General features: G+C 65.1%; 46 protein-coding genes and 1 pseudogene (1 of these 47 running past the window's edge). 29 read left to right on the top strand and 18 right to left on the bottom strand.

The genetic code is table 11. The features are described 5' to 3' along the window. From KYC_RS17985 to KYC_RS17965, 5 genes are all read left to right on the top strand, one after another. A protein-coding gene (locus tag KYC_RS17985) for a hypothetical protein (RefSeq protein WP_008164952.1) crosses the window boundary here: on the top strand, positions 1–808 show its 3' portion. 425 nt of this gene lie to the left of the window's left edge; only the last 808 of its 1,233 coding nucleotides appear in the window; its start codon lies off the left edge, out of view; its stop codon occupies positions 806–808. 86 nt (positions 809–894) lie between these two features. Next, positions 895–1,263: a hypothetical protein gene (locus KYC_RS17980; RefSeq protein ID WP_008164951.1), complete on the top strand. Its 369-nt coding sequence runs from the start codon at positions 895–897 to the stop codon at positions 1,261–1,263. 95 nt (positions 1,264–1,358) lie between these two features. Beyond that, positions 1,359–1,802 (top strand): hypothetical protein, encoded by a 444-nt coding sequence (locus KYC_RS17975; protein WP_043518827.1) that lies wholly within the window; start codon positions 1,359–1,361, stop codon positions 1,800–1,802. Positions 1,803–1,804: 2 nt separating this feature from the next. Continuing rightward, positions 1,805–2,347: a hypothetical protein gene (locus tag KYC_RS17970; RefSeq protein ID WP_043518869.1), complete on the top strand. Its 543-nt coding sequence runs from the start codon at positions 1,805–1,807 to the stop codon at positions 2,345–2,347. Next, positions 2,331–2,597, top strand: coding sequence for a hypothetical protein (locus tag KYC_RS17965; protein WP_008164947.1), 267 nt, complete (start codon positions 2,331–2,333; stop codon positions 2,595–2,597). Before KYC_RS17970 ends, KYC_RS17965 begins: the two co-directional genes overlap by 17 nt. Before the next feature lie 268 nt (positions 2,598–2,865). Here the strand turns inward: KYC_RS17965 and KYC_RS29350 are convergent, their stop codons facing one another. From KYC_RS29350 to KYC_RS17940, 3 genes are all read right to left on the bottom strand, one after another. Further along, entirely contained in the window at positions 2,866–3,027 is a 162-nt protein-coding gene (locus tag KYC_RS29350; protein WP_008164945.1) for a hypothetical protein, read from the bottom strand. 1,100 nt (positions 3,028–4,127) lie between these two features. Beyond that, a complete protein-coding gene (locus KYC_RS17945; RefSeq protein ID WP_008164937.1) occupies positions 4,128–4,415 on the bottom strand; it encodes a hypothetical protein in 288 nt (95 codons plus the stop codon). Positions 4,416–4,470: 55 nt separating this feature from the next. Beyond that, positions 4,471–5,133, bottom strand: coding sequence for an SOS response-associated peptidase (locus KYC_RS17940; RefSeq protein WP_008164934.1), 663 nt, complete (start codon positions 5,131–5,133; stop codon positions 4,471–4,473). Positions 5,134–5,233: 100 nt separating this feature from the next. Between KYC_RS17940 and KYC_RS29690 the strand changes: the two genes are divergently transcribed. The 11 genes and pseudogenes from KYC_RS29690 to KYC_RS30135 form a co-directional block, all read left to right on the top strand. Then, positions 5,234–5,707, top strand: a complete 474-nt coding sequence (locus KYC_RS29690; RefSeq protein ID WP_167310264.1) for a hypothetical protein — start codon at positions 5,234–5,236, stop codon at positions 5,705–5,707. 363 nt (positions 5,708–6,070) lie between these two features. Further along, positions 6,071–6,301, top strand: coding sequence for a hypothetical protein (locus KYC_RS17930; RefSeq protein WP_050814909.1), 231 nt, complete (start codon positions 6,071–6,073; stop codon positions 6,299–6,301). Positions 6,302–6,318: 17 nt separating this feature from the next. Further along, positions 6,319–7,716 (top strand): pilus assembly protein TadG-related protein, encoded by a 1,398-nt coding sequence (locus KYC_RS17925; protein ID WP_008164927.1) that lies wholly within the window; start codon positions 6,319–6,321, stop codon positions 7,714–7,716. Next, the gene (locus KYC_RS17920) at positions 7,713–8,330 is read left to right on the top strand and encodes a hypothetical protein (protein ID WP_008164925.1); all 618 of its coding nucleotides are present in this window, start codon (positions 7,713–7,715) and stop codon (positions 8,328–8,330) included. The genes KYC_RS17925 and KYC_RS17920 overlap by 4 nt, the downstream gene beginning before the upstream one ends. Before the next feature lie 71 nt (positions 8,331–8,401). Then, positions 8,402–9,055, top strand: a complete 654-nt coding sequence (locus KYC_RS17915) for a hypothetical protein (protein ID WP_238531954.1) — start codon at positions 8,402–8,404, stop codon at positions 9,053–9,055. Next, positions 9,052–9,858, top strand: coding sequence for a Flp pilus assembly protein CpaB (gene cpaB, locus KYC_RS17910; RefSeq protein WP_008164922.1), 807 nt, complete (start codon positions 9,052–9,054; stop codon positions 9,856–9,858). Before KYC_RS17915 ends, cpaB begins: the two co-directional genes overlap by 4 nt. Beyond that, positions 9,855–11,216: a type II and III secretion system protein family protein gene (locus tag KYC_RS17905; RefSeq protein ID WP_043518821.1), complete on the top strand. Its 1,362-nt coding sequence runs from the start codon at positions 9,855–9,857 to the stop codon at positions 11,214–11,216. The genes cpaB and KYC_RS17905 overlap by 4 nt, the downstream gene beginning before the upstream one ends. A 4-nt stretch (positions 11,217–11,220) precedes the next feature. Then, complete coding sequence (locus KYC_RS17900; RefSeq protein WP_043518819.1) at positions 11,221–12,912, top strand: TadA family conjugal transfer-associated ATPase; 1,692 nt, start codon at positions 11,221–11,223, stop codon at positions 12,910–12,912. Continuing rightward, entirely contained in the window at positions 12,909–13,754 is an 846-nt protein-coding gene (locus KYC_RS17895; protein ID WP_008164919.1) for a type II secretion system F family protein, read from the top strand. Before KYC_RS17900 ends, KYC_RS17895 begins: the two co-directional genes overlap by 4 nt. Before the next feature lie 12 nt (positions 13,755–13,766). Beyond that, positions 13,767–14,639, top strand: coding sequence for a type II secretion system F family protein (locus KYC_RS17890; RefSeq protein ID WP_008164918.1), 873 nt, complete (start codon positions 13,767–13,769; stop codon positions 14,637–14,639). Next, positions 14,636–14,869, top strand: a pseudogene (locus KYC_RS30135) (DUF192 domain-containing protein); the annotation flags it as partial. The gene KYC_RS17890 and the pseudogene KYC_RS30135, both read left to right, overlap by 4 nt. Before the next feature lie 6 nt (positions 14,870–14,875). Here the strand turns inward: KYC_RS30135 and KYC_RS29910 are convergent. Both KYC_RS29910 and KYC_RS17880 read right to left on the bottom strand, forming a co-directional pair. Continuing rightward, entirely contained in the window at positions 14,876–15,679 is an 804-nt protein-coding gene (locus tag KYC_RS29910) for a BPSS1780 family membrane protein (protein WP_008164917.1), read from the bottom strand. Between the two features lie 65 nt (positions 15,680–15,744). Continuing rightward, positions 15,745–16,713 (bottom strand): homoserine kinase, encoded by a 969-nt coding sequence (locus KYC_RS17880; RefSeq protein ID WP_008164915.1) that lies wholly within the window; start codon positions 16,711–16,713, stop codon positions 15,745–15,747. A 184-nt stretch (positions 16,714–16,897) separates the two neighbouring features. Here KYC_RS17880 and dusA point away from each other — a divergent pair, with 184 nt between their 5' ends. Then, on the top strand, positions 16,898–17,914 hold the full coding sequence (dusA, locus tag KYC_RS17875) for a tRNA dihydrouridine(20/20a) synthase DusA (RefSeq protein WP_081478059.1): 1,017 nt from the start codon (positions 16,898–16,900) through the stop codon (positions 17,912–17,914). A gap of 34 nt (positions 17,915–17,948) precedes the next feature. On the opposite strand, the gene KYC_RS17870 is transcribed toward dusA, so the two are convergent. Both KYC_RS17870 and KYC_RS17865 read right to left on the bottom strand, forming a co-directional pair. Beyond that, entirely contained in the window at positions 17,949–18,407 is a 459-nt protein-coding gene (locus KYC_RS17870) for a CBS domain-containing protein (protein ID WP_043518816.1), read from the bottom strand. A gap of 38 nt (positions 18,408–18,445) precedes the next feature. Further along, complete coding sequence (locus tag KYC_RS17865; RefSeq protein ID WP_043518815.1) at positions 18,446–19,759, bottom strand: YihY family inner membrane protein; 1,314 nt, start codon at positions 19,757–19,759, stop codon at positions 18,446–18,448. A gap of 17 nt (positions 19,760–19,776) precedes the next feature. On the opposite strand from KYC_RS17865, the gene KYC_RS17860 reads away from it, so the two are divergent. The 3 genes from KYC_RS17860 (at position 19,777) to KYC_RS17850 (ending at position 22,563) form a co-directional block, all read left to right on the top strand. After that, positions 19,777–20,148, top strand: a complete 372-nt coding sequence (locus KYC_RS17860) for a DUF2069 domain-containing protein (protein WP_008164905.1) — start codon at positions 19,777–19,779, stop codon at positions 20,146–20,148. Next, on the top strand, positions 20,145–21,632 hold the full coding sequence (locus KYC_RS17855) for a protein adenylyltransferase SelO (RefSeq protein WP_008164903.1): 1,488 nt from the start codon (positions 20,145–20,147) through the stop codon (positions 21,630–21,632). Before KYC_RS17860 ends, KYC_RS17855 begins: the two co-directional genes overlap by 4 nt. A 211-nt stretch (positions 21,633–21,843) precedes the next feature. Beyond that, positions 21,844–22,563 carry a response regulator transcription factor gene (locus KYC_RS17850; protein WP_043518814.1) on the top strand — a complete coding sequence of 240 codons (720 nt, stop codon included), beginning with the start codon at positions 21,844–21,846 and terminating at the stop codon, positions 22,561–22,563. A gap of 30 nt (positions 22,564–22,593) precedes the next feature. Here KYC_RS17850 and KYC_RS17845 read toward each other — a convergent pair whose 3' ends face one another. Further along, entirely contained in the window at positions 22,594–23,988 is a 1,395-nt protein-coding gene (locus KYC_RS17845; RefSeq protein ID WP_420796121.1) for a sensor histidine kinase, read from the bottom strand. A 131-nt stretch (positions 23,989–24,119) separates the two neighbouring features. Further along, a complete protein-coding gene (locus tag KYC_RS17840; RefSeq protein WP_043518810.1) occupies positions 24,120–26,090 on the bottom strand; it encodes an EAL domain-containing protein in 1,971 nt (656 codons plus the stop codon). Positions 26,091–26,624: 534 nt separating this feature from the next. Between KYC_RS17840 and KYC_RS17835 the strand changes: the two genes are divergently transcribed. The 3 genes from KYC_RS17835 to KYC_RS17825 are packed head-to-tail and all read left to right on the top strand — an operon-like array spanning position 26,625 to position 29,987. Continuing rightward, positions 26,625–28,007, top strand: a complete 1,383-nt coding sequence (locus KYC_RS17835; RefSeq protein ID WP_008164894.1) for a putative bifunctional diguanylate cyclase/phosphodiesterase — start codon at positions 26,625–26,627, stop codon at positions 28,005–28,007. Between the two features lie 36 nt (positions 28,008–28,043). Next, complete coding sequence (gene aroC / locus KYC_RS17830; protein WP_008164891.1) at positions 28,044–29,111, top strand: chorismate synthase; 1,068 nt, start codon at positions 28,044–28,046, stop codon at positions 29,109–29,111. A gap of 36 nt (positions 29,112–29,147) precedes the next feature. Further along, positions 29,148–29,987 (top strand): M48 family metallopeptidase, encoded by an 840-nt coding sequence (locus KYC_RS17825; RefSeq protein ID WP_043518863.1) that lies wholly within the window; start codon positions 29,148–29,150, stop codon positions 29,985–29,987. Positions 29,988–30,014: 27 nt separating this feature from the next. Here KYC_RS17825 and KYC_RS17820 read toward each other — a convergent pair whose 3' ends face one another. The 9 genes from KYC_RS17820 to KYC_RS17780 form a co-directional block, all read right to left on the bottom strand. Next, positions 30,015–31,976, bottom strand: coding sequence for a bifunctional diguanylate cyclase/phosphodiesterase (locus KYC_RS17820; RefSeq protein WP_008164887.1), 1,962 nt, complete (start codon positions 31,974–31,976; stop codon positions 30,015–30,017). Between the two features lie 17 nt (positions 31,977–31,993). After that, positions 31,994–32,671 (bottom strand): transglutaminase-like cysteine peptidase, encoded by a 678-nt coding sequence (locus KYC_RS17815; RefSeq protein WP_008164886.1) that lies wholly within the window; start codon positions 32,669–32,671, stop codon positions 31,994–31,996. 62 nt (positions 32,672–32,733) lie between these two features. Then, positions 32,734–33,243 carry a hypothetical protein gene (locus KYC_RS17810; protein WP_008164884.1) on the bottom strand — a complete coding sequence of 170 codons (510 nt, stop codon included), beginning with the start codon at positions 33,241–33,243 and terminating at the stop codon, positions 32,734–32,736. A 58-nt stretch (positions 33,244–33,301) separates the two neighbouring features. Further along, positions 33,302–43,534 (bottom strand): retention module-containing protein, encoded by a 10,233-nt coding sequence (locus KYC_RS29345; RefSeq protein WP_008164882.1) that lies wholly within the window; start codon positions 43,532–43,534, stop codon positions 33,302–33,304. An 84-nt stretch (positions 43,535–43,618) separates the two neighbouring features. Then, the gene (locus KYC_RS17800) at positions 43,619–44,275 is read right to left on the bottom strand and encodes a response regulator transcription factor (protein WP_008164880.1); all 657 of its coding nucleotides are present in this window, start codon (positions 44,273–44,275) and stop codon (positions 43,619–43,621) included. A gap of 19 nt (positions 44,276–44,294) precedes the next feature. Next, positions 44,295–45,716, bottom strand: coding sequence for an HlyD family type I secretion periplasmic adaptor subunit (locus KYC_RS17795; protein WP_043518861.1), 1,422 nt, complete (start codon positions 45,714–45,716; stop codon positions 44,295–44,297). A 7-nt stretch (positions 45,717–45,723) separates the two neighbouring features. Then, entirely contained in the window at positions 45,724–47,889 is a 2,166-nt protein-coding gene (locus KYC_RS17790) for a type I secretion system permease/ATPase (RefSeq protein ID WP_008164875.1), read from the bottom strand. Continuing rightward, a complete protein-coding gene (locus KYC_RS17785; protein ID WP_008164873.1) occupies positions 47,873–48,085 on the bottom strand; it encodes a hypothetical protein in 213 nt (70 codons plus the stop codon). The genes KYC_RS17790 and KYC_RS17785 overlap by 17 nt, the downstream gene beginning before the upstream one ends. Positions 48,086–48,110: 25 nt before the next feature. Next, positions 48,111–49,616, bottom strand: a complete 1,506-nt coding sequence (locus tag KYC_RS17780) for a TolC family outer membrane protein (RefSeq protein WP_008164871.1) — start codon at positions 49,614–49,616, stop codon at positions 48,111–48,113. Positions 49,617–50,165: 549 nt separating this feature from the next. Here KYC_RS17780 and leuC point away from each other — a divergent pair. From leuC to truA, 6 genes are all read left to right on the top strand, one after another. Continuing rightward, complete coding sequence (gene leuC, locus KYC_RS17775) at positions 50,166–51,569, top strand: 3-isopropylmalate dehydratase large subunit (RefSeq protein WP_008164869.1); 1,404 nt, start codon at positions 50,166–50,168, stop codon at positions 51,567–51,569. Positions 51,570–51,592: 23 nt separating this feature from the next. Next, complete coding sequence (gene leuD / locus KYC_RS17770; protein WP_008164867.1) at positions 51,593–52,243, top strand: 3-isopropylmalate dehydratase small subunit; 651 nt, start codon at positions 51,593–51,595, stop codon at positions 52,241–52,243. Positions 52,244–52,273: 30 nt separating this feature from the next. Continuing rightward, positions 52,274–53,350, top strand: a complete 1,077-nt coding sequence (leuB, locus tag KYC_RS17765; RefSeq protein ID WP_008164864.1) for a 3-isopropylmalate dehydrogenase — start codon at positions 52,274–52,276, stop codon at positions 53,348–53,350. Positions 53,351–53,577: 227 nt separating this feature from the next. Then, positions 53,578–54,708: an aspartate-semialdehyde dehydrogenase gene (gene asd / locus KYC_RS17760; RefSeq protein ID WP_008164862.1), complete on the top strand. Its 1,131-nt coding sequence runs from the start codon at positions 53,578–53,580 to the stop codon at positions 54,706–54,708. 258 nt (positions 54,709–54,966) lie between these two features. After that, positions 54,967–56,727 carry a type IV pilus assembly protein FimV gene (locus KYC_RS17755; protein WP_008164860.1) on the top strand — a complete coding sequence of 587 codons (1,761 nt, stop codon included), beginning with the start codon at positions 54,967–54,969 and terminating at the stop codon, positions 56,725–56,727. Positions 56,728–56,730: 3 nt separating this feature from the next. Continuing rightward, positions 56,731–57,540: a tRNA pseudouridine(38-40) synthase TruA gene (truA, locus tag KYC_RS17750; protein ID WP_008164858.1), complete on the top strand. Its 810-nt coding sequence runs from the start codon at positions 56,731–56,733 to the stop codon at positions 57,538–57,540. Positions 57,541–57,671: the final 131 nt, after the last annotated feature.

The raw sequence follows: 57,671 nt of genomic DNA, 5'->3' as shown, positions 1-57,671 counted from the left end.
CGTCGGTCCAATCTTCGTGGTGACGCAGGGGCCGATGGAGTGGGTTGCCGTTCGTTCGAGATACGAAGTGTCTCAACCCGCGCATGGGCAATGTCGCTTCGTGTACGTGAGTCCCGCGGAGTGCCGTCTCATGCCGCACAACGGCAACGGGCTCATTATTGGCGGTCGGCAGTTTCGCATTCCCATGGCCGGCGTTGCCTTCCCTAGCGCGGCGGTGACGCCCTCCACATTCGCGTACGTGTATGCACGCGACGATGGGGTTGGGAAAGTCTACCTGGAGGCGAGCACCACGGGCCACACCACGCACTCGGACGGGGTGGAGGTCATGCTGGGAGACGCAACGCGCACTCTGATCGGGATGGTTTACACGACCGGAGCTTCGCAGTTCGTCTTCACGCCGGCCGAACTGCGCGTTGCAAGCTGGTTCAACCGCAAAACCACCATCGGTTATGAGGGTCCCAGCGACTCCCAAACGGCCAGCACGAACTACGTCCCGTTGACCGCTGGGGTGCGGGCACTTGTGTGGGCGAGCGTGGACGTGGGCCTGCACCTGTCAGGTGTAGTGTGGCCCTCACCTAACCCAGGCGGAGCGGCCTATTTGGTCATCGCACTGAACGGGGTGGGCATTGTCGGCGGGTACGGGTACTCCCTGCCCGCTAACGCCAGCTACCAGACCGCTACGGCCATCAGCGGGCGGCACGTCCCGACGGCGGACGGCATGATCAACATCCAACCCTACGGCCGTGTAGGTAGCGCAAGTATCCCCGTCGTTTTCAAGCAAGACCTTTCCGTGGTGTGTGACATATGAAAAGTATCGGTCCCAGCTTTAGTTCGGAACTCGTCGCCGCAGGACTGGTGGGGCTACCGTTTACTTGGAACGGCCAGGGTGAATTCATGTTCGCTACCGAGCCGACCGACCTAAACCCCAACCCCATGACGTCCGAGCAGGTGGCGGCGGTCATGGCGGTCTACGGCGCGCACGACCCTGACGCCGCACCGCCTCCCGACGTGCCGCAAGTCGTCTCCCGGTTCCAGGGCCGCGAGGCCATGCATCGCACCGCCCACGGCGACGGCACATTGTTTGAAGCCGCGGAGGCGTTGCTGGCCCAGCCCGACACGCCAGCGTGGTATCGCCGGGCCTGGGACGACCTGCAGGAGTTCCGCCGCGACAGCGAAATGCTGGCGGCGATTGCGGGCATGTTGGGATTGTCGGCTGCGAAGATCGACGCGCTGTTCATCCTAGCTGGAAGCATCAAGGCATAGCGGCGATCTTAATCAGCATTCATTTGCCCGCCTCGGCGGGCTTTTTTTCGTCCATTCGGGAGGCAGCAATGCAGACCCATCACAGGAGCATTTCAATGGAACCGAGTTCTACGGGACTGGGAGGGCTCGCGGCCTTGAAGGTCGCGATGGCATACGGGGTGCCGGCCGCAATCGCGGCTATCCTCGGGCTGCTGATCATGCCGCCGCGCACGGCGAGGGAGTTCACGGTGCGGATCGTTTCGACGGTGTCGTGTTCGTTGCTCTTCGGCCCTGGCGTGGCTGCGGCCGTCATTGCCTGGAAGCCCAGCCTGATGGAGGCCATGACCTGGCTTGCACAGCACGGCGCTGGAAGCGACGACGCATTGCTGGCGAAGTTCTACGTACTCGGCCCCAGCATGTTGTTGGCGGGCCTGCCGGCCTGGTGGGTCTTGGGCGCGTACATGCGGTGGATGGCGCGCATGCGCGACCAGGGCGTGCTGCCGTGGTTGGACGAGATACTGGCGCGTTTGCCGTGGCGGCGGCCTGGCGGGGAGGGCTGATCGTGGATCTGAAGACGATTATTCAGACTGCGATCAGCCCGGCGCTGGCGCTGCTGCCGGCCAAGATGGACAGCGCAGCGGGGCGGATCCAGTTGCTGACGACCGGCCTGCAGGAAAGCCTATTTCTGCACCGCCGGCAACTCGTCGGCAAGCCGCCGCGACCCATCGGGCCGGCGAAGAGCTTCTGGCAAGGCGAGCAGGGGGGCGGCTTGGTTCATGGGGTGCGTGTTCACCCCGCCACGCGCGACCTCGCCGCGCGGCTCTATCGCGCACGAGGTGTACCAGCCGATGACGCCGCGATCTGGGACGCTATCGAGTTTGACGATGTGCTTGCGGGTGGCCTCGCTCGCTTGCTGCTCTGGTCCGATCCGCGTCCCTTGCCTGTCCGGGGCGACGAGGAAGGCGCCTGGGCGCTTTACATCCGCACGTGGCGGCCTGGTGCGTACGCCCGCGGCACGCCGGACGAGCGCGCAGATCTTCGCGCTAAATGGGCGGTGAATTACGCCGCCGCGATGAAGGAGGTCGGCCATGCTGGCGCAGCTTGAGCGATTCAAGGGATATCTGGTGGCGCTTGGCGCCGCCCTGGCGCTGGCCCTCGGGGCATATCTGCGGGGACGCAGCGCTGGCAAGGGGGCGGAGCGTCAACGGCGCGCTGCTGAAGTCAATGAACAGGCCGCGCAGGCTCGTAAGGAGGCGCGTGATGTGCAATTGGAAACGGCCCGTATGGGCGATGACGCTGTTGCTGCTGAGCTTGAGCGGGATTGGGTGCGCGGCCCGGGAACGGGTCGGCGTTGAGTATTGCGACCACGCACGCCCGGTCTATTTCGATTCCGCCGGGCAGGTCGATGCGACGCCGGCGTCTGTCCGGCGTCAAGTGTTGGAAGGGAATAAGGTCTGGCAACATCTCTGTGATGCTTAGGGCAGAAAGGATGCGGCGCGATGCCCTAGAGAAAATGGCATTCGCCAGCTCTCGCGGCCATGCGATGAGCCAGCGCTTACAAACTTGCTGTGGATGTAGCTACAGGTGCCGCGTCTTATTCATAAGTGCGGCGGCTGCCCAAGGTTACTGGGGCGTGCGCTGCTTAGTCGGATCGCCCTGAACCTGCTTGCGCGCGGCTTCTTCTTTTTGTTCCTGGGTTTGCTGTTCTTGCTGCTTGTTCGGCTGGTCGCTCTGGCCGGGTTGCGAAGGAGGGCCGGCAGCGCTGAAGCGAGTAGGGAATGTCATGATGTGTACCTCTTGAGTTGTCGTGACGTATGCCACCTAGTCACAGTACGCTCAATAGTATGTGCGTCCTACGATTGAATTGAAACAACGGTAAGGCTCTGGCCGTCCCTGGCCTACACTGGGCTCATGCAACCGGCAGGAGGCTGCCATGTCACAGTCAATGGGTGTAAACGCACAGGAGCGTTGGGACAATGAAGGGGGCTCACAGCTCGCTTCGCTGGCGAAATCGTTCGCTATAGAGGAATACGAGGAGTCTGAGCGTCGAATCCTCGCATTCCTTGGCGCGTCCATTTTGAGTCTTTGGGAGGAGCTTCCCGTTGACGCGCGCCAACGGGTGCTAAATCGTGAGAGGGCGCAAGCAGCATTCACTAGGTCTGCACTCAAGGCGAAAATTGCGCGCGTCGCCGAGGGTGATCTTTTTTAGGATTCACCATGGGCCACGATCATCATGATGAGTATGACATTGAGCGCTGGCTAAACGAAGGCAACGTGCAATTGCCTACGTTTGTTGAGATGTTGGACCCTGGGGTTCTTGACGAGCACGAGCGACGAGTCATTGCTTGCTTGGGGGCTGCGATCGTGAGCGTCTGGCATTCTATGTCGACTGAAGCTCGCAGGATGATATTGCAGGCTGCCGTCAGGAATTCGACCTATGATGCTAAGTCGTTGAAGGGAGGGGTTGCAGCGTTCTTGCGAGGGAAGGGAAAGTCAGCGTGACGCATGCCCCAAGGAGATTTCCCGGCAGAAGTACTCAACCTCGCGCGCCCCTTTCTGATACTGCGTAGATGAGTTTCGACATCTAGTACGTTCTTACTGGCGACTACAGTCCACTGTCGGTTCCAGATGCTTGCGCCGGGAGGTCGTCAGGCGGTGAAGGCAATATTTACACTGGAAGGGGGCTGCGGCGGCTCAGGCGGAGGTGCCATTCGCCTGAGGGCCCGAAGGATGTGCCCACCGCCGCAGCGCCTTGGGGCTCGCAAGTATTGTGCCCAGGTCCTGACTGTTGGCGACGCTAGGAAGGCGGTCTCCTCTGCGCTATCAACGCCCTTGACCGTTCGGTGAGCGGTGCCGATTCACGGAGAGCCGCGTCACCACTGCATCTACCACCCCTGGTAGTAGCGCCGACCGTCGATCTCTTCGAACCCGCAGACCATCATCCCGCGGTCGGATGCGAAGGTCAGTAGCTCCGGCTCAAGCAGATCAGGAATCGCCCCTTTTTGCATTCCGCCAAATTTGGCGAGGCCGTCCATGGTCATGACGGTGATCTGGCGGCGCAGATCGTCGCGTGTGACCGAGTACATATGAACCGTGCCGATCACTGCGGGCGCAGGGTCATTGTCTCGACGCTTCTGGCCGAGATAGTGGGTGCGGATGACGGAGCAACGCATGATTCTGCTGCGATATAACTGTATGAATATACAGTATATTGCAGCAGAAACGGGGTCATGTCATTGGCGTGGCGACAAGCTTGTCGGAGGGGAAGGGCGTAAGGAATTCGCGGCTCTGCTCAGCGCTCGCAGCCAGCCAGTCGCTGTAGGCGCCCTCCGGCAGGATCACGACCATCCGCTTTTCCTTGTTCGGCTGATGGTAGTCGCGGAAGAGCGGATCATGATCGGCGTTGATGGTCAGCATGGTGTAGCTGTTGTGCCAGGCCCCGCTGGCGTCCCGGTAGCGGTCCCACAGGCCGGCTATGCCCAGCGGCGCGCCGTCGGCCCGGGTGAAGCGGGTGGCGATGGCTTTGCCCGAGCGCCAATCGGGTTCGAAAATCGCGTCGGCCGGGATAATGCAGTGCTGCCCGCGGCGCCAGGCATTGCGGAAGGTGAAGGCGTTGGCAACACGGTCGTCGCGCGCGTTGAACGTCGACAGCTTCTCGGCTCCGGCCAAGGTGTCCGGGCGGGTCGATGCGGAAATCAGACCCCACCGGCCTACCGCCGCCTCGCGCTCCGGCACGGCCTCATCGCCGGCGTCATGCTCCGGCGGCCGGCGTACAAAGACGCCCTGATACCGCGGCCACATGTCGTACTTGCCGATGGGCGCCGCCTTCGGCGTGCCGAACTTTGGGAGCAGTACTTCTGCGTCTTTCAGGGTTTGGTAGCGGCTGCACATTGATCCCTCCGAGCCGACTAGCCCTTAATCAAGACCTAGATAGTTCATCTTTACCCGCATCAAAGAAGCGAGATATTATGTATCTATTTGGGACAAAATAATGAAATCAGTAAAATATACAAGAATTCGCGCTGGATTGTGCCGTCCACTTCTTGCCGGTGCAGGGGCTGTTGCTTTACTTGTTGCTCCAAGCTTGGCCGCTGCCGCCTGTAACTTCCAAATGTCTGCGACGCCTCTCATACGACAAGTAGTTAAAGCGAACGGTGGCACTCCGATGTCAGATGCGCAGTGTGCCAAACTGACGAAGAATAATCTTCGATTACACATGAATGGTGAGGCGACGGTTCTCGCGGGCGTGTCGGTCGGGTGGGCTATCGTCACTGTTTCCGACAAGAAGACAAACCTCGTGTCAACAGAGGTGTCCCTTAACACCGTGGTAAATGCTAAATCGGCGAGCATAGACACCGCCGAGAAGTTGCTCTACAGCGCGCTGGAAAACGCGATTCGGGACTTGGATATTGACAAGGCGAACAACGCTCTGAAGGTCCTGGCGCAGGACAGCCGCAAGAGATAAACAAGTGGTTTGATCTTGCGCTTAAGCCTGGCGCGTGTGAACGGACTAGGGGCGGCGGCGACGGTTTGAGAAAGATTCTTTGACGGCATAAGGCAGGCGCCCCGTCCCAAGAGCGAAGTTCTGCGTTCGTGGCAAGCCTTTTTCTCCTGCCAGTGTGTACATGTCCTGCAGCCTTCGGGGCGCTCGGATAGAGCGATGAAGCAGGATATCACCTGGACAAGCATACAGTCTTTTGCTGTCTAATACTGCTCCGTCCTCCATGGCAAATCAAAGGCTTACATGTGCCAGTTTGCCTTATCGTATTAGACAGTCGACGATAAAAATCTGTGTGATATCAACACCATATGGTGTTTTATCGACAGTCTGACTGAGTACATCGTGGTCGTGGCCTTGGTGGCCGTCGCGGCGATTGCCGTGTACCAGTACTTTGGCCAGGTCGTGCGCTCGCAGACCGCCGCCATGGCGCGAGAACTGGCAGGCGAAGATGGCGGCACGCAGTCGCGCGCCGCGCAGCAGGCAGCCCAAAAGGCTGCCGCGCAGACCAAGGCGCGTTCGCTCAAGTCCTTCACCGGCAACGCCGAGAGCGCAAATTGAGCGCGCATCCGGTGCCGATGACGCCCCACCAGCAAGGGCAGGCGCTGGTGCTGGGCATGCTGGTGGCGACCCTTGCTGCGACGTCGCTTGTTGTTTTGTACAACCTGGGCCAGACGGTCGAAGCGCGCAGCCGGCTGACTCATGCCGCGGACGCGGCGGCATACAGCGGGGCGCTTGAACAGGCGCGTGCGCTCAATGGCATTGCCTACATCAACCGCAGCCAGATCGCGCATCAGGTCGCCATGGCGCATCTGGTCACGCTGGGCGCGTCGGCGCAGTACATCCAGGCCCTGCAATCGCAGCGCAACCGCGCCAATCCACCGGCCGGCCTGATTGCGATGTTGTTTGGTCCGGAAATGGGGCTTGCCTATCAAACCGCGCACGCGCCGGCCGATGCGCCTGTCCGGCTGGCCCGCGCGTTCGGTCAGCACGACCGGATCGTGCACCAGGTGCTCGAGGCTGCGGCGCGCGAGATCGTTGCTGATCTTGCCGCATCCCGCGACCGCATCATGCGCAGGGTGCTAGCGGCCAACTATCCGGACCTTGCCGGCATCGGCTTGCCAGATGGAACGCCGTCATCTCCCATCTCGCTGCGCCTGCTGGCGGACGGGTGGCCCGGCTATACCGAGCGCAGCCCTGCCACGCGAAAGGCGGGTTTGCGCCCGGCCACGGAAGAGGCCGCCGGGCGCTACGGGTTCCTGGGCAGCCGAAGCCAGACTCGTCGCAATTCCTGGATGGTCAATCCGCGCTGTCCATTGCATCGCCACGAATTGCGGCGGCGGGGTTCGACGTGGCTGGGGCCCGACGGACGATGGGGGGCCTTGGACACCCAGTCATATCACGCGCTGCGTTCAAACCGCTGGATAGGCTGCTATTACCGCGAATACGCAATGGGCTGGGGCACGGCGCAGGGCGAGAAAAGCAAGGCGCCGAGCGACGTGGAATACGTGGACGAACCCCCGCCAGACTTCTCGCAGGAGGACTTTTGGCGCTGGGTCGAGCATTCCACGTCCTGGGACATTTTCAGCGGCGCCACCAATCCCATGGCCAACTCCTATGCGATGGCGTCGGCGCAGCGTTGGCCTGGCGGCGGGTTGCCCGCCTATCGCGAGGTAGTGCGGGCGCGCGCTGGCGATCCGCTGCGCTTTGCCGTGGCAGTCAGCCTGGATTCGGCGGCGCTCAAGACCACGGATTCGGATAGTTCCGTGGCTGCGCCGGCCGGCGTGTTCCGCTATGCCGCTTTGGGGCGGTCTAGCGCCGTCGCCGTGAGCAGCGCGGCCGAAACCTATTTCGCTCGTCCAGAACCGCGCACTGATGGCCGATCTGAATTGGCGACGTTGTTCCGGCCGTACTGGCAGGCCCGCCTATCGGCCGTCCGGCCCCACGAAGCCTTGCAGGCAAGGGGGGCGCCATGACCAGGGTTGCATTCCGGCAAAACGGACAGGCCGTGATTGAGGCGCTGCTGATGCTGCCGCTTATAGCGTTGTTGCTTTGGGCAATAGCAGGCATCGGAAAGCTGCAGTTTTCCGCGCAACAGACGACGCAGGCCAGCCGCAAGGCGGTCATGGCCGGTGCGCTGGGGCAGCCGCTGGCAATGCTGCGGGCGCCTGCTGGCATGGACTTGTCCAGCGATGCCCATGCGCTGACCGGCGTGGCGCCGCGACTGGCCGCCACGCTGCAGGACGAATGGTTTCGCGCGGGGCTGACGATGCTGTCGGTGGAAACCCGGTCGCAACCGCAAGCCGCAGCCCCATCCGCCTGGCCGTCCATTGCTCGTCGTCTCAGCACGGCAAGCGGGGCTGGTTATGCGCACGGCGACGCCGATGCCCAGTGGCGCGTGGGGCAGGCGAGCACGGGTTGGCGGCAAGCCGGGCAGAGTTCGCTGTCCGAGGCAACACGAATGCAGGGCCCGGTGGGCAGGGCGGACGGGGCTTGGGGAAGGCCTAGGCTGTCGCTGGACTGGCTGTCGGCTTGGGCGGATGTGGTGCCCGCGGACCGGTTAAGCAAGGACAAGGAGCAAACCAGATGACATCGACCATACCCGACCTGGAATTTTCTCAGGGACGTCTACGCGCCGCCGGACGGATATCCGTGATCGGCATGTGCCTGGCGCTGGCCGTCCTGCCGGCCGGCGGATACGCGGCTGGGGGCGCCGCCGGCCTGAAAAGCTTGCGCTTCCCAGCGGGATCGGCGCACGAACTGCTGGCCGAGCGCGTTTGGGTGCATGGCATGCCGGCCCAAGTACTGGTGTTCGATGTCCCCCAAAGGCCCGCCGTCCTTGCTCGCGCACTGTCCGGCCAGCAACCGGCCCTTGCGGATCTGCATGTGCTGCCGGGGCAATTGATCCTTTCGGGGCAGGTGGGCGATGACCGTTGGATTGCGCGAATGGAGGCGGCGGGCGCCGAACGCACCGTGGGAAGCATATCGGCCACGAACGTCCGGGCTGTTCCCGTCATTCCCCGGCCGGCTTGGCTGCCGGACGGGGCCCGTCTCAGGCTGGACGTGTCCATGACGGAAAACGGCGCAAGAATGTCCGAGCGCATATGGCAGCATGCGCTGCCTCCCGACAGGATTGCGCGGTTGCTCGATGCTGGCCTGAAACAAGACGGATGGGCCCGTCTCGGTGCTGGGGGCGCAGATCATGCGCAGGCCGGTGTCGAACAATGGTGGGGCCGGGAGCGCGAACGCATGAAGCTGTGGCTGGTGCCGCTGGACACCGGCAGCGGACTGCTGGTCAACGGGTGGACGCAATGAAGGGCGGGATCCTGCGCGGCGCCGCGCGTCTGCGCCGGGCAAGCGTGTATGTCCTGGCGATGCTTGCCGGTCTGGTCGCGGCCTGGGCGGTCCGGGAGCACGTGCAGCAACGTGTTCAGGCACTGGAGGCCGAGGCTCGCACTCCAATGGTGAGCCGTCTGGTGGCGGCCTACGATCTGCCGGCGGGGACACTGCTGGAAGAAGTGCATGTGGCGGTGCGCGAGATCCCGCAACCCTGGGCGCCCGGCGCCAGCGTGGATCCGCTGGAACTGAGCAGCGTGCTCGGGGCCACGCTTATTGCCGACGTTGCCCATGGTGAACCGTTCTTGCGGGGGTTTCTGTCGTTCAATGCGCCGGTACCCACCTTGTCGTCCCGGCTTCGGGCCGGGCAACGCGCGCTCACGGTTGCCGCAGGCGATCTGGGCGGCCTGGCGGACATGCTGCGAGCGGGCGATTCGATCGACGTTTATGCGACGTTCTCTCATCGTCAGCGGGAGCATACCGTTCCGGTGCTGCAGGGCATGCGTGTACTGACCGTGGCCAACGGCGTCGACGGACCCGGCAATGTCACGTTGGCGGCCACGCCGGACGAGGCATTGCGGTTCATCGCGGCGCGGCAGGCAGGCGCGCTGACCGTCATGCTGCGCAATCGCGATGACGCGGCGGCGGTCAATGTGCCCGTGCAAGGCGATCTCGCGTCGCTCATGGGTCTGGATTCAGGGCCCAGGCCCGCGCCCGGCGTATCCATCCTTTATGGCGATCGCCTGGAGGGGCGGGCTGGTTTCGAAGCGGAGCGTCCATGACTCGCATCCATGTAATCCTGGCGTTGTGCCTCTGCCTGGCAGCGATGCCAGCCTGGCCCGCAACCGAAATGCTGGAGTTGCAAGTCGGCGAAACACGCGTATTGCCGCACCCCGGAGTCAGGCGGGTGGCCATTGGCAACAGCCAGGTGCTCAGTGCGGTGGCCGCCGAAGGGCGAGAGGTCGTGGTCTTTGCCCGTGCCGAAGGCGTGTCGTCCGTGCATGTCTGGGCAGGCCGCGACCGCATCGCCGCTTACGAGCTGCGGGTGGTGCCCGCTGGAACGCCCCGCTTGCGCGCCGAAGTCCAGAGCCTGCTTTCGCGCATTCCCGGCGCCCGCAGCACGAACGTGGGCGGGCGCATTCTGATCGAGGGCGATGACTTGTCCGATGACGACCGCGCCCGCATTGCGGCCCTGGCCGACCGTTATCCGGCCGTGCTCGATTTCACGGGGCAGGTCGGCTGGGACCGCATGGTGCTGCTGGATATGCAAGTGGTCGAAATCCCGACATCCCGGTTGCAGGAGTTCGGCGTGCGCTGGGACGGAATGACGCAAGGCGGTGTCAACGCCGGAGTGGCCTGGGACGGCGGATCTCGCGGCCGCATGCTGCGGCCTGGCGAACAGGTCATCGAAACCACTGCTCCGGTCTCTGCCGCAGCGGGTTACTTTGGCGTCAACGCCTTGCTGTCGGCACGTATTGCGGCGCTGGCGCAGACCGGAGAGGCCGTGATGCTTGCGCAGCCGCAACTGCTTGCGCGCAGCGGGGCGAGCGCAAGCTTCCTGGCTGGCGGAGAGGTGCCCTACGCGTCCACCGATGCCCGCGGCAACCCCACGACGCTATTCAAGCCTTACGGTGTTTCGCTGAACATCACGCCCCGGATAGACCGCAACGGAATTATCCGGTCCTTGATCGAAGTGGAGGCCAGCTCGGTGGATACGTCGCTGAGCCTGCCCGGCGGGCCTGCCTTGCGCACGCGGCGGGCATCCACCGAGTTCAACGTCCGGTCCGGCAACACGCTGGTCATTGGCGGGTTTCTGTCGCGAGAGCAAGGCAAAGAGGCCAGCGGACTGCCCGGGCTGCAGAACATTCCCATCCTGGGCGCTTTGTTTTCGTCACGTCGCTATCAGCGGCGCGAAACCGAGCTGGCCATCTTCGTGACGCCGAAGATCGTGTCGCAGGGCGATCCCGCGATGGAGAGCCGGGTGCGGCTAGGGCGGGAAACGTTGCAGACCGCATTCCCCGAACCGCCTCAACTGGGCACGACGGCGCCCGTCAATGCCGGCAGCTGGGATCCCTATTCAGGCGCGGGATCCCAATGGGCGGGCAGGCCGGACGATGTCAACCCATCCATGCCGGAGTAGGCCGATGCTCAAGATTGAAATGACATTCGAAGATGCCGCCACGCGCTGTCTGGACATTCCCGCGCCGGTGCTTATCGGGCGGGGAGCAGATTGCGGATTGCGCATACCGACCTGGCGAGTCGGGCGCCAACACGCCCGCCTGTCGCGTGAAGAGGCCGATATCGTTCTCGAGGACCTGGGTACGTTCGCAGGCACCGTGGTGAATGGCGAGCGTGTGGCGCGTCATGCTCCCGTGCTGCCGGACGACGAGATCCTGATAGGACCCTGTCGGTTGCGGGTGTCCCTGGCCGAACCGGAAAGCCCCGCGCCGGGCGGTAATGCGGAGGCGGCGTCGCCCGCGTCCGGGCTTCTCGACTCGCCTCGAACCGGGGGCGATTCCGCCGCATCGCCCCTCCCGCAGTCTGCGCCGTCGCGTCACCGCTTGCATGATCGCCGCCGCCTGCATGCCGCTTTGCTGAGCGCGCTGGACCTGCGTCGGCGCGACGTGGCGGGAATGAGCGACGGCACGCTGCGCGCTGAAGCCGAGCGCTTGCTGACGCATATCGTCGCCGCTGATTCCGAACTTCCCGCGGATGCGGACAGGGTCTCGTTGTGCAGGGACGTGCTGGATGAAGCGGTTGGTCTGGGGCCGCTCGAACCGTTGCTGGCCGCGGCGGACGTCACGGAGATCATGGTCAATCGCTACGACGAGATCTACGTCGAGCGTGGAGGGCGCCTGTGGCGCCAGCAGGCCGCCTTCACCAGCGAGCAGTCCGTGCGCTGGGTGATAGAACGCATCGTGACGCCGCTAGGCAGGCGCATCGACGAAAGCTCGCCCATGGTGGATGCACGACTGCCGGATGGGTCGCGCGTGCACGCCGTCATCCCGCCGGTGGCGATGAAGGGCGCCAGCCTGACGATACGGAAATTTCCTCGGCAGCGTCCGCAGATGCCGGACCTGATCGCGTTGGGCGCCCTGAGCAATCCCATGGCGCAGTTTCTTGCGCTATGCGTCAGGATGCGCAAGAACCTGGTGGTTTCCGGCGGAACCGGGGCCGGCAAGACAACGCTCCTGAATATCCTGTCGAACGAGATCCCGGACGGCGAGCGGGTCGTCACGATCGAGGATGCGGCGGAACTGCGCCTGAACCACGGCCATCTTGTGGGGCTGGAAGCGCGGCCGGCAAACCAGGAGGGCCGAGGCCGCATTGATATCCGGGAGCTCGTCCGCAATGCCTTGCGCATGCGGCCGGACCGCATCGTAGTGGGCGAATGCCGCGGTGCGGAGGCGTTCGACATGCTGACGGCCATGAACACCGGGCATGAGGGTTCGCTCACCACCTTGCATGCCAACTCCCCGCGCGATGCGCTGGCGCGCCTGGAGTCCATGATCCTGATGGCTGGCCTGGATCTGCCGCTGTCCGCGGTGCGCGAGCACATTGCCGCCAGCGTGGACATTGTGGTCCAACAGGCGCGGCTGACGGACGGGCGCCGCGTCGTGACATCCATCGTCGAGGTGTCCGGCATGGAGAGCGGGCGTATCCAGTTGCAGGACCTGTTCCGCCATGATCGCAATCGGGGATTTGTCGGCTGTGGCGGCTTGCCCAGCTTCTCGCAGGAATGGGCGGAGCAGGGCGTAATGCTCGATACCGCCTGGTTCTCTGACGCGACGATCCGCGTGCCGGCGGTCGCGGCCTCTCCTCTGGGTCAGCCATGATCTGGCTGGCGGCGGGAGCCGCCATGCTGTGCGCGGGCCTGCTGGCCTGGCGCGCCCAGAACTGGTTCACGCCCGCGCTGCGGCGCTACCGGGAGGTCTATACGCAGGAGGCCGGCGTCCGGCTGAGCGAAGTGTTCCTGTTCATCGACCCGGCGCAGCTTTGGGCGGGAGCCGTCGGCTGCGCCGCGGTGGCGGCGCTGGCGGCGTTTGCCGCGACGGGCAGCGGCATGCTCGCCGTCCTGCTTGCGGCGCTGGCGTCGCGTGCGCCCCGGCTGCTGGTGGACGGCCTGCGCCGCAGGCGCGCTCGGCGCTTTGAAGAACAGTTGCCCATGGCTTTGCTGATGTTGGCGTCCGCGTTGCGGGCGGGCGTGGCATTGGCCACCGGACTGCGCCACGTCGTGGACCAGAGCGGGGCGCCGCTAGCGCAGGAATTCGGCCTGATGCTGCGCGAGCAGCGCCTTGGCGTGCCATGGGATGCCGCGCTGGACAACCTTCAGGCCAGGATGCCGGCCGACTCGACGACGTTGGTCGTGGCGGCCATGCGGATCGCGGCCAAGACGGGGGGCAATCTGGCTGAGGCGCTCGAGAGCATCGCCCAGACCTTGCGCGCCAGGCTGCAGTTGCAGGGAAAACTGCGGGCGCTGACGTCGCAGGGACGCCTGCAGGCCTGGATCGTTGGCGCCCTGCCTTTGCTGTTGCTGGCTGTGCTGGACCGCATGGCACCTGAAACGATGGGACTGTTATGGCACACCCCGATGGGCTGGGGCGTGCTGGCCGTTGTAGGGGTTCTAGAGGTCGCGGGGGGGCTTCTGATCCGGCGCATCATGCGAATCGACATCTGACGGGAGGCCGCGATGTGGCTGTATTTGGGCATGTTGACCACGGCTGGTGGAACCGCGTGGCTGGCCTGGGTTCTGCTGAGGCCGCTGCTGCACGAAGATCAGGAGGCTTCCATGGCCATGCCCTGGTGGTGGCGGGCGGCCTGGCCTTGGATTTCCGCGGTGGCGCCGCTGACGGGATCATTGTGTTCGTGGCGCTGGCGGCTTCGTCTGACGCGCGCAATCGAGCAAGCCGCGTTGCCCGCCGGCGTGGACTATGCGCACCTGGCGGCGCTATGCGCAAGCGCCGCGCTGGCCGGCGGCGGTTTGGCGGCGCTGGCCGTCTTGACGTCGGCCCCCGAGGTCTCGCTGGCCTGGGCGTCCTGGGTCGGGGCCGCCACGCTGGCCTCGGGGGCGGCCCCGGGCTTGTGGCTGAGGCGCCTTGGGGACCAGCGGCGCCGCAACATCGAACGGGATCTGCCGTTCGTGTTCGACATGATGACGTTGTGCGTGGAAGCGGGCCTGAGTGTGCAGGGGGCCTTGCAATTGGCGGCCCAGAGCGGGCCTCCCGGCGTGTTGCGGGATGCGTTGGCGGATGCCTTGGCCGAGATGCGGGCGGGCGTGTCAAGAATCGCCGCGATCAAGGCGCTGGCCGATCGCAGCAACAGTCAGCTCGCACGCAACTGGGCGGCGGCCCTGGCGCAGGCGGAAGCCTTGGGCGCAAGCTTGGGGCCGGTGCTGCGCGCGCAGGCGGCGCAATGCCGCAGCGACCGTCACATGCGAGCGGAGCAGTTGGCGATGCAGGCGCCCGTGAAGATGTTGCTGCCCCTGATCGGCTGCATCTTTCCGTGCACCTTCATCGTGCTAGCTTTTCCCATTGCCGTACAACTGCTGCAGAGCGTGCAATGAACGGGCCTACATCCCGGCGGACCGACCGCCTGCGTCTGCTGGTGGTCAAGAGCTGGCGCGGCAGGATGCGCGGCCTGCTGGGCCGCAAGGAGCCGGGGCCCCGGTGCGGCGTCATGCTGATTCCTTGCGCCGCCGTGCATACCTTTGGCATGCGCTACGCCATCGACGTGGCGTTCATCTCGCGGGACGGGCGGGTGGTGGCGCGGCGCCGGGCATTGGCGCCAGGCCGCGTGGCGCTATGCCTGCGCGCCGTTGCCGTTGTCGAGATGCGAGCTGGCGTTATTGATGCCGAACACGGAGGTGTAGGCCGGATAGAAGCTGCAATACAGTACGCCGCCCGCCGCGATATTGAACGGGATCTGCAGCGTGCCCGCCATCTGCGGCGACAAGCCGATGGCAACCAGCAGCCCGGCGCACAGGTCGATGAACAGGAATACCAGTATCCAGCAAGCGCCATAGACCAGGAAGGGCAGCTTGTTCCGCCAGCAGGCGATACCTGAGAAGAACAGCGCCTGAGTCAGGCGCAGGCTGTGCCAGGCGACCAGCACGGGCGCATGCCAGAACAGGGCGGCGATCACCACGTAGCAGATCGCAAACAGCGCAAGCGGCAGCGCCATGGCCGACAGGATGGGCTCCATGCTTTTCTCGACGGACGCGATACGCATGCCTTCCATCATGGCGTCGGTGAAGGGCAGGAAAATGATCAGGCCGGTCACCATGCAGAGGGCCGCGTAAAGCACGCCCATCAGGAACAGCTTCCTGAATACGCCGGGCTGCTTGAGCGGCTTGCCCCACATGGACGGCAGCATGACGCGGTCGGCTTCCACGTGCTTGCACGCCGATAAGGTCATGACGGTGATGATGGGCATCAGGGCCACGACCAGCATCGGGCCCACCGGCGGCGTGGCGGTGGCGAAGACGACCAGCAGGCTGATGGCCATGGCCCAGGTGAACATGGCCAGGGGCTGCTTGCGGAACAGACGGAAGCCGTCTCGGACCCAAAGCCAGCCGGACGTCGCGGGAAGAAATGCTGCTTGCATGGCTCTCTGAAAGGGAATGTTCTCTCAAAAGGGAGGTGCTGCTCCCATTATGGGGGGCGTAACGATTACGGCAATATCGGCAGATCCGGGCGGTGGCGCGCTTGCAACACTCTTTCGAAGTGGCGAGGGTCGTGCGGCTTGAGGGTCTGGGCCGGCCGCGGCAGGAAAAAGTCGTACAGGCGGGAAAGCCAGAATCGCAGGGCCGCAGCCCGCAGCATGAGCGGCCAGGCTTCGCGCTCGCCTTCGGTGAAGGGGCGCACGGCGGCATAGGCATTCAGCCAGGACTGGACCAGTTCGGGGACGAATTCGCCCGTGTCGCGCTCGATGCACCAGTCATTGACACTGACCGCCACGTCGAACAGCCAGGTGTCGCAACCCGCGAAGTAGAAGTCGATGATGCCGCCCATGAGCGGATTCTCGAACGTGCCCGCAAAGAGGACGTTGTCGCGGAAGAGGTCGCAATGGGCCGGCCCCGTGGGCAAAGCCTGCCACGCGGGCGTGGCGGCGGCCGCCTGCTGCGAGGCCAGCTCCGAAGCAAGCAGTTGGGCCTGGGCAGGATCCAGGAATGGCATGACCTTGGGGGCCGTTTCCAGCCACCACGACAGCCCGCGCAGGTTGGGCTGGCGGATGGGGAAGTCCTGGCCAGCCAGGTGGGCGCGGGCCAGCGTGGCGCCCGCCAGCGCGCAGTGGGCCGCGCCCGGCGCGGGCTCGTAGCCGCCGGGCAGGCGCGACACAATGGCGCAGGGTTTGCCGTGCAGCGTGGTCAGGCGGGTGCCGTCACGCAGGTTTTGGGGCTGGGGAACTGGAATGCCGCGCCCGGCCAGGTGATACATCAGCTCGATGTAGAAGGGCAGTTGGGCTTGAGTCAGGACTTCGAACAGCGTCAGGACATACTCGCCCCGGGTCGTGTACAGGAAATAATTGGTGTTCTCGATGCCCGCCGTAATTCCTCGAAGCGAGACGAACTCGCCCAGATCGAAATGCGCCAGGAGGGCGCGCGCGTCGTCGTCGGAAACGGGGGTGAATACGGCCATGGATGTTCGGGTGTGAGAGGTTAACGGACGCTCGGACATGCCTGTACGGCGGCGGCGGCGCAATTTTAGACCACATGGCGGGCGGGCTCCGGCGGCCGTTCGGCGGGCGGACGAATCCGGCCGCCGGACATAATGCCGTCAAGCACCGTAAAATACCGCATCCCCTTGTTTTGTAGAGTGATTCTTGGACTCCCCCGATTGGCGGCTATGCGTCGCCCCGATGATTGACGTTACCGATCGCCATTGCCGTTACTTTCACCGGCTGCTGGCCCCGCGCGCACGCCTGTACACGGAAATGATCACCACGGGCGCGCTGCTGTACGGCAATGTCTCGCGCCACCTGGACTTCGATGAAGCCGAGCACCCCGTAGCGCTGCAGTTGGGCGGCAGCGAGCCCGACGCCCTGGCCCAATCCGCGCGGCTGGGCAGGCAGTGGGGCTATGACGAAATCAACCTGAATTGCGGCTGCCCGTCGGAACGGGTGCAAAAAGGGGCGTTTGGCGCCTGCCTGATGGCGGAGCCCGCCCTTGTGGCCGATTGCATGAAAGCCATGCAGGACGCCGTGGATATTCCTGTCACGGTCAAGCACCGCCTGGGTCTGGATTACGACGAATCCTATGATTTCGTTCGCGATTTCGTCGGCAAGATCTATGACACCGGATGCCGGGTTTTCATCGCGCATGCCCGCAATGCCGTCCTGAAGGGGCTGTCCCCCAAGGACAACCGCGAAATCCCGCCCCTGCGCTACGACGTGGTTACGCAACTCAAGCGCGATTTCCCGGATTGCACGTTTGTGCTGAATGGCGGTCTGGCCGACTCCGGCCAGTCAGTGCGCGCGGCGGAAGCCTTCGACGGCGTGATGCTGGGCCGCGCCGCCTGGCATACGCCGCGCGTGCTTTCCGAGGTTTCCTTGCAGCTGTGGCCGTCTGTGCGGCTGCCCAGCGACGCGCAGGTGGTGGACGCCATGACGGAATACGCCGCACGGCAGGTCGCCAAGGGCGTGCCGCTGCGGGTGATGACCCGCCCCATGCTGGGGCTGGTGAACGGCCAGTCGGGTGCGCGCCGCTGGCGGCGCATGCTGTCGGACCCGGCCTTGCTGGCGGCCAACAACCCGGAACTGATCTACGACGCGTGGCGCAGCCAGCGGCATGCGCCGGGTGCGCGCGACGCCGCGTTCGAATCGGCGCCGGCCGGCATGTGAGTCTGCGTCAGGCCCGTGCGGGCCTGACGGGGGCTCAGGACTGCGCGGGTTCGGCGCTTTCGGTGGGCCAGTCGCGGATGTAGGCTTTCAGCATGTTGTTTTCGAACTGCTGGGCCGCGACGATGGCCTGGGCCATGTCATAGAAGGAAATCACGCCCATGAGCGTCGGGCCGTCCATGACGGGGATGTAGCGCGCGTGCTTTTCCAGCATGAGGCGCTGGACTTCGTCGGCGCTGGTGTTGGGCGACACGCTGACAGGCGCGTCGTCCATGATGGAGCGGATGGTCGTTTCGCCGGCTCCGCCATGCGCATGCATGTGGCGGATGATCTCGCGGAACGTGAGCATGCCGGTCAGGGTGCCGAATTCCATGATTACAAGCGAGCCTATGTCCTGCTCGCTCATGGTTTGCACTGCCTGGGAAACAGGCATGTCCGGCGACGCTGTATAGAGCGTATCGCCCTTGACGCGCAAAATCTCGCTGACCTTCAACATCGGTATCTCCTGCGGGCGGACTACGCCCGAATGCTTTGCTATTTCTTGTTCGCTTCCAATTGCAGTATGGGAGCGACTCCATTTCCGGTATTTTGCGCTTCTCCGCAAAGTTCTTCCAGCGTCGGGCTATTTTGCTGGGAATCCACGGACGCGGCGACCCGTAATATGTCCGGGTCGTTGCGCACGCGCTGCTGGCGGCGGTCCAGCAGGAAATGGTCGACTACCGGCGCCATGGAGGTTTCCCTGGCATCGCAGGTAAGCATCCATTTGTCGTCGGGGCTGCGCGTGACCAGTCCCATGGTGCTCAGCGATTCCAGCACTTCGTTAAGTTCGTCCTGATGCAGCCGCAGCTGCGCCGCCAGCGCGTTCGGCGAGAGGCCGTCGATTTTGGATAGTTGCGCCTTGCGCAGTGCGCGCAGGGCATCCAGGGCATCCACGAAGGGCGCGCCGGGGTAGCGGTTGATCTTCCAGCGGCCCAGCCTGATGAGCGGGGCGCTTGAAGCCAGCGTCGCGCCCAGCAGCACCGCCAGCCAGGACAGGTAAATCCACAGCAGGAAGATCGGCAGGGTGGCGAAGGCGCCGTAGATGACCGTGTAGGTGGGAAACCGCGTCAGGTAGTAGGCGAACCCCGACTTCATGATTTCCAGCACGATGGCGGTGACGCTGCCGCCCACCAGGGCGTCCCGCCACAGGACGTCGCGATTCGGCACGACGACGAACAGCGCCGCGAAGCCCAGCCCGGTCAATATCAGCGGGATGAAGGAAATGGCGACACTGACGGCCTCGGGCACGTCCTGGACCAGCCCCAGCGATTCCCGGGCCACGAAAGACGTCGCCCAGAGGCTGGCGCCGGCCAGGACCGGGCCCAGCGTGATGATGGCCCAGTAGACCAGCGCCCGCTGCGGCAATGGCCGCTGGCGCGAGACGCGCCAGATGTCGTTGAAGGCCTGGTCGATGGTCATGATGAGCAACAGCGAGGTGACCAGCAGGAAGGCGCCGCCGATTGCCGTCAGGCGCGATGCCTGGCGCGCAAACTGGTTCAGGTATTCCATGATGTTGTCCGAGACGGACGGCGGCATCAGGCTGTTGGTCAGGAAATCCTCGAGGGCGACCCGGAATTCCTGGAAGACGGGAAAGGCGGTGAACAGCGACAGCACCACCGCCAGCATGGGAACGATCGCCAGGACTGTCGTGAAGGTCAGGCTGGATGCGACCTGGAGCAGTTTTTCTTCGTTGGCGCGTTGCGCGATAAAACGAAACACGCGCCCGGCCTTCGCGACCCATGAAGTGCGCGAGGTCGGAGGTTCAGCTGCCGCCGGCGTAGCGGCGGGGGGCTCGGCAGGGCGGTTCATCAGGCGATAATAGCAGCATGAACCCTGAACTCAATCCCCGTTTGCGCCTGCTGGCGTCGGTTTCATTGTTTGCCCTGATCGTACTTTGCGTCGCCTGGGAAACCGTGGTGGCGCCGGTCCGGCCCGGGGGCTCGTGGATGTTCCTGAAGGCCTTGCCGCTGGCATTTCCGCTGCGCGGCATCGTGCGCGGCAATCTCTATACTTACCAATGGGCGGCGATGCTGTCGCTGCTGTACCTGATGGAAGGGGTGGTGCGCGCCATGTCCGATCCGGCGCCGCTGTCCGTCCTGATGGCATGGGGCGAAATCCTCCTGTCGGCCACGTTCTTCCTGAGCGCCATTTTCTATGTGCGGCCCGCCAAACGGGCTGCCCGGAGCCAACGCGCATGAGTGCCCTGTCCCTGACTGAACTGCAGGCCGTCAATTCCTTTGCGGCATTGCCCGCGGCTTTCTATACCCGCCTGGCGCCCCAGGGGTTGAACAACCCGCGACTGCTGCACGCCAATGCGGATGCGGCAGCCCTGATCGGCCTGGATCCGGCAGCCTTGTCCACGCCCGAATTCCTGGACGTGTTTTCCGGCGCCCGGCCGCTGCCGGGCGGCGATACCCTTGCCGCCGTCTATAGCGGCCACCAGTTCGGCGTCTGGGCGGGGCAGCTTGGCGATGGCCGCGCCCACCTGCTGGGCGAGGTGCAGGGGCCTGAAGGCGGCTGGGAACTGCAGCTCAAGGGATCGGGCATGACGCCTTATTCCCGCATGGGCGACGGCCGGGCCGTGCTGCGCTCGTCCGTACGCGAGTACCTGGCCAGCGAAGCCATGCACGGGCTGGGCGTGCCGACGACGCGCGCCCTGGCGCTGGTGGTTTCCGATGACCCGGTCATGCGGGAAACGGTTGAAACTGCGGCCATCGTGACCCGGATGTCGCCCAGTTTCGTGCGGTTCGGCTCGTTCGAACACTGGTCGTCGCGCCGCCAGCCGGACATGCTCAAGACCCTCGCCGATTATGTGATCGACCGATATTATCCAGAGTGCCGCGATGCGCCGGCCGGTGAATCGCCGGCCGACACCGCGCCGTATATCAACTTGCTCAGGGCGGTGACTCGGCGCACGGCTTTGCTGATGGCGGATTGGCAGGCGGTTGGGTTTTGCCACGGTGTCATGAACACCGACAATATGTCCATACTGGGACTGACGCTGGATTACGGTCCTTATGGATTCATGGACGGGTTCCGGCTGGGGCATGTCTGCAACCATTCCGATTCCGAAGGGCGCTACTCCTGGAACCGCCAGCCGTCGGTGGCGCTGTGGAACCTGTACCGCCTTGGCGGCAGCCTGCATATGCTGGTGCAGGATGCTGACGCCCTGCGCGCCGTGCTGGACGAATTCGAAGCGGTATTCACGCGCGCCTTCCACGACCGGATGGGAGCCAAGATGGGGCTGGCCGCCTGGCTGCCCGAGGACGAAGCGCTGCTGGACGACCTGCTGAAGCTGATGGACGCCAACCAAGCCGATTTCACCCTGACCTGGCGTCGGCTGGCTGATGCGGTGCAGGGCCGGCGCAGCGCTTTCGAAGACCTTTTCATCGACCGTCCCGCGGCCAGCGCGTGGCTGGACCGGCTGGTGGCCCGCCACGCGCAGGACGGGCGGCTTGTGCAGGAAACGGTTGCGGGGATGAATCGGGTCAATCCGCTGTATGTGCTGCGCAATCACTTGGCGGAGCAGGCGATCCGTGCCGCGAAAACCGGCGACGCCAGCGAAATTGATACCCTGATGAAACTGCTGCGCAATCCGTTCGTGGCCCAGGAGGGTTATGAACGCTATGCCACGTTGCCGCCGGATTGGGCTGGCGGAATTGAAGTCAGCTGCTCGTCCTGATTGCATATTCCGGCAATATCGGGGCTATTGGATCGGCGTCAAAGCGCGATTTACGAAAAAAATCTCGCAAAAATGTGAAATACCCCGGTTTTTTTCGCTGCAATCATTCGTTTCCATTGTAAAAGTCGTAAGATTGCCGGTTCCGGGGCCTTTTTTGCGATGTGGTCTCCAGGGGTATCTGTCAAAAATTTCAAAATAAAGCACTCTGAATATGCCTGGCGCAGATGGTTTGCTATGTATCGGCCTGCTTGAGGACGACGCCGACTTCCGCGAGGAATTGGCATTGGGCCTGGGCGGTTACGGTTTCCGCGTGGCGTTCGCTTGCGACAACGCGGTGGCGTTTTATCGCCGGTTGCAGGAACAGCCTTGCGACATCGTCATACTGGATGCCCATCTTCCCGGCGAAGACGGTTTTTCCGTCGCGACCCGGCTGCGCGCCTTGAGCCCCGTGGGCATCGTGATGCTGACCGGCCGCAGCGCCCTGGAAGACCGTGTCCGGGGGCTGGAAGGCGGCGCCGATGTTTACATGACCAAGCCCGTCGACCTGCTCGAACTCAGTTCGGTCATTCGCAGCCTGGCGCGCCGGATGCGCCTTGCGAAGGCGCCGCGACCGGCCGACGCCGAAACGCGCGCCTCCGCCGACACCAATTGGTCCCTGCAGGACGGGGGCTGGATCCTGGTGGCGCCGGACGGGGCTTCGTTGCACCTGAGCGCCCAGGAACGGACGTTCCTGGTGGCGCTGATGGACGCGGCCGGCAGCGCCGTCAGCCGCCAGGCCCTGGCGGAACTGTTCCTGCCAGACAGCCCGGGCGGATTCGAACTGCGCCGCATCGACGTGCTCGTAAGCCGCTTGCGCGCCAAGGCGCAAAGCGCAGGCCTCAAGCTGCCGGTCCTTTCGGTGCGTGGCCAGGGCTACGTGTTCGCCGCCTGACGTTTATCCAGGCAGTCAACTGGCGGCGCGCTACGCCGCGGGCCCGTTGGCGGGCAGGGTGATGACAAAGCGCGTCCCCACGCCCACCTTGCTCTGCATGGTCAGCGTGCCGCCCTGACTTTGGCAGATGCGCCGCGCCAGGAACAAACCGATCCCCATGCCAGGCGTTTCCCGATGCGCGGAACGGCGAAAGCGCGGCTCGAATATCCGGGCCTGTTCTTCTTCGCCGATGCCCGGCCCACGGTCAACGACCGCGGTCCAGGTCATGGGTTGGTCGCCGACGCGCGTGTGCCCAGTTTCTATCCGCACCGGTTCATTGGCGGGGGAATACTTGATGGCATTGTGGATCAGGTTACGCACTACCACGCTCGTGAGGGGGCGATCGCAATAGACGGGCAGGCTGGTCTGGGCCTGCAGCACCAGCGAATGCGCCGTATCGGGCTGCATGGCGGTCACGACATCGCGCACAAGCTCGGCCATGTCGGTTTGTTCGCCGCGCGGCGTCCATGCCTGCTCGTCCAGCCTGTCCTGGTTCAGCAGCTGGTCCATCAACTCGGTCATCCGCGTAACCGACCGGTGAATACGGGCCAGGCGGCTGTCGACGGTTTCGCCGCTGCCGGAAAGAATCATGTCCAGCGACTGGGCTGCCGCGCTGATGGTTGCGAGCGGCGCGCGCAGTTCGTGCGAGATCAGGGCATTCATCTGGCGCTGCGTTTCCAGCGCGCCGGCAAGCTCCGCAACCCGCAGTTCGCCCTGCGCCTGGTGTTCCACGTCCGCCAAGTCGGCAGGCTTGCGGCCCGCCGCGCCGCGCAGGGGCGAGTCCAGCGCCAGCCAGAGGAGCGCGCCCGACACGAGCAGCAGCCTGAATAGCTCGACGGCCGTGCCCGCCGTATCGGCCCCGCCGGCAGCCCAGGCATCGCGCCCCAGCATCCAGGCCGAGGCGCCGTACGCAAGCGCCAGCGCCACGGACGAGGCGCGCCCGGCCGCCTGCCGGACAGCCTTTGCGCAGAACCATACCGCCAGCGGCAAGCTGAGAACAGCGCAGACGCCCGCAACGGATGTGGGCAGCAGTCCGGATTCGGTCTCGTAGACGAAGATCAGCGCCAATGCGGCGACGCCGGCCAGTGCGACGCTGCTCCAGCGGCATGCCGCAGCGAGAATCCCGGCGGCGCGCGATCCTTGTATCAGCGGAGCGGTGGATGCCAGCAAGGCCGCAAACGACCCCGCTTGCAGCGCGCCCGGCGGCATCAGCGACGGCATCGAGCGAAACAGGCCTTCCACTAGCACGAAGGCCAGGCCGGCTGCATACATTGCGTTGCGGGTATGCGCCCAGGCGAGGCAGAAGGCCAGGGCGCATGCGATCGCGACGCCCGAGGTCAGGCCCGATTGCAGGTTGTCGAGGCCGCCATGTTGCGCATAGGCCAAGGCATGTCCCGGCCAGAGCAGGACGCACAGCAGCGGCCCCAATCGCGACCAGGAAAATCGCCGGCCGCTGCCGGTCTGATCAGCGCGGTGGTGGCGGAAACGCCAGCGGGTGCGAAGAAACAATCCTTCCGTCAACTAGGAACCCATTGGTGATCATGCGCGAGATCGTGCGCGTGGGCGGAGTTTACGACAGCCCTGCGTATCGCGCGCACGCCGGTGTCTTCCAGTACGAATTGCGTGGCGGTGTCGGGCACGTCCGCGGCATAGACCGCCATGTCCAGCGTCATGGCGGTGGCCACGACAGTGGCGGCCAGGTGCTGGCTGCCGGGACTGTGCAGCAGTCCGGTGATGAAGCTGCCGCTGAGCGTGACGTAGGAGAGGGGAAATTCGTGCAGGTGCTCCATTGCGCCGAATTGCTGCGAAAGCCGCGATACGCCGACGCGGCCGCCTGCGCTGGTGACGACGTCGCAGAGCTGGCGCACGTCTGCGCCCTGTTCGACCAGTCCCGCGGCGTCGACCTCGATGATCAGCCGCATCGTCAGCGCTGGCCGATCGGCCAGCATGCGTTCCAGCCGGGGAAAGAAGGAGCCCTGCGCCAGCGTGGCCAGCGAGACCGGGATCGTCAGTGCGTCGTCATGGGTGAACAGCCAGTCCAGCCCCAGGCGGATCGCCTGGATGTCGCATTCTGCGGACAGGCCAAGGCGCACGGCCGGGGGCATGAAGATCGAGGCCGGCACGGGATCGGTGCCCGAGATGTCGTGCAGCGTCAGGCTGGCTTCGTAATGCAGCAACGTGCCGGACAAGTCGTGAAGGGGCTGCGCGGACAGCGAAAACCGGTGCTGTTCCAAGGCCGTGACCAAGGCGTCGTGCCAGCTGTATTCGCCGATGCGGGTACTGTCGGCGGCCTGGCTTGCGGGGGCGACCTGGTCGTCGTCGGCGCTTTCCGCGCACATCAGCGCATGGTCCAGGCGCGCCAGGATATCGCTCATGTTGTCGCCGGGGGCGTAGGCCGCCATGGCCAGCGCCCAGCGGCACCAGCCGTATTTGTCCATCGGCACGCGCAGCGAGCGCAGTTCGCGCCGCACGCGTTCGGCCAGCAGGCTGGCCTGCGGCGCGGACGTGTGCGGGAGCAGCAGGGCAAAGTCAGATCCGCTGATCCGGGCGATCAGCGTCGCCGGCCCGCCGAACTCTTCCACCAGCCGGCGCAGCCGCTCGGACGACGAGCGCAGCCATTGGTCGGTGAAGGCGCGCGACAGGTGCCGGTTGATCTGCGCCAGATCGCGCTGGCGGAACATCAGCAGATGGCCGCCGGTGTCGGCGGTCTTGTCCGCCAGGGCCAGCCGGAACTGATCGACGAAATGCCTGCGGTTGGACAGGCGGGTGATGGGGTCCCGGTAGATCTCGCTCTGCAGGGATTCGATTCTGGCGTTCTGTTCCTCGACCGTGGCGGCCACGCGGCGCTGCGCGTCGACCAGGGCCTGGTCGACGCCCGCAACCTCGCATGAGCCTGTCAATGCGGCATCCTTGTCCTGCGCCAGGCTGCGCACGCGCTCGCAGATGTCGCGCGATGTGCGCGCCTCGATCCAGCGCACCAGGCTCATGGCGAAAATGGCCCAGAAGACGCCTGCGGCCAGGACCAGGCCCAGCACGCGTATGCCGCCTTGCCACAGCGTGTCGCGCGCGCGCCGCGCGTCGGCCTGCACGGTGATGACGCCCTTGCTTCGGCCATCGGCGGCAGTGAACTCGCGGGTGATTTCCGGCGCGTCCATGTCTAGCCACGCACCGCGCCAATCGCGGTCGACTCCGCCGGTGTCCCGGCGCGCGCTGCGTTCAATGGCGGCGGAATTCCCTTCGTTCGTGATACGCACCAGCGCGTACAGGCCCTGGCCGAATAATTCGTCCGCGAGTTCAGCCTGTTCGCCCGGCGTGCCCGCGCCGTGGGACAGCGCCCACGCTAACGTGCGAACGCCCGCCTCTCCCTGCTGCGCCAGTTGTGCATTCAGATAGCGATGCGCGGCCAGCATCCCCAAGGCCTGTGCGCCGAGCAGGATGAAGCCGATCAGAAGGGCGGAACATAAAAGTAGCCGGCGTAGTGTGGGCATGTACTTGCGGATCCCTTCCTGGGCTGGCACGGTTGCCTGCGTTGCGAGGCGCTCAGCCTCAGGTTGAAGGCGGGTGTCGGGCGTCGGCAGCGCCTGACAGGTTAAAGACCTGGATAAAAAACGTGACACCCGTTACCAATACCCGGGTGGCGACGCTTACACTGCCAATCGTCATGTCACAGAACGCACAGAATATTACGAAATTCGCCTGAATTTCAGACAAGCTATGTAATTATTTCGTTCGTGATATTTGTCTCGTTGAGAACTATTGAGACACTGCGTATTAATTTTTGGGGTTCGGCTGTCGTAGAAAGGGCAAGGCATGGCGAACAGGACCGGCCAGCGACCGCTAATCCAGGACCCGTCATGACCCGCCGCGAGCAACTACTGATCCGAAGGAACCCAGGAAAAAGGGGCGCGTTGCCTCTGAAGTGTGGCGTTTTTTTGCGAAAACAATGCATAATTTAAAAAATGTTACAGTCCTTGGACCCGTGGTCGGGCCGCAACGCCAGGGACTTATGGATAGGGGGCTCCGTGCGTGAGAGTTACCTGCTCGCACTGTGCCTGACGCTCGCGGGCGCACTTGCAGCGATCAGTCTGCTGTTCGTCCGCAGAGAGCGCGCCCTGCGCCGCCGCCTGACGCGTGATGAACTGACCGGCCTCCTCAGCCAGCAGGAGCTGCATCGTCGCGCGCGCGCGTGGCTGGCCAAGCCCCAGGGCGCCGAGCGCCAGGGCGCTTTTTTCCTCGTCAATTTCGAACACTACGCGCAGATCAGCGCCATGCTGCGGGCCGGCGAAGACCAGGCGCTGCTTGTGCTGGTGGCGGACCGGCTCAGCCTGGTCACTCGTACGTTGGGCGGGATGGCGTCGCGCACCGGCGCGGACTCATTTACGGTCTGTGTGCCCGGCGTCGACGAGGAGGGCGCGGCTCAGGTATCGGCCAAGCTGCTGGAAGACCTGAGCCAGCCCTACGAATTAGGGGGGCGTCCCCTTATTGCTGTTTTCCGTATCGGAACGGCGCTGTATCCTGCGCACGGCCGCAGTGTCGAGGAGCTACAGCGTTGCGTGCAGGTCGCCCTGGTGCCGCTGAAAGAGCGCGGGGGACCTGGCTGGAATCTCTTCGACTTCCGGCTGCTGGCCAGACAGCGCGACCAGCAAGGTCTGGAAAACGACCTGCGGCTGGCATTGACGACGCCGGCGATGGAACAGTTCGAGCTGTATTACCAGCCTGTCTGCGATAGCGGAACCGGCGTGGTGCAGGGATGCGAAGCCCTGTTGCGCTGGCACCACCCCGTCCTGGGCAGCGTGTCCCCCGCCGTGACCATCGAACTGGCCGAACGCAGCGGCCTGATCGTGCCTCTTGGCGCCTGGATCCTGGAGCGCGCCTGCACGCAGGCGGCACTGTGGCCGGCGGCCTGGCGCGTCCATGTGAACCTGTCGGTCAAGCAGATGAACGAGGCCAGCCTGGTCCAGCTGGTTTCGGACGTGCTGGCCGCGACCCGCCTGTCTCCGCGCAAGCTGGTGCTTGAGATCACCGAGTCGATCTTCATCCTGCACTACGAGCGCCACGTGAAAATTCTGAACACGCTGCGAGCCCAAGGCATCGGCGTGGCGCTGGACGACTTCGGCTGCGGCTATTCCAGCCTGAATCACCTGCGGCATCTTCCCATTGATTGGGTCAAGATCGACCGCAGTTTCATTTCGGCGCTGGAGTCGGACGCGGGCAGCCGCGAGGTCGTGTCCGCATTGTTCGGCCTGTGCCAGGCGATGCGCCTGCCGGTTGTGGCGGAAGGCGTGGAAACTGAAGGCCAGCGCGAAATCCTGAAATCCCTGGGCTGCCGGGTAATGCAGGGCTTCCTGTTGGGCAGGCCGGCGCCGGCCTCCGAAATCCAGGCTTTGGCCTCGGCGGTGTCATAATCGGGGTTGCTTGCAAACCCGACCTGTTGACTTCCTATGCCCGGCAATACCCTAGGTACCCTCTTTACCGTCACGAATTTCGGCGAATCCCACGGGCCGGCCATCGGTTGCGTGGTGGATGGCTGTCCTCCCGGATTGGCGCTGGACGCCTCTGATATCCAGCTTGAACTGGACCGCCGCCGTCCCGGCACGTCGCGCCACGTGACGCAGCGCCAGGAAGCCGACCAGGTGGAAATCCTGTCGGGCGTGTACGAAGGGGTGACCACGGGCACTCCCATCGGTCTTCTGATCCGCAATACCGATGCGCGCAGCAAAGACTATTCCAACATTGCCGACACCTTCCGGCCAGGCCATGCCGACTACGCCTACTGGCGCAAGTTCGGCGTGCGCGACCCGCGGGGCGGCGGACGTTCGTCGGCACGGCTGACGGCGCCCACCGTGGCGGCCGGCGCAATCGCCAAGAAATGGCTGTCCGAGCAGTACGGCGTGAAGGTGCGCGGCTACATGAGCCAGCTCGGCCCGGTCGCGATTCCTTTCGTGTCCTGGGACGAAGTGCCCAACAATCCGTTCTATGCGCCCAACGCCGAGGTCGTTCCTGAACTGGAAGCCTACATGGACCAATTGCGCCGCGATGGGGACTCCGTGGGCGCGCGCATCGAAGTCGTCGCCGAAAACCTGCCCGCCGGCTGGGGCGAACCCATCTATGACCGCCTGGACGCCGACATCGCTCACGTGTTGATGGGGCTGAACGCCGTCAAGGGCGTGTCCATCGGCGCCGGTTTCGACTGCATCGCGCAGCGCGGTTCCGAGCACGGCGACGAAATCACGCCGGACGGCTTCCTGACCAATCACGCCGGCGGCGTGCTGGGCGGGATTTCCACTGGCCAGCCCATCACCGTGTCCCTGGCGATCAAGCCCACGTCCAGCATCCGCGTCGAGCGCCGCTCGGTCAATCGCGCCAATGAACCGGTGATGGTGCAGACTTTGGGCCGCCACGACCCTTGCGTCGGCATCCGGGCCACCCCCATCGCCGAAGCGATGCTGGCGTTGGTGCTGATTGATCACGCCCTGCGCCATCGCGGGCAGTGCGGCGCGCCGGTCTGATACGCTTGCCGCTCTTGAATTGGCTTGGAGGCCGACATGAACCAGAAGCGTCATTTTCTGCGCAATGCCGGAGCCGTGCTGTCGCTGGCGGTGCTGGCCGGCTGCACGGGCATGAATACGACCCAATCGGGCGCCGTGGGCGTCAACCGTACCCAATACATGTCCAGCATGGTGCCGTCGCAGGCGCTCGAACAGGAGGCGACGCAGCAGTACGCCGACATCCTGAAAGAGGCGCAGGCCAAGGGCCTGCTGGACCGGGATGCCCAGCAGCTGGCGCGCGTGCGCAATATCTCCCAGCGCCTGATCGCCCAGGCGGGCGTGTTCCGCCCGGACGCCGCGGGCTGGAAATGGGAAGTGCATGTGCTGTCCAGCGACGAGATCAACGCGTGGTGCATGCCGGGCGGAAAGATCGCCGTCTATACCGGGCTGATCGGCAAGATCAAGCCCTCGGACGACGAGTTGGCCGCCGTGTTGGGCCACGAGATCGCCCATGCGCTGCGTGAGCACGCGCGCGAGCGCGTTTCCCAGCAGATGGCTACGAACCTGGGCCTGTCGGTGTTGTCCATCGCTACCGGCTCGTCCGTGGCTTCCGACCTGGGCGGGGAATTGACCAGCGTGATGTTCACCCTGCCCAACAGCCGCACGCACGAGACCGAAGCGGACCGGATGGGCGTGGAGCTGGCGGCAAGGGCAGGGTATGACCCGCGCGCCGCGGTGACCCTGTGGCAGAAGATGGGGGCGGCCAGCCAGGGCAATGCGCCGCCCGAAATCCTGTCGACGCACCCGTCGGCGGCGTCGCGCATCAGCGACCTTCAAGCGGCCGCGCAGAAGGTGATGCCGCTGTACGAACAATCCAAGGGCCAGGCCGCGCGCTGATGGCGTGCGGCGCGCGGGCGGGGCGCATCAGGCCCCGTTCGTGATCCTGACTCCCTGGCCCCGCATGATGCCGATGCCCAGTCCGATCAGGATGCGCTGGGTTTCGGCGTCTGGCACGTCTTCCGCATAGACCGCGATGCCCAGGTTGCGGGCGGTTTCCAGCACCGACGCCGTCAATTGCTGGCTGCCGGGGCTCTGCGACATCCCCCCGACGAAACCTCCGCCCAATTTCACGTACGACAAAGGCAGCGTGTGCAGCTGCGCGACCGCGCCAAACTGCTGCGCCAGCCGGCGCACGCCGAGGTGGGCGCCAAACTCGGAGACGACGTGCGCCAGCGCGGTGATCTGCTCATGGCATTCCACCAGGCCGTGCGCGTCGATTTCCAGGAACAGGCGGTTTGCCAGCGAGCGGCGCTCGGTCAGCAGCAGGGCAAGCTGGCGCAGGAACTTCTGGCCCCGCAGCGAAGGCAGGGCGACGCGGATGGCGAGCTCGCCCTCGTGGCTGGCGAGCCAATCCAGGCCCAGGCGGACGGACTCCAGGTCGCAGTCGGCCACAAGATCCAGGCGCACGGCTGGCGGGATGAACAGCGTGGCGGGAATCGGTTCCTGGTTGGGCGCCGTGCGCAGCATCAACATGGCCTCGGTCCGCACGACGCGTCCGTCCAGCGCCAGCAGCGGTTCGGTCGAGAGCTCGAAATTCCGATGTTCCAGCGCGGTCTGGATGGCGTCCTTCCAGGCGCGTTCTCCGGATTCGGACGGAGACTGCATATCGGTCGCTCCCGCGATCACGACTTGGTCGTTGCCGGCGCTTTCGGCGCGCATCAGGCCGAAATCCAGGCGCGCCAGCACCGGTCCGGCCTGGCTGCCGTGCCCGTAGTCGGTCATGGCCTGCGCCCAGCGGCACAGGTGGCCTTCACCTACCGGAATGCGCGAGGCATGCAGGTCGGCCCGCAACTGTTCCGCGACCATCATGGCCTGCGGCGCCGCGCAGCCGGGCAGCAGCAGCGCGAAATCCGATCCGTTCAGCCGGGCCAGCATGGGCGACGCGACGTGCATGCGCTTCAACGTGCCCTGGATGCGTTCGCACGCCGCACGCAGCCATTGATCAATGAACTCGCGGGGCATGTGGCGGTTCAGGTCGGCCAGGTCGCGCTGGCGGAAAACCAGCACATGGCCGCCGTCGATCCGGCGCTTGCCCGCGGCGGATCCCGCTTCCAGCGCGCGCCGGAATTCATTGACGAAGTACTTGCGGTTGGGCAGGCCGGTCACGGGATCCTGGTTCAGCTCCAGTTCCAGCGATTCGATCTTGGCGTTCTGTTCTTCGACGCTGGCGTGCACGCGCTCGCGGGTCTGGTTCAACGCCTGGACCACCCCTGAAAGTTCAGGGACGCGGGCTTCGACCTGTTCAGACGGGGAATCGCGGCCGATGTCGCGCACGTGTTCGCTGATTTCGCGCAGCAGGCGGTTCTTGATCCACCCCACCAGCACAAACGCGAAAACCGCCCACAGGATGCCCGCGCCGACCACCAGGGCGATCATCTTCAGGCTGCTGCGCCACAGGGCTTCCCAGGCATAGGCATCATTGGCGACCAGGGTGACTTCGCCGATCTGGCGCCAGCCGTCGCTGACCGCGTGGGTCGCCGCTTGCGCATCGAGCGGCGCCAGCGCCTGGAACCATGCCGGCACCGAAGCCGCGGCCGCCGCGGACTTGCGTTCGATCAGGACCTTGCCGTCGGGGTCGGTCAGGCGCACCAGCGAAAAGTGCCCGCCGTCGTACAGCGCGGACACCAGCAGTTCCTGCACGACCGGATCGTTGTTCGCCGGTTGCGACAGGGACAGGGCCAATGACACGGCCGCGTCGGTGCTCTGTACCTGCAACTGCCCGGACAGGTATTCGCGCGCGGAGTTGATGCTGAGCGCCAGCGTCCCCAGCAGGATGACGCTGATGGCAAGGGTGACGCTGAGCAGTAGCTGTCGAAGAATGGACATAGTCTTGGTTCCGGACGTCAGGGGCGGATGCCTTCCCGTTCCATGCGTTGAAGTAGGTCGCGCCAGCGGCTCAGGCGGTCAACGGGCGCGGCGGCCTTGCCGTCCACGTAGACGCCGTCGGCGTTGAAACTGAAAACCGGCGTCAGGTCGCGCCGCTGCGTCGCCGGGAGAATGGTTGATATCAGGCTGTCCAGCACCAGCGGGACGGCGTTCGGGGTTTCGTAGTAGCCCAGGACCATGTGGGCCACCTGGCTGCTGCTGGCCGCGCCGCCGATGCGGGCGCGGACATAGATGAAGCGCAGCTTGTTGGCCGGGACGCCCATGGCCAGCAAGGTGAAATACTTGCCGATGACATAGTCTTCGCAATCGCCAGCGCCTTTGCCCAGGGACTCGAGCGGCGTGGCCCAATAGTCCGTCTGTTTCCAGATGAAGGAGTCTTCGCCGGAGAGCAGGGCGCGGTTCCAGAAATCGTTCGCCAGCGTCAGCCTGTCCTTGTCCGCCGCCGGAGCGGGGCTGCGCAACAATTGCAGCCAGTTCGAGACGGATTTGGAGCCCTTGGCGCCGTAGCGGCTGGCCGACAGCTTCTGCAGCTTGGCGTCGTCGACTTCGATCGCAAAGCTGCCGCCCCACCAGCACGCGAGGCCGAGCAGCGCCAGGCTGACGGCCCGTTTCAGCCGGGGCGGGCGGCGCAGCATGAGTCAGGGGGCAAGGGGGCTCGCCGCATTGATGCAGTTCTCCTGGGCGCTTGCGCAGCGGATTAGTTGCTCTTTGCCTGCCGGGCGGCCTTCATGCGGGCGCGGTCGGACGCCTCTTGGGTGAGGTTCTTGATATAGCCATCGTAGGTTTCGCCGTGAGTCGCCTTGCGGACTTCCTCGCCGACCTGGCAGGCCCATTTTTCGCCGCCGACGATCAGCGCGGATTGGGTGATCAGGTCCGCATACGACGACCGCAGGACGAAAGCGATGCTTTTCTCGTAATTGCCGCCATCGCGTTCCAGTTTGGTGGCGATCTGCCAATTGGACACGGCGTTGATGAGCACCGCATTGAGGTGGTCGAAATGCGAGCGGTAGAAGGCGTTGCGGGGCAACCTGATGAGCGCCTCGAAGAAGCCTTGGTTGATCTCGTCGTCGGGGACTTCCTTGTCCCGGTCGATCAGATCGTCCCACAGGTGCGCGATGCGGCACACCATGTCCACGTAGTCGGCCGCGGCGGCGTTTCCTTTGAACCAGGTCAGGAGCTGGTCGCGTTCAAAAAAATGCTTGGGCATGGGATACGGGAATGAACCCGCGATCCGGCCCGTCGGGCCGGATCGCGTGGCGGGTGGGTCAGTGATGATCGACGATGAGTTTACCCTTGTTCAACAGATCGTTGATGACCTGAGCGCTGGACAACGCACCATTGTTGGTAAGGTCCACGTTCTCCAGAATGATCTTCTGGTCGACGTTGTGCTGGAGGTCGCCATTGGTGCTGACGTTGATCACCGTGTTGCTGCCTTCCTTCTTGACCTGCAGATAGTTGGTCAGCGGGCTGTTGTCGTCCTGTTGCAGCAAGTCCTTCAGGTCGAGCACATCGCCGTTGTTGGCGGGCATGGCCGTCGAGAAGTCCTTGATGCGGTCCACGGCGGGAGCCGCGGCCGTGCCTTGGTCGTTCAGTTCCCACCGGAAGGTGTCGCTGCCCGCGCCGCCCACGAGGAGGTCGTTGCCCTTGCCGCCGACCAGGATGTCGTTCCCCGTGCCGCCGTAGAGGGTGTCGTTGCCCTCGCCGCCGAACAGGGAGTCGTTGCCGCCCTGGCCGAACAGCGTGTCGTCGCCCTTGCCGCCGTACAGGAAATCGTCTCCGCCGCGCGTGTCGCCGGCCTTGTCGAATTCTGCGCTGTGCTGCTGCAGGTAGTTGTAGATCTCGACGGTGGTCGGGGCGACGCCGCCCTTCTGCGCCGTCATGAAGTCCACCAGCGCCTGCCAGCCCTGGCCGTCATGGCTGCCCGCGGCATGGCCGCTCCACGACAGGTGGTCGGTGTTGATGGTGTCGCCAAAGATGATGTCGTTGCCGTCGCCGCCGTGGATCGTGTCGCCGGAGACCGGCGCCGGGTCGGTCGAGGTGCTGCCGCCTTGCAATGCGGCATTCAGCTCGTTCGCGCTGTTCACGATCTGGGGCTGGCCCACCGTGCCGTTGACGGTGTACTCCGTGGAGTTGCAGCCGCTGCCTTCCTTGACGGTTTGCGAACCCTGGCCGGTGGCATTGGTGTTGTCGAAGAAGCGCAGGTAGTCGCTGTTGATGCCCGTGCCGATGCCGATGCCGTACATCACGACCTTGTTGCCGCCCACCAGCACGCCGGATCCGTCCACCAAGGGCTTGGCCGCATTGACGGCCTCGCGCATCGCGCCATTTTCCTGGTTGCCGGAGGCTCCGTAGACGGTGGGATTGCCGTCGGTCAGGAAGAAGGTCAGGTTCTGGTAGTTGTGGGCCGCATCCTTGCCACCCGACACCTGCGAGTTGAACCAGCTCACGGCCTTGTTGAAGGCGTCCTGATAGTTCGTGTTGCCTTCGGCCGTCAACAGGTCGATCGCGTCGAGCAACTGCTTGACGTTGGACTTGCTCAGGTTGTTGATCGTGACGCCTTCCAGCGCCTTGTCCGCGAACGGAATCAGGCGGACGTTCACGATCCCGTCGTGGTTGGCCAACTGGTTGGCCAGCGACACCAGCGAACTCTTGAGCAGGTCGATCCGCGACACATTGGTGTTGCCGATCTTGTACGTCATGCTGCCGGATACGTCGACGATGAGCGAGATGTTGTAGTTCTTGCCCGGTTCCACCGCGGTGACCGCGCCGCCGCGGTCGCCCACCAGGATGTCGTTGCCGCCGCCGCCGTTCACGTCCGTATTGCTGGTGTTGTTGCCGACGCCGAGCTTGTCGGTGGACAGCGTGAACGTGTGCTCGGTCGACGTGTTCTGGCCGCCGTTGGCAATGCCGCCGGCGTCGCGCACCGCAAAGTCGAAGGTGGCGTCGCCGCCAGCGCTGGACGGCGTGAACACCAGCTTGCCGGCCTGGATGTCGGCCACACTGATGACCTGGCCGTTGACCACCGGCTGTCCACCCAAAGTCAGGGTGCCTTCGCCGGCGCCCGGGACGCGGGTGACGACCACGCTCTGGAAAGCGTCGTTCTCAACGCCGTCATTGAACGGGAAGTCGGACTTCTTCAGCGCGTACGAGGCGCCGATGTTCAGGTGCGCGGAGGCATCGCCCGAGATCGGTGCGTCGTTCGTGCCCACGATGGTCACGTTGACCGGGCTGGTCGCGGTGCCGTCCTGGGAGGCAACGGTGAAGGTCTCGGTCAGCGTCTGGCCAGCCTTGAGGTTCTGCACTGCGGCCAGCGCGTTGTTGAGCTGGTAGGTCCACTGGCCGTTGACGTCCACGGTGAACGTGCCGTATTTGCCCTGCACGGCCGCCTGCGCCTGCACGAAATTCTGGCCCGCGTCCGGATCGGACACGTTGAGCTTGCCGCTGGCGAACACCGGCGAATCTTCATACACCGAGCCGGAGCTTTGGCCGCTGATGGTCGCCGTGTCGTTCTTGCCCGTGATCGTGACGGTCAGCAGCGCTTGGTTCGTGCCGCCTTCGCCGTCCGACACCGTGTACCAGATCGAGGACTGCGCGTTCTGGTTCTGGGCCAGGTACTGGAAGTCATTGCCCGGGTTGAACGTGTAGGTTCCGTCGGCGTTGATGGTGAAGGTGCCGCCGTGCGAGCCGGCGATCGCCTTGCCTACGTTGCCGGCGACGCCGCCGACCGCGGACACGTGCAACGGATCACCGTCGGGGTCGACGTCATTGGCCAGCACGCCGTTCTTGGCGTTATTGACCCTGAGCGTCGTGTCTTCGTCCGTGGTCCCCTGGTCGTGATCGGCCTGCGGCAGCGGGTTGGTGATGTTCCACTTGAAGTTCTGCGAGGTCGATGCGCCAGCCTTGTCGGTTGCGGTGATCGTGATGGTGTGCACACCGGTCCCGCCGAACTGCGAGGCCGAGTGGTCGATCTTGCCGCTGATGACGCCGGTGTTCGGATCTATCGTCAGACCCTTCGGCAGGCCGGAAGCGCTGAACGTGAGCTTGTCGCCGGTCGCCAGGTCGGCGTCCTTGAAGTGGCTCGACAGGTCCAGGCTGATGACGGTCTGCGAATCCTCGCCGCTCTGGTTGGAAATCGCGGTCGACGTGGGGCCCGAGTTGGTGCCGGTGACGGTGACCGTCAGGGTCGCGGTCGCCGAGCCGCCTTCGCCGTCGGTGACGGTGTAGGCGATCGACGTCGTCGCGCTGACGCCGTTGGCAAGATGCTGGAAGGCGGTGCCGGGGTTGAAGCTGTAGGAGCCGTCGGCGTTCAGGGTGAAGGTGCCGCCGTTGGATCCGGCAATGGCCGTGCCGACGCTGCCGGCCTGGCCGTTCACCTGCGAAACGTGCAGCGTATCGCCGTCCGGATCGGTGTCATTGGCCAGTACCCCATGCGCGGCGTCCGCGGAAATGCTGGCGCCTTGCTTGGTGTTGCCGCTGTCGTCGACCGCGGTCGGCGCCGGGTTCTTGACGTCCCACGAGAAGTCCTGCGAGACCGAGGTGCCGCTCTTGTCGGTGGCAGTGACGGTGATGGTGTAGATACCGTCCGTGCCGCCTTGCGAGGCCGACTTGTCCAGGGTGCCGGAGATGATGCCGGTCTCGGCGTTGATCGACAGGCCCTTGGGCAAGCCGGTGGCCGAGTAGGTCAGCACGTCGCCGGTGTCCGCGTCGGAGAACTGGCCGGACACGTCGACCGGCGTGATGGTCTGGCCGTCGTTGTTGGCCTGGTCGTCCAGCGTGACGCCCGGGGTCAGGATCGGGGTGTCGTTGGTGCCGGTGACGGTAACGGTCAGGGTGGCCGAGGACGTGCCGCCTTCGCCGTCGGAGACGGTGTAGGTGATCGACGTCGTGGCGGTCTGGTTGGCGGGCAGGCTGTTGAAGGCCGAACCGGGGTTGAAGCTGTACGAGCCGTCGGCGTTCAGGGTGAAGGTGCCGCCGTTGGAGCCGGCAACGGCCGCGCCCACGTTGGCGTCTTTACCTTCGACCTGCGAGACAGTCAGCGTGTCGCCGTCCGGGTCGGTGTCGTTGGCCAGCACGCCGTTCTGGGCGTCGACGGTGAGGGTGGTGTCCTCGTCCGTCTTGCCGCCGTCATCGAGGGCGGTCGGGGCGGGGTTCTTGACGTCCCACGAGAAGTTCTGCGAGACCGAGGTGCCGCTCTTGTCGGTGGCGGTGACGGTGATGGTGTAGACGCCGTCGGTGCCGCCTTGCGAGGCCGACTTGTCCAGGGTGCCGGAGATGATGCCGGTCTCGGCGTTGATCGACAGGCCCTTGGGCAGGCCGGTGGCCGAGTACGTCAGCACGTCGCCCGTGTCCGCGTCGGAGAACTGGCCGGAGACGTCAACCGGCGTGATGGTCTGGCCGTCGTTGTTGGCCTGGTCGTCCAGCGTGACGCCCGGGGTCAGGATCGGGGTGTCGTTGGTACCGGTAACGGTAACCGTCAGGGTGGCCGAGGACGTGCCGCCTTCGCCGTCGGAGACGGTGTAGGTGATCGACGTCGTGGCGGTCTGGTTGGCGGGCAGGCTGTTGAAGGCCGAACCCGGGTTGAAGCTGTAGGAGCCGTCGGCGTTCAGGGTGAACGTGCCGCCGTTGGAACCGGCGACTGCCGTGCCCACGTTGGCGTCTTTACCGTCGACCTGCGAGACGGTCAGCGTGTCGCCGTCCGGGTCGGTGTCGTTGGCCAGCACGCCGTTCTGGGCGTCGACGGTGAGGGTGGTGTCCTCGTCGGTCTTGCCGCCGTCATCGAGGGCGGTGGGAGCGGGGTTCTTGACGTCCCAAGAGAAGTCTTGCGAGACCGAGGTGCCGCTCTTGTCGGTGGCAGTGACGGTGATGGTGTAGACGCCGTCCGTGCCACCTTGCGAGGCCGACTTGTCCAGGGTGCCGGAGATGATGCCGGTCTCGGCGTCGATCGACAGGCCCTTGGGCAAGCCGGTGGCCGAGTAGGTCAGCACGTCGCCGGTGTCTGCGTCAGAGAACTGGCCGGAGACGTCGACCGGCGTGATGGTCTGGCCGTCGTTGTTGGCCTGGTCGTCCAGCGTCACGCCCGGGGTCAGGATCGGGGTGTCGTTGGTGCCGGTGACGGTAACGGTCAGGGTGGCCGAGGACGTGCCGCCTTCGCCGTCCGAGACGGTGTAGGTGATCGACGTCGTGGCGGTCTGGTTGGCGGGCAGGCTGTTGAAGGCCGAACCGGGGTTGAAGCTGTAGGAGCCGTCGGCGTTCAGGGTGAACGTGCCGCCGTTGGAGCCGGCAACGGCCGTGCCCACGTTGGCGTCCTTACCTTCGACCTGCGAGACGGTCAGCGTGTCGCCGTCCGGGTCGGTGTCGTTGGCCAGCACGCCGTTCTGGGCGTCGACGGTGAGGGTGGTGTCCTCGTCGGTCTTGCCGCCGTCATCGAGAGCGGTCGGCGCCGGGTTCTTGACGTCCCACGAGAAGTTCTGCGAGACCGAGGTGCCGCTCTTGTCGGTGGCGGTGACGGTGATGGTGTAGACGCCGTCGGTGCCGCCTTGCGAGGCCGACTTGTCCAGGGTGCCGGAGATGATGCCGGTCTCGGCGTTGATCGACAGGCCCTTGGGCAGGCCGGTGGCCGAGTAGGTCAGCACGTCGCCAGTGTCCGCGTCGGAGAACTGGCCGGAGACGTCGACCGGCGTGATGGTCTGGCCGTCGTTGTTGGCCTGGTCGTCCAGCGTGACGCCCGGGGTCAGGATCGGGGTGTCGTTGGTGCCGGTGACGGTAACGGTCAGGGTGGCCGAGGACGTGCCGCCTTCGCCGTCCGAGACGGTGTAGGTGATCGACGTCGTGGCGGTCTGGTTGGCGGGCAGGCTGTTGAAGGCCGAACCGGGGTTGAAGCTGTAGGAGCCGTCGGCGTTCAGGGTGAACGTGCCGCCGTTGGAGCCGGTGACGGCTGCGCCCACGTTGGCGTCTTTACCTTCGACCTGCGAGACGGTCAGCGTGTCGCCGTCCGGGTCGGTGTCGTTGGCCAGTACGCCGTTCTGGGCGTCCACGGTGAGGGTGGTGTCCTCGTCGGTGTTGCCGCCGTCATCGAGGGCGGTCGGGGCGGGGTTCTTGACGTCCCACGAGATGTTCTGCGAGACCGAGGTGCCGCTCTTGTCGGTGGCGGTGACGGTGATGGTGTAGACGCCGTCGGTGCCGCCTTGCGAGGCCGACTTGTCCAGGGTGCCGGAGATGATGCCGGTCTCGGCGTTGATCGACAGGCCCTTGGGCAGGCCGGTGGCCGAGTAGGTCAGCACGTCGCCAGTGTCCGCGTCGGAGAACTGGCCGGAGACGTCGACCGGCGTGATGGTCTGGCCGTCGTTGTTGGCCTGGTCGTCCAGCGTGACGCCCGGGGTCAGGATCGGGGTGTCGTTGGTGCCGGTGACGGTAACGGTCAGGGTGGCCGAGGACGTGCCGCCTTCGCCGTCCGAGACGGTGTAGGTGATCGACGTCGTGGCGGTCTGGTTGGCGGGCAGGCTGTTGAAGGCCGAACCGGGGTTGAAGCTGTAGGAGCCGTCGGCGTTCAGGGTGAACGTGCCGCCGTTGGAGCCGGTGACTGCCGTGCCCACGTTGGCGTCTTTACCTTCGACCTGCGAAACGGTCAGCGTGTCGCCGTCCGGGTCGGTGTCGTTGGACAGCACGCCGTTCTGGGCGTCGACGGTGAGGGTGGTGTCCTCATCCGTCTTGCCGCCGTCATCGAGGGCGGTCGGGGCGGGGTTCTTGACGTCCCACGAGAAGTTCTGCGAGACCGAGGTGCCGCTCTTGTCGGTGGCAGTGACGGTGATGGTGTAGACGCCGTCCGTGCCGCCTTGCGAGGCCGACTTGTCCAGGGTGCCGGAGATGATGCCGGTCTCGGCGTTGATCGACAGGCCCTTGGGCAAGCCGGTGGCCGAGTAGGTCAGCTCGTCGCCGGCGTCCGCGTCGGAGAACTGGCCGGAGACGTTGACCGGCGTGATGGTCTGGCCGTCGTTGTTGGCCTGGTCGTCCAGCGTGACGCCCGGGGTCAGGATCGGGGTGTCGTTGGTGCCGGTGACGGTAACGGTCAGGGTGGCCGAGGACGTGCCGCCTTCGCCGTCGGAGACGGTGTAGGTGATCGACGTCGTGGCGGTCTGGTTGGCGGGCAGGCTGTTGAAGGCCGAACCCGGGTTGAAGCTGTAGGAGCCGTCGGCGTTCAGGGTGAACGTGCCGCCGTTGGAGCCGGCAACTGCCGTGCCCACGTTGGCGTCTTTACCTTCGACCTGCGAAACGGTCAGCGTGTCGCCGTCCGGGTCGGTGTCGTTGGCCAGCACGCCGTTCTGGGCGTCGACGGTGAGGGTGGTGTCCTCGTCGGTGTTGCCGCCGTCATCGAGGGCGGTCGGGGCGGGGTTCTTGACGTCCCACGAGAAGTTCTGCGAGACCGAGGTGCCGCTCTTGTCGGTGGCGGTGACGGTGATGGTGTAGACGCCGTCCGTGCCGCCCTGCGAGGCCGACTTGTCCAGGGTGCCGGAGATGATGCCGGTCTCGGCGTTGATCGACAGGCCCTTGGGCAAGCCGGTGGCCGAGTAGGTCAGCTCGTCGCCAGCGTCCGCGTCGGAGAACTGGCCGGAGACGTCGACCGGCGTGATGGTCTGGCCGTCGTTGTTGGCCTGGTCGTCCAGCGTCACGCCCGGGGTCAGGATCGGGGTGTCGTTGGTGCCGGTGACCGTGATGGTCAGGGTGGCGGTGGACGTGGCGCCCTGGAAGTCGGAAACCGTATAGGAGATCGAGGTGGTGGCCGTCTGGTTCGCGCCCAGGTACTGGAAAGCGGTGCCCGGGTCGAACGAATAGGTGCCGTTGGCGTTCAGCGTGAAGGTGCCGCCGTCGGAGCCGGCGACTGCCGCGCCCACGTTGGCGTCTTTACCGTCGACCTGCGAGACGGTCAACTTGTCGCCGTCCGGATCGGTGTCGTTGGCCAGGACGCCTTCGGTCGGATGATCAACCACCAGCGTGGCATTCTGTCCGGTCTTGCCGGTGTCGTCGGTGGCGACCGGCTCGGGGTTGCCTACCGTCCAGAGGAAAGTCTGGGAGACCGAGGCGCCCGATTTGTCGGTGGCCGTCACGGTGATGAGGTACTCGCCCTTCACGCCCGTATTGGTGTGGTCGGACGCCCAGTTGGCAAACTTGCCGCTGAACGTGCCGGTGGCGGTGTTGAACGTCAGTCCCCCCGGCACGTGGTCGACCGAGTAGGTCAGCACGTCGCCGGTGTCCACGTCGCTGAAGAAACCGGACAGTTCATAGTTGACGGTATCGCCATCCATGTTGTTCTGGTTGTCCAGGGCAACTGCGGTGGGCTTGTCGTTCGTGCCGGTGATTTCGACCGTCAGCGTGGCGGAGCTGGTGCCGCCTTCGCCGTCGGAAACTGTGTAGGTGATCGAGGACGTGGCGGTCTGGTTGGCCGCCAGATTCTGGAATGCCGAACCCGGGTTGAAGCTGTAGGAGCCGTCAGCGTTCAGGGTGAACGTGCCGCCGTTGGAGCCGGCGACTGCCGTACCCACGTTGGCGTCTTTACCTTCGACCTGCGAGACGGTCAGTGTGTCGCCGTCCGGGTCGGTGTCGTTGGACAGCACGCCGTTCTGGGCGTCGACGGTGAGGGTGGTGTCCTCGTCGGTCTTGCCGCCGTCATCGAGGGCGGTGGGAGCGGGGTTCTTGACGTCCCACGAGAAGTCTTGCGAGACCGAAGCGCCGCCCTTGTCGGTGGCGGTGACGGTGACGGTATAGACGCCGTCCGTTCCGCCTTGCGAGGCCGACTTGTCCAGCGTGCCGGAGATGATGCCAGTGGTCGAATCAATGGTCAGGCCCGGGGGCAGGCCGGTGGCCGAATAGGTCAGCACATCGCCGTCGTCCACGTCGCCAAACTGGCCGGACACGTCGACCGGCGTGATCGCCTTGCCGTCGTCGCCTGCCTGGTCGTCCAGCGTCACGCCCGGGGTCAGGATCGGCGTGTCGTTGGTGCCGGTGACGGTGACCGTCAGGGTGGCCGTGCTGGTGCCGCCTTCGCCGTCGGAAACGGTGTACGAGATCGAGGACGTGGCGGTCTGGTTGGCCGCCAGATTCTGGAATGCCGAACCCGGGTTGAAGCTGTAGGAGCCGTCAGCGTTCAGGGTGAACGTGCCGCCGTTGGAGCCGGTGACGGCCGCGCCCACGTTGGCGGCTTGACCATTGACTTCCGAGACGGTCAGCGTGTCGCCGTCCGGGTCGGTGTCGTTGGCCAGCACGCCGTTCTGGGCGTCTACGTTCAGGCCGGTGTCTTCGTCGGTCGCGCCGCTGTCGTTAACGGCGGTGGGAGCGGGGTTGGCGACATCCCACTGGAACGCTTGCGAGGTCGAGGCGCCGGACGGATCCGTCGCGGTCACGGTGACGTTGTACACGCCGTTGGTGCCGCCTTGCGAAGCCGAATGATCAATGGTGCCGGTGATGATGCCGGTGTTCGGGTCGATGGTCAGGCCCGGCGGCAGGCCGGTGGCGCTGAACGTCAGCTTGTCGCTGGTGTCGGGGTCTGAGAAGCGGTCCGAAACGTCATAGCGGATTTCGGTCTGGGCATCGAGGCCGGATTGGTTGCTCAGCGCGGACGACACGGGGCCGTCGTTGGTGCCGGTGACCGTCACGACCACGGTGGCGGTGGACGTTGCGCCGCTGGGGTCCGTGATGGTGTACGAGATCGTGCTGGTGGCCGTTTCGCCCACGGCCAGGTAGTCGTACTGGCCGCCCGGGGTGAATTCATAGGAACCGTCGGGCTGGACGACGAACGTGCCGCCGGTGGATCCCAGCACGCTGATGCCGCCCGGAACCATCGGTCGGCCGTTGATCGACGTGATCGCCAGCGGGTCGCCGTCCGGGTCGGAGTCGTTGCTGAGCAGATTGCCGCGGACCGTGGCGTTCTGATCGCCGCTGCTGGCGTCGTTCAGCGCATTCGGCGCGTTGTTTGCGGCGGCGGGCGTGGTCGGGGCGGCATCGACGTCGTCGTCGCCCGTCAGGGCTGCGCCCGAGACGCGCGGCAGGGTATCCGTACCGCGCGCCGGATTCGGATAGGCCAGGTCCAGCGGGGAGGTCGTTTCAAGAATGCGGGCCAGGCGCACAAAGCTGCTGCCGCCGGCTTCGCCGCCGCCGGCGACCACGGCGGCCGTCGGGTCCATTTCGTCGAACGGATCGCGGCCGGCTTGCAGGGCGGCCAGCAGGCGGTCGGAATCGGTGCCGGAGGGCGGTGCGACCGCGGCTTCCGTCGGATCGGCCAACGGGCCCGTCATGTCGCCATTCACCGCCACTTCCCGGCCTTCGCCGATGACGATCGGCATGCCGTTTTCAACCTGAAGCGAAACCGTGGCGCCCGAGGCGGTGACGACGTCGCTGCCGGCGGGGACTTTGCTGCCCTGGTGCAGTTCGGTCAGGGAGCCGTCGCTATTGCGTATCCACGCGCGACCGGTGATTTCATTGACGACAGCGGGGGAAGAGTTGGCCATGTTGGTTCCGTTTCAGGGAGTTATCCAAGATGGCCAGATACTACGGTTCGCCCAGGCGGGCGGATATTGTCCTCAAGGACAGTTTCAAGCAGTGATTCTGCTACGCGCTTCCACGGGCGCGGAAATGCCGTGGACCAGAAGCGCCAATTGAAGGCGGTCGGCGACGCCCAGCTTGTCGAAGACGGCCGACAGGTGCGCCTTGACGGTGCGTTCGGTGATGCCCAGCGCTTCGGCGATCTGCGCGTTGGCCTGGCCGCTTGCGGCGTAGCGCGCTACCGTGGTCTCGCGCTCGGTGAGCCGGCCGCCGTCCCAGGCATGGGTGTCCTGCGCACGTTCGGTGACCAGCTTGAGCAGCCGCGAGACCAGGGACCGTCCCATCCAGATGCCGCCCGACGCTACCACTTCCAGCGCCTGCGCCAGCGCGGCGGGCTGCGCATAGCTGTGGCAGTAGCCGTGGGCGCCGGCTCCCAGCGCCTGCGTGCCTTGCTCATCGTTCGGACTGGCGCTGGCAACCACCACCTGCAGGCCGGCCAGGGCCGGCATCCAGGACGGATCCTGCCACGAGGGGAGCCTGGGCAGGTCGGTATCCAGCACCGCCAGCGACCGGCCTTGCTCGCGCCAGCGCTGCAGATCGGCCAGGCCTCGCCCGCGGGCGGCCATCCAGCGCGCCGGGTCAAGCGCGCGCCAGTGCTGCCAGAGCAGATCGTCGTGCGTAATCAACAGGACGGGAATGGGTTTCATAAGGCCTTGAAGCTCTCCATTAACGTTCGGTAAAGGCGTTTGCCTTGGCCCGCAGAATGGGCTTGAGCAGGTACTGGAGCACCGTGCGCTTGCCTGTCAGGATATGAACCTCCGCCACCATCCCGGGGATGATGGGCAACAGCTTGTCGCCGACCGTGCTGCTGTCCGTGCGGACGCGCACCACGTAGTAGGAATTGCCTTTCTCGTCGGTTACGGTGTCCGCGCCGATCTGCTCCACCCGGCCTTCCAGGCCGCCGTAGATGGCGAAGTCGTAGGCCGTGAACTTCACTTCCGCCTTCTGGTCGGCGTGCAGGAAGCCAATGTCGCGCGGCTGAATGCGCACCTCGAGCAGCAGGGTGTCGTCCTTGGGGACGATTTCGATGATGTCCTTGCCGGGCTGCACCACGCCGCCCACGGTGTTGTTGAACAGCGTCTTGACGGTGCCGCGCACCGGCGCGCGCACTTCGGCCAGCTTGACGCGGTCGACCAGCGCCGCCTTGCCTTCGCGCAGCGTCGCCAGCTTGGTGTTGGTTTCCGACAGTTCGCTGCGCGCCTGGTTGCGGATGTTCAGCTCGGCTTCCTGGATCTTGCTTTCGGCTTCCTTGATCGAGGCCTGGAAGCGGTCGATCTGCGCCTCGGCCCCTTTCTGTTCGCCGCAATAGCGGGCCACGTCGCGCTGCAGGCGCAGCAGGTCGACCTCGGACACGGCTCCGCTCTTGAGCAGCGGGCGGGTCACCTGCAGCTCGCGCGAGGTCAGGCCGCAGCTTGCCGACGCCTGGTCCCGCTTGGCGATCGTCTCGCGCAGGTCTTCCTGGCGCTGCTTGAGCTGCTCGCGCGCAACGTTGACGGTGGCGTTCAGTTCCGAGGTGCGCGCCTGCCAGGCGTTGCGCTCCATTTCGACCAGGCCGGGAGCCTGCTTCAGCGCTTCCTCCGGCGCCACGAAGGGGTCGCCGGTGGCCAGCGCCTTCAGGCGGGCCGCCTTGGCCAGCAGCGACAGGTATTCCGCGTTGTTCTCGCCCAGCGACGAGGCAAAGCGGGTGGAGTCGATCTTCAGCAGGACTTCGCCCGCTTCCACTTCCTGGCCGGGGCGGACCAGGATTTCCTCGACGATCCCGCCATCCAGGCTCTGGATGATCTGGACCTGCCGCGACGGCACGACCTTGCCTTCGCCGCGGACCACTTCATCAATGCTGCCGGTGCCCGCCCAGATCAGCAGGCCCAGGGTGGCCAGCAGCGACGCCCACAGCAGGATGCGCGAGCCGCGCGCCTGGGATTCGTGGATGACCCATTCGGCATTGCCGATGTAGTCGGAGCGCTGCGCCGGCTTGCCCTTTTCGGCGCCGTCCAGCAACCGGTCGAAGAAGAACACGAACACGTTGCGCGGCGCACGCAGCAAACTGCCAAAGAAACCGTGCTTGGGGGCTCCAGGATTGTTCAGCATGGTCTTATCAGCTTCCGCGTCCAACGCGTCCTTGACGCAGGGCTTCGACAACTTGTTCCTTCGGACCGTCGGCCACGATATGGCCGTTGTCGATCACGATAAGGCGGTCGACCAGTTCCAGCAGCGCGGTGCGGTGCGTGACCAGCAGGATCGTCTTGGTTGCGCTGGCCTCGCCCAGCCGCTTGCGCAACTGGGCTTCGCTTTGGTGATCCATGTTGCTGCTGGGTTCGTCCAGCAGCAGGATCGGCGGGTCGTTGATCAGGGCCCGGGCCACGGCGACCGACTGGCGCTGCCCGCCGGAGAGCGATTCGCCGCGCTCGCCGATGATCATGTCGAAGCCGTTCGGGTGCAGGTTGGCGAATTCGGAGACCCCGGCCATATTGGCGGCGGCCAGGATGCTGGCGTCGTCGGCGTAAGGCGCCCCCATCGCCAGGTTGTGCTTCAGGGTGCCGTAGAACAGCAGCGGATCCTGCGGCACGTGGCCGATAGCCCTGCGCACGTCGGCCGGGTCGATCTGGCGCACGTCCACCCCGTCCAGCAGCACGGCGCCTTCGGTGGGCTGATACAGGGCCAGGGCCAGCTTTTCCAGCGTGGTCTTGCCTGACCCGATGCGGCCGATGATGCCGACCTTTTCGCCGGGCTTGAGCTTGAACGAGACCTTCTTGAGCACCGGCTGGGTGCTGCCGGGGTAGGCGAAGGTCACGTCGCGGAATTCCAGCCCGCCATGGAAGACGGGTCGGTGCAGGAACTCGGCCTCGGCCGGACGCTCGATCGGCAGCTTCATGTAATTGTCGATGGAGCCAAGCGATGTGCGCGCGTTCTGGTACTGCATCAGCAGGCCCGCGACCTGGCCCAGGGGCGCGAGGCAGCGGCCGGCAATCATGGACGCGGCGATGATGCCGCCCATGGACAGGGCCGATTCCTGCGCCAGGTACACGCCGATGATCACGACGGCGATGGATACGAGCTGCTGGACCGCCTGCACGAAGCCGACCGTGGATGAAGAAATCAGCTTGAGCTTGCCGCCGGTTTGCGCGATGAATTCCGTGGCGCGCTCCCAGTTGCGCTGAATCGTGCCCTGGGCATTGAGGGTTTTGACGGCTTCCATGCCGGTCAGCGCTTCCACCAGGGTCGCGTTGCGCTGCGACGAGGCCTGGAACGAGGCCATGGTCAGCGCTTCCATGCGCGCCTGTGCGGCCAGCGACACCAGCAGGATCAGCACGATGGCGACCAGCGGCGGCAGGATCATCCAGGGCGAGATCCAGGCCAGCGCGCCCAGGAACAGCAGGATGAAGGGCAGGTCGACCAGGGTGGTGATGGTGGCCGATGCAATGAAATCGCGGATGGATTCAAAGGAGCGCAGGTTGGCCGCGAAAGATCCCACCGATACCGGCCGGCCTTCCATGCGCAGGTCCAGCACCCGCTCCATGATCTGCGCGGAAAGGCGCACGTCCACCCGCTTGCTGGCGCTGTCCACCACGTGGGACCGCGCCGTGCTCAGGATCATGTTGAAGATCACCACCAGCGTGATGCCAATGGCCAGCACCCACAGCGTCTCGACGGCGTTGTTGGGCACCACGCGGTCATACACGTTCATGGTGAACAGCGGCATCGCCATGGCGAAGATGTTGATCAGCAGGGCCGCGACCAGCGCGTCGCGGTACAGCCTGCGGTTCTCCATGATGGCGGCCCAGAACCAATGGCGCTCGCGCACCTTGGCGACTTCCGGGGCCCGGGCATCGAATCGGAACTGCGGACGCACGAAGCAGACCAGGCCGGAGTACTGCGCGGCCAGCTCGGCCGGGGCCATTTCGATCGAGCTGCCGCCCAGCTCGGGGTGGCTGACGATCAGCTTGCCGTCTTCCTTCTTGAGCAGCAGGCAGGCGCGTTCTCCCTTCAGCAGCAGGATGGCGGGCAGGAGGTCCTGGGAGATGTCGTCCAGCGAGCGTTTGACCACTCGCGCGGACAGCTGCGCCCGCGCGGCTGCACGGGGCAGCAGGGCGGGCGTCAGGCGATGCTCTTCCAGGGGCAGGCCCGCGGACAGGGCTTGCGCGGTTGCCGTCACCCCATGCAGCCGGGTGATTTCAACCAGGCAGTCCAGCAGCGGGTCGTCGTGCGCGGCGCGGGCGTCCGCGCGCCATTCCCGGGCCGCCAGTTCAGATAACTTGTCCATCTTCGTCATCCAACAGGTCCAGATGTTCCGAGAGCCGCGCGCGCTGCTGCTTGCGCTGGGTGAGCTTTTGCTGGGCCTGGATAGGCAGGTCTGTCATGCGCAAGGTGCCGTTGGCGATCAACGCGTCGATCAAGTCTTCCAGGACGCGGACAAAGTCCGCATCCAACTGCGAGAAATCACTGCCCTGGTTTGCCATTCGGCCTCCTTGCGTCCTGCGCCGCTCAGGGTTTGGCGTTAGGCGCGTTCAGGGGCACGAGCGTGGGCGGCTGCGTGCCTTCGTTGTAGTGCACGCGCACCGGAGCCAGGCGGGCGGTGTCCGGAACGGTCGAATTGCAGAGCTTGATCACTTCGTCCGACACTTCCAGCTTGCCGTTTTCCTCGGGCATTTCATTGCGCGCGGGTTGCAGCGACAGCGCCGGCAGCAGGGCGTGGGACAACGCCAGCCAGCGGTACTGCGCAAGGCGCAGATCATAGATGCCATTGGTCAATGCGCGGCGCGATTCGAACAGTTCGTTTTCGGTGTCCAGCAGGTCGAGCAGGGAGCGCTGGCCGATCTGGAACTGTTGCGCGTATGCGTCACGCACCTTCGTGGTGGCGACTTCGTGATCACGCAGGAAAGGCAGCTTCTGGCTCAGGCTGGTGATGTTGTTCCACGCCACGGCCAGGTCCTGCTGCACGTTGCGGCAGGTGTAGTCGCGAATGTCGCGAGCGGCGTAGGACTGGGCGGCGGTCTGGCGCACGCGGGCCGAATCGGCGCCGCCGCGGTACAGGTTGTAGCTCATCACGACCTGGACGCTCGAGCTCTGGATGTCTCGGCTTTGCGGGGTGGGGTCGTTCTGGTCGCGGCCGGTGTTCGCAACGAATTCGAATTTCGGCGAAAACGCGCCCTTGGACGACTGGACTCCGGCTTGCGCGGCCTGCAGGCCCGCTTGCTTGGACAGGAAGCTGGGGTTGCGGCGCAGCGATTCATTGAAGTTGCCCGGGGCCTTGGGTAGCTTGTCGGTGATGTCGGGCGCGGGCTGCATCGACTCGGGCGGGAGGGCGCCGGTTACGCGCTGGAAGCGTTGCTGCACATCCAGCAGGTTGGCCGTCTCGGTCATCAGGTTGGTCTGGGCCAGCGACAGGCGGCCGCCTGCCTGTTCCAGGTCGACCCGGCGGCCGACACCCGATTCGGTGCGCTCGCCGATCTGCTTCAGGGTCTGCTCATGCAGGGAATAGTTCTGGCGGGCCAGCAGTTCCATGTCGCGGTAGCGCTGCAGGTCGATGTAGGCCTGCACGGCGGAAAAAGCGGTGGTGTCGCTGGTGGCCAGCACGTCATAGAAGCGCGCCAGCTTGTCGAAGCCGGCCTGCTTTACGTCATTCGTGGTGCGGAAGCCGTCGAAAATGAGCTGGCGCAGTTCGACGCTCCAGCCGGGACGGTTCCAGTTCTGGGAGCCCACGGCAGGCACGTTGCTGCGCCATTCGCGGCCCAGGTAGCCCTGCGCATTGATCTGCGGGAAGTAGGCGGCGCGGGCGACGGCCTGGCCTTCGAGGGAAGCCTGGAAATCGTGGTATTTCGCCTGGATTTCCGGATTGCTCATCAGGGTCTGTTCGACAATCTGATTCAACGTCACCGCGGGTTGCCCGGCGGGCTGGCTCGCCGGCGACGGCGCAGACTGGGCAAATGCGGCAGGAACGAATGCAAGGGCAAGCACCGAAGTCGTGCTTTTCAGCAAAAACGAAGCCATAGTGATTATTCGCGAGTCAGGTTGAGATTGAATGGCCGCCATGTTGTATGTAAATGTCAGTTTTGGCGAGTCAAGATTTGTTAATTCCTGACGGATATTTCCGGCGGTCATCTGGGTATTTTTCGCGCAACATCTACCAACTTCGTTGAATTTGCACGAACATCGCTCACATGAAAATATATTATTTCTATTAATACGGTTTATTGCGCATTATTTCGAAAGACATGTTATCAGTGCGAACGGCGATTATATCTATTTGAGAGTTTTGTATCTATTTTGGTTACCAATCTGTATCGCCGGCATTATTTAAAGCGGAGGCGAGGGGTATGTAACAAGTAGAGATACCGAGTTCCATGCGGGAACGCATAAATTCACCGGCCGTCCACATTTCGGCGATCGTGGTAGTGGTAGTACTGGTATATGTGGTGTGCTTGTACTAGGTTCAGTCGCTCGGCATAATTCCTTTCATGCCGCAGCAGCCTGCGGACGGGGAAGCGTTTTCCCCTGACGCCAGGCTCGAGCCGGATTGTCTATTTGCAGAGCGCATCCATGGCCCAAACCCTTTACGACAAACTCTGGGACGCCCACGTCGTCCACCAGGAATCAGACGGCACCTGTCTGCTCTATATCGACCGCCACTTGCTGCACGAAGTCACCAGCCCGCAGGCGTTCGAAGGACTGACCCTGGCCGGCCGCAAGCCGTGGCGCACCGGCGCCAATCTGGCGGTGGCGGACCATAACGTGCCCACGCTGAATCGCGCCCAGGGCATCGACGACCCGATCTCGCGCCTGCAGGTGGATACGCTGGATGCCAATTGCGGCAAGTTCGGCATCACCGAATTCCGCATGAACGACCTGCGTCAGGGCATCGTCCACGTGATCGGGCCGGAGCAGGGCGCCACCTTGCCCGGCATGACGGTCGTCTGTGGCGATTCGCACACCAGCACGCACGGCGCGCTGGGCGCGCTGGCCTTCGGTATCGGCACCTCCGAGGTCGAGCATGTGCTGGCCACGCAGACGCTGCTCATGAAGAAGGCCAAGAGCATGCTGATCAAGGTCGAAGGCGAACTGCCCTTCGGCTGTACGGCCAAGGACGTGGTGCTGCACGTCATCGGCATCATCGGCACCGCTGGCGGCACCGGTCACGCCATTGAATTCGCCGGCAGCACCATCCGCTCGCTGTCCGTTGAAGGCCGCATGACCGTCTGCAATATGGCGATCGAGGCGGGCGCGCGCTCGGGCATGGTGGCGGTGGACGACAAGACCGTCGAATACTTCCGCGGCCGTCCCTTCTCGCCGACCGGCGTGGTCTGGGATCAGGCGGTCAAGTACTGGCGCACCCTGCACACCGATGCCGGCGCCAAGTTCGATACCGTGGTGGAAGTCGACGCGCGCGATATCAAGCCGCAGGTCACCTGGGGCACGTCGCCAGAAATGGTGCTGCCTGTGGATTCGCGGGTGCCGGATCCCGATCGCGAGAAAGACGACGTGCGCCGCAGCGGCATGGAGCGCGCGCTGGAATACATGGGCCTGAAACCCAACACGCCCCTGACCGATATCCGCGTGGATCGCGTGTTCATCGGTTCCTGCACCAACTCGCGCATCGAAGACCTGCGCGCGGCGGCTGTTGTGGCTCGTGGCAAGCGGGTGGCCTCCAACGTGCGCCAGGCGATGGTGGTGCCGGGCTCGGGTCTGGTCAAGCAACAGGCCGAACGCGAAGGCCTGGACAAGATTTTCATTGAAGCCGGCTTTGAATGGCGTGAACCGGGCTGTTCCATGTGCCTGGCCATGAACGCCGACCGCCTCGAGCCGGGCGAACGCTGCGCGTCCACGTCGAACCGCAATTTCGAGGGCCGCCAAGGGCAGGGCGGGCGCACGCACCTGGTCAGCCCGGCCATGGCCGCCGCCGCTGCCGTCGCCGGCCATTTCGTCGACGTCCGCACGTTCCGTTAAGCGTCAAGCACCGAGTAGAAAACATGCAAGCATTTACCACTCACGAAGGCCTGGTGGCTCCGCTCGACCGCGAAAACGTCGACACGGACCTCATCATTCCCAAGCAATTCCTCAAGTCCATTCAGCGCACGGGCTTCGGCCCGAACCTGTTCGACGAATTGCGCTACCTGGACCACGGCGAACCCGGTATGGACAACAGCAAGCGTCCGTTGAACCCGGATTTCGTGCTGAACCAGCCCCGCTACCAGGGCGCCTCGGTGCTGCTGGCCCGCAAGAACTTCGGCTGCGGCTCCAGCCGCGAGCACGCGCCCTGGGCGCTGACGCAGTTCGGCTTCCGCGCCATCATCGCGCCGTCTTACGCCGACATCTTCTTCAACAACAGCTTCAAGAACGGCCTGCTGCCTATCGTGCTGTCGGAACTGGAGGTGGCGCGCCTGTTCGACGAAGTGAAGGCTTTCCCGGGCTACAAGCTGAACATCGACCTGGACCGGCAGGTCGTGGTGGCCGCGGATGGCCGCGCAATGGGTTTCGACATCGAACCCTTCCGCAAATACTGTCTGCTCAACGGCCTGGACGACATCGGACTGACGCTGCGCCATGCCGACAAGATCCGCGCCTTCGAAGCCGAGCGCCTGGCTCGCCACCCCTGGCTGGAAAGCCGTCCCATCGCCTGAACACCTCACTGAACACTGGATCGCCACATAATGACCCACAACATTGCAGTCTTGCCGGGTGACGGCATCGGCCCGGAAATCGTCGAACAGGCCGTGCGCGTCCTGCAGGCGCTGGACGTGCCCTTCGACATCAAGCAGGCGCCGGTCGGCGGCGCGGCGTTCGACCAGTTCGAACACCCCCTGCCGCCCGCCACGCTGAATCTGGCCAAGGAATCGCACGCCGTGCTGTTCGGCGCCGTCGGCGACTGGAAGTACGACAGCCTGCCGCGCGAATTCCGCCCGGAACAAGCCATCCTGGGCCTGCGCAAGGCCCTGGGCCTGTTCGCCAATCTCCGCCCCGCCATTCTGTATCCCGAACTGGCCAGCGCGTCGTCGCTCAAGCCCGAGATCGTTTCGGGGCTGGATATCCTGATCATCCGCGAACTCACCGGCGACATCTATTTCGGCACGCCGCGCGGCGTGCGTTCGTCGCCTGACGGCGCCTTCGCCGGCGAACGCGAAGGTTACGACACGATGCGTTACGCCGAATCCGAGGTGCGCCGCATCGCCCGCATCGGCTTCGAATCCGCCCGCAAGCGCAACAAGAAGCTGTGCAGCGTGGACAAGGCCAACGTGCTGGAGACGTCGCAATTCTGGCGCGACATCGTCATTGAAGTCGCACGCGAATACCCCGACGTGGAGCTGTCGCACATGTACGTCGACAACGCCGCGATGCAGCTGGTGCGCAACCCGCGCCAGTTCGATGTCATCGTGACCGGCAACCTGTTCGGCGACATCCTGTCGGATGAGGCCGCCATGCTGACGGGCTCGATCGGCATGCTGCCGTCGGCCTCGCTGAACGCCGGCGGCCAGGGGCTTTACGAACCCAGCCACGGCTCGGCGCCGGACATCGCCGGGCAGGGCATCGCCAATCCCCTGGCGACGATCCTGTCCGCCGCCATGCTGCTGCGCTACTCGCTGAACCTGGCGCCGCAGGCGGACCGCATCGAAGCCGCCGTCCGCAGCGTCTTGGCCAGCGGCTTGCGCACCGCCGACATCTTCGAGCCGGGCACGACCAAAGTCAGCACCGCGGGCATGGGCGACGCCGTCCTGAAAGCCCTGGCCTGACTCTGAGCAAGGGGCGCGCCCTTGCGGCGCGGCCCCTCTCTTATATTGGGGCCGCCTGAAGGGCGGCCCTTCGCTTTGCGGCCGCCGCCCGGGCGCATGGGGCACGGCTTATGGCCCCATTTTTTTCTAGCTGCAACGCAGCATCGCCCCGTGCATTCTGATAAATTGTTGAATTGCACGTAATTTCCCTTCCCGGACCTTGTCTCCACCTTTAAAGAGCGATTGAAATGAATCAAGCAGTAGGCCTTGTCGGCTGGCGCGGTATGGTCGGCTCGGTGCTCATGCAACGCATGCGCGACGAGAACGACTTCGCACTGATCGAACCGGTGTTTTTCTCCACCAGCAACGCTGGCGGCGCCGCGCCCACTTGGGCTACCGGCGCGGGCCCGCTGCAAGACGCCTACGACATCGACGCTCTGAAAAAACTGCCGATCATCGTCACGGCCCAAGGCGGGGACTACACGTCCGAGGTCTACCCGAAGCTGCGCGGCGCCGGCTGGAACGGCATCTGGATTGATGCCGCCAGCACGCTGCGCATGGCCGAAGACGCCATCATCGTGCTGGACCCGGTCAACCGTCCGGTGATCGACGCGGCGCTCAAGCGCGGCGTGCGCAACTTCGTCGGCGGCAACTGCACCGTCAGCTGCATGCTGATGGGTCTGGCCGGCCTGTTCAACAACGACCTGGTCGAATGGATGACCTCCATGACCTACCAGGCGGCATCGGGCGGCGGCGCCCAGCACATGCGCGAACTCCTGACCCAGTTCGGCGAGCTCAACCAATCGGTCAAGCCGCTGCTGGACGATCCCGCGTCGGCCATCCTGGAAATCGACCGCGGCGTCCTGGCAAAGCAGAAGGATCCGGCGCTGCCCCATGAGCATTTCGGCGTGCCGCTGGGCGGCAACCTGATTCCCTGGATCGACAAGGATCTGGGCGACGGGATGTCCAAGGAAGAATGGAAGGGCGAAGTCGAGACCAACAAGATCCTGGGCCGCGGCGCCGCCTTCGGCACGCCCGCCACCCCGATCGACGGCCTGTGCGTGCGCATCGGCGCCATGCGCTGCCACAGCCAGGCGCTGACCATCAAGCTCAAGCGCGATGTGCCGCTCGATGAAATCGAAGCGCTGATCGCACAGGGCACGCAATGGGCCAAGGTCATTCCCAACACCAAGGAAGCCACCGTCGCCGGACTGACCCCGGTCGCCGTCACCGGCACGCTGGATATTCCGGTGGGCCGTCTGCGCAAGCTGTCGATGGGTTCGCAGTACCTGGGCGCGTTCACGGTTGGCGACCAGCTCCTGTGGGGCGCCGCCGAGCCGCTGCGCCGCATGCTGCGCATTGCGCTGAACGAAGCCTGATGCCGTGCGGGCGGCGCGCGGCGCCGCCCGATCACACGCAATGGGCAGGCATGGGGCACCTTCGGGTGCCCTCGTTATTTGCGCGGCGCGACCAGAAGGTGGCGCATGTGCCCGCCAGCCAACGTCCATGCCCCTTTCAGGTTTGTGAAATGCGCTTGATCCATTACACTTTTCGGGTGAATTGAGGCCTTTTCGCGCGGCAAATGGCGTAAATCGGCCCTGGCCCGAAATTCGACTACAAGAACGGAATTCCAGCTTATGACCCAGCGTTCGCGCCAAGTGAAGCATGCCCGCCGTTTGAAGACCCTTCAGTGGGCCATCGCGCTGGCGATCGGCTCAAGCGTTTGTGGTTCGGCGCTGGCCATGCGCGTGGGGCATTCGCGCGTCGTTTCCGTGCCGGGCGCGCCGCTGCAGGCAATTGTGGGCTTGCAGGAACTCACGCCCGATGAGCTCCGGTCTCTGAAGGTCTCCATCGCGGACGAAGCCGCCTGGCAGCGCGCGGGCGTGAAGCCCCCGGTCCCGCTGGCCAGCATGGTGGTCCGGGTCGAAGACGGCATGGACGCCACGCGCAAGAACCTGAGGGTCCGGTCTACGCAAACGCCCGCCAGCGGCGCGGTGGATCTGCTGCTGGACATCAATTCAAGTTCGGGGCAGCGGCAGGTCCAGGTCAGCATTCTGGTGCCGTTGCGCGGCACGAGCGCCGACGTCACGCCAGCATCGGTGGGAACACCTGCGCGGCAGGGCGGCACAACGGGCACGGTCACCGTGAAATCCGGCGACTATCTGTTCGCCATCGCGCAGCGCAACGCGGTTCCCAACGCATCGGTCTACCAGATGCTGGTGGCCTTGTGGCGGGCCAACCCCGAAGCCTTTATCCAGAACAACATGAATCTGGTGCGCACCGGGCAAAAACTCAAGATTCCGGATGCGGCCACGGTTCGCGCCATCGACCCCGCCGAAGCGCGCCGTATCTTCAATGAACACGCCGAGGCCTACGCCAAGTATCGCGCTCGCGTCGGCGCTGCGGCGGGAGCCAATCCGTCCGTGGTCAAGGGGCAGGACGCTGCTTCCGGCACCGTCGCCCCGCCTGCCGATACCGGCGTGGCCAGCGCGGCGCCGTCGCAAGACCGGGTGCGCCTGTCCACAGGTCAGGCGCAGGGCAGCGCGCCCGCGCAAGCCGAGGCGCAGGCCGATGCGCGTACGTCGACCGAACGCGCGATGGCGGATGTGCAGGGGCGGGTCAGCCAGCTCCAGAGCAACGTGGACGACCTGAACAAGGCCGTGGCCCAGCAATCGGCCGGCGCCGGTTCAGGTGGCGCGGCGGGCGCGCAGGGTGCAACCGGGGCTCAAGGCGCGGCGGGAGCCGCTGGCACGACGGGTTCGCCGGGTGCGGCTGGCACGCAGGGCGCCGCGGGCGCTTCAGGCGCTGCGGGCGCTTCAGGCGCGGCAGGCGCTTCGGGTGCTGCTGGCGCTTCGGGAGCGGCAGGCACGCAGGGTGCAGCGGGCACGCAAGGCGCAGCAGGCACGCAAGGCGCAACAGGCACGCAAGGCGCAGCAGGCACGCAAGGCGCAGCAGGCACGCAGGGTGCAGCAGGCACGCCGGGCGCAGCAGGCACGCAGGGCGCAGCGGGCACGCAGGGCGCAGCGGGCACACCGGGCGCAGCGGGCACGCCGGGCGCAACGGGCGCATCCGGTGCGACGGGGGCCTCCACGCCCGCAGCGACCGACAAGCCCGTGGGCACGCTGCCCGACAAGACGGCGCCGACCGGCATGCCCGGCTGGCTGGCCGACAATTTGCTCGTGATCGTCACGGCGGTGCTGGCGCTGATTGCGTTTGCCATCGCCTGGCTGCTGCGCAGGGCCGGCGCCCGGCGCGGCGACGATGACGAAGAATCCTACGCTTACAACGAGCCGGTGCTGGACACGGCAGCGCTGAACCGCAAGCTCGACACCATCAATCTCGACCTGGACGAACCGCCCACGGACGAACCGCGCCGGGTCAGCGGTCCACGGGTTTGAAGCATGTCTAGAGTTGCATTGGGGCTGGCGTATGACGGCTCCGTTTGGCAGGGTTGGCAGACACAACCGCACCGGCAAACGGTGCAGGACACGCTGGAGTCCGCCCTGGCCAGTTTTTGCGGCGTGGCCGATCCGGTGCCCACGATCTGCGCGGGCCGCACCGACACCGGTGTGCATGGCGCGATGCAGGTAGTCCATCTGGACACCGCGCTGGACCGGCGGATGGAATCCTGGGTGCGCGGCGTGAACGCCTTCCTGCCTCCCAGCGTTTCGGTGCAGTGGGCTCAGCCGGTGTCCGACGAATTTCATGCGCGCTTTTCCGCGCGGGCCCGCACGTATGTCTACCTGCTCTGGCGCGGACGGGTTCGCCCGGCGCTGTGGGCGGGGCGCGCCGGCTGGTGTTTCCAGCCGCTGGACGTGGATGCCATGCGCGCTGCGGCCAAGGCGCTGGTCGGCGAACACGACTTCTCCAGCTTCCGTTCGTCGCAATGCCAGGCGAAGCATCCGGTGCGCCACATGCACAGCCTGGATATCGAGGAACGAGGGCCGTTCCTTGTGTTCACGCTGAAAGCAAACGCCTTTCTGCACCACATGGTGCGCAACATCATGGGCGCGCTGCTGCAGGTGGGACAGGGCAGGGAATCAGTGGACTGGATGGCGCAACTGCTGTCGTGGCGCGACCGCAAGCTGGGCGCGCCCACGTTTGCGCCGGACGGCCTGTACCTGTCCGCGATTGATTACCCTGAAGCATTCGGTCTGTTGGAACTCGACGGCGGATCTTCACTGCTGTCGCCATTTACCCAATCCTATTAGGGAAGGCGCCGCGTACGCGGCCGATTCCCGCGCTCCATGGAGATCAAGCCATGCAACGCCGCGCGTTCCTGAAGCAAACCGCCTTGGGCGCCGCCGCCGGCAGCGCCGTCCTGGTGGCGGCCCCCGCGATC

Source organism: Achromobacter arsenitoxydans SY8, assembly GCF_000236785.1.
Taxonomy (GTDB): domain Bacteria; phylum Pseudomonadota; class Gammaproteobacteria; order Burkholderiales; family Burkholderiaceae_B; genus Achromobacter; species Achromobacter arsenitoxydans.
This window is presented reverse-complemented; position numbering and strand designations above follow the sequence as displayed.

What these genes read in the sequence shown, in the direction of transcription:
- KYC_RS17975 (WP_043518827.1), top strand. Translation starts at nt 1,359, where the DNA reads ATGGAACCGAGTTCTACGGGACTGGGAGGGCTCGCGGCCTTGAAGGTC.
- KYC_RS17860 (WP_008164905.1), top strand. Translation starts at nt 19,777, where the DNA reads ATGAACCCTGAACTCAATCCCCGTTTGCGCCTGCTGGCGTCGGTTTCA.
- KYC_RS17820 (WP_008164887.1), bottom strand. Translation starts at nt 31,976, where the DNA reads ATGTCCATTCTTCGACAGCTACTGCTCAGCGTCACCCTTGCCATCAGC.
- KYC_RS29345 (WP_008164882.1), bottom strand. Translation starts at nt 43,534, where the DNA reads ATGGCCAACTCTTCCCCCGCTGTCGTCAATGAAATCACCGGTCGCGCG.
- leuD (WP_008164867.1), top strand. Translation starts at nt 51,593, where the DNA reads ATGCAAGCATTTACCACTCACGAAGGCCTGGTGGCTCCGCTCGACCGC.
- KYC_RS29910 (WP_008164917.1), bottom strand. Translation starts at nt 15,679, where the DNA reads ATGCAAGCAGCATTTCTTCCCGCGACGTCCGGCTGGCTTTGGGTCCGA.
- KYC_RS17915 (WP_238531954.1), top strand. Translation starts at nt 8,402, where the DNA reads ATGTGCCTGGCGCTGGCCGTCCTGCCGGCCGGCGGATACGCGGCTGGG.
- KYC_RS17890 (WP_008164918.1), top strand. Translation starts at nt 13,767, where the DNA reads ATGTGGCTGTATTTGGGCATGTTGACCACGGCTGGTGGAACCGCGTGG.
- KYC_RS17795 (WP_043518861.1), bottom strand. Translation starts at nt 45,716, where the DNA reads ATGCTGAACAATCCTGGAGCCCCCAAGCACGGTTTCTTTGGCAGTTTG.
- KYC_RS17780 (WP_008164871.1), bottom strand. Translation starts at nt 49,616, where the DNA reads ATGGCTTCGTTTTTGCTGAAAAGCACGACTTCGGTGCTTGCCCTTGCA.
- leuB (WP_008164864.1), top strand. Translation starts at nt 52,274, where the DNA reads ATGACCCACAACATTGCAGTCTTGCCGGGTGACGGCATCGGCCCGGAA.
- KYC_RS17865 (WP_043518815.1), bottom strand. Translation starts at nt 19,759, where the DNA reads ATGAACCGCCCTGCCGAGCCCCCCGCCGCTACGCCGGCGGCAGCTGAA.
- KYC_RS29350 (WP_008164945.1), bottom strand. Translation starts at nt 3,027, where the DNA reads ATGACATTCCCTACTCGCTTCAGCGCTGCCGGCCCTCCTTCGCAACCC.
- KYC_RS17870 (WP_043518816.1), bottom strand. Translation starts at nt 18,407, where the DNA reads ATGTTGAAGGTCAGCGAGATTTTGCGCGTCAAGGGCGATACGCTCTAT.
- KYC_RS17880 (WP_008164915.1), bottom strand. Translation starts at nt 16,713, where the DNA reads ATGGCCGTATTCACCCCCGTTTCCGACGACGACGCGCGCGCCCTCCTG.
- KYC_RS17895 (WP_008164919.1), top strand. Translation starts at nt 12,909, where the DNA reads ATGATCTGGCTGGCGGCGGGAGCCGCCATGCTGTGCGCGGGCCTGCTG.
- KYC_RS17900 (WP_043518819.1), top strand. Translation starts at nt 11,221, where the DNA reads ATGCTCAAGATTGAAATGACATTCGAAGATGCCGCCACGCGCTGTCTG.
- KYC_RS17925 (WP_008164927.1), top strand. Translation starts at nt 6,319, where the DNA reads ATGACGCCCCACCAGCAAGGGCAGGCGCTGGTGCTGGGCATGCTGGTG.
- KYC_RS17810 (WP_008164884.1), bottom strand. Translation starts at nt 33,243, where the DNA reads ATGCCCAAGCATTTTTTTGAACGCGACCAGCTCCTGACCTGGTTCAAA.
- KYC_RS17800 (WP_008164880.1), bottom strand. Translation starts at nt 44,275, where the DNA reads ATGAAACCCATTCCCGTCCTGTTGATTACGCACGACGATCTGCTCTGG.
- KYC_RS17825 (WP_043518863.1), top strand. Translation starts at nt 29,148, where the DNA reads ATGAACCAGAAGCGTCATTTTCTGCGCAATGCCGGAGCCGTGCTGTCG.
- KYC_RS17940 (WP_008164934.1), bottom strand. Translation starts at nt 5,133, where the DNA reads ATGTGCAGCCGCTACCAAACCCTGAAAGACGCAGAAGTACTGCTCCCA.
- KYC_RS17980 (WP_008164951.1), top strand. Translation starts at nt 895, where the DNA reads ATGTTCGCTACCGAGCCGACCGACCTAAACCCCAACCCCATGACGTCC.
- KYC_RS17790 (WP_008164875.1), bottom strand. Translation starts at nt 47,889, where the DNA reads ATGGACAAGTTATCTGAACTGGCGGCCCGGGAATGGCGCGCGGACGCC.
- KYC_RS17840 (WP_043518810.1), bottom strand. Translation starts at nt 26,090, where the DNA reads ATGCCCACACTACGCCGGCTACTTTTATGTTCCGCCCTTCTGATCGGC.
- KYC_RS17855 (WP_008164903.1), top strand. Translation starts at nt 20,145, where the DNA reads ATGAGTGCCCTGTCCCTGACTGAACTGCAGGCCGTCAATTCCTTTGCG.
- KYC_RS29690 (WP_167310264.1), top strand. Translation starts at nt 5,234, where the DNA reads ATGAAATCAGTAAAATATACAAGAATTCGCGCTGGATTGTGCCGTCCA.
- KYC_RS17905 (WP_043518821.1), top strand. Translation starts at nt 9,855, where the DNA reads ATGACTCGCATCCATGTAATCCTGGCGTTGTGCCTCTGCCTGGCAGCG.
- KYC_RS17755 (WP_008164860.1), top strand. Translation starts at nt 54,967, where the DNA reads ATGACCCAGCGTTCGCGCCAAGTGAAGCATGCCCGCCGTTTGAAGACC.
- KYC_RS17785 (WP_008164873.1), bottom strand. Translation starts at nt 48,085, where the DNA reads ATGGCAAACCAGGGCAGTGATTTCTCGCAGTTGGATGCGGACTTTGTC.
- KYC_RS17815 (WP_008164886.1), bottom strand. Translation starts at nt 32,671, where the DNA reads ATGCTGCGCCGCCCGCCCCGGCTGAAACGGGCCGTCAGCCTGGCGCTG.
- leuC (WP_008164869.1), top strand. Translation starts at nt 50,166, where the DNA reads ATGGCCCAAACCCTTTACGACAAACTCTGGGACGCCCACGTCGTCCAC.
- KYC_RS17945 (WP_008164937.1), bottom strand. Translation starts at nt 4,415, where the DNA reads ATGCGTTGCTCCGTCATCCGCACCCACTATCTCGGCCAGAAGCGTCGA.
- aroC (WP_008164891.1), top strand. Translation starts at nt 28,044, where the DNA reads ATGCCCGGCAATACCCTAGGTACCCTCTTTACCGTCACGAATTTCGGC.
- KYC_RS17850 (WP_043518814.1), top strand. Translation starts at nt 21,844, where the DNA reads ATGCCTGGCGCAGATGGTTTGCTATGTATCGGCCTGCTTGAGGACGAC.
- truA (WP_008164858.1), top strand. Translation starts at nt 56,731, where the DNA reads ATGTCTAGAGTTGCATTGGGGCTGGCGTATGACGGCTCCGTTTGGCAG.
- asd (WP_008164862.1), top strand. Translation starts at nt 53,578, where the DNA reads ATGAATCAAGCAGTAGGCCTTGTCGGCTGGCGCGGTATGGTCGGCTCG.
- cpaB (WP_008164922.1), top strand. Translation starts at nt 9,052, where the DNA reads ATGAAGGGCGGGATCCTGCGCGGCGCCGCGCGTCTGCGCCGGGCAAGC.
- KYC_RS17920 (WP_008164925.1), top strand. Translation starts at nt 7,713, where the DNA reads ATGACCAGGGTTGCATTCCGGCAAAACGGACAGGCCGTGATTGAGGCG.
- KYC_RS17965 (WP_008164947.1), top strand. Translation starts at nt 2,331, where the DNA reads ATGCTGGCGCAGCTTGAGCGATTCAAGGGATATCTGGTGGCGCTTGGC.